This is a genomic window from Ruegeria sp. I3 (assembly GCF_056532525.1).
Genome location: NZ_JBQFNI010000011.1, coordinates 1 through 55689, shown reverse-complemented (window position 1 = coordinate 55689; position 55689 = coordinate 1). Strand labels below are relative to the sequence as shown.

Annotated in this window: 49 protein-coding genes, 1 other RNA gene and 1 riboswitch; of the genes, 13 read left to right on the top strand and 37 right to left on the bottom strand. The window is 57.5% G+C overall.

Translation table 11 applies throughout. The features are described from left to right. The 4 genes from ACR0L9_RS19465 to rpsL form a co-directional block, all read right to left on the bottom strand. Nucleotides 1–91: GTP-binding protein (locus tag ACR0L9_RS19465; protein ID WP_036223564.1), on the bottom strand; the 91-nt coding region annotated here is incomplete at its 3' end. Nucleotides 92–151: 60 nt separating this feature from the next. Further along, nucleotides 152–2269: an elongation factor G gene (fusA, locus tag ACR0L9_RS19460; protein ID WP_170328783.1), complete on the bottom strand. Its 2118-nt coding sequence runs from the start codon at nt 2267–2269 to the stop codon at nt 152–154. Nucleotides 2270–2287: 18 nt separating this feature from the next. Next, nucleotides 2288–2758, bottom strand: coding sequence for a 30S ribosomal protein S7 (gene rpsG / locus ACR0L9_RS19455; RefSeq protein WP_010441203.1), 471 nt, complete (start codon nt 2756–2758; stop codon nt 2288–2290). A 15-nt stretch (nt 2759–2773) separates the two neighbouring features. Beyond that, on the bottom strand, nt 2774–3145 hold the full coding sequence (gene rpsL, locus ACR0L9_RS19450; protein ID WP_005621086.1) for a 30S ribosomal protein S12: 372 nt from the start codon (nt 3143–3145) through the stop codon (nt 2774–2776). A gap of 398 nt (nt 3146–3543) precedes the next feature. Between rpsL and ACR0L9_RS19445 the strand changes: the two genes are divergently transcribed. Continuing rightward, a complete protein-coding gene (locus tag ACR0L9_RS19445; RefSeq protein ID WP_480896459.1) occupies nt 3544–4359 on the top strand; it encodes a glycosyltransferase in 816 nt (271 codons plus the stop codon). Here the strand turns inward: ACR0L9_RS19445 and ACR0L9_RS19440 are convergent. The 10 genes from ACR0L9_RS19440 to rplK form a co-directional block, all read right to left on the bottom strand. Then, complete coding sequence (locus ACR0L9_RS19440; protein WP_170398562.1) at nt 4344–5213, bottom strand: DMT family transporter; 870 nt, start codon at nt 5211–5213, stop codon at nt 4344–4346. The two genes, ACR0L9_RS19445 and ACR0L9_RS19440, sit on opposite strands and share 16 nt — an antisense overlap. Before the next feature lie 129 nt (nt 5214–5342). Beyond that, nucleotides 5343–6416, bottom strand: a complete 1074-nt coding sequence (locus tag ACR0L9_RS19435; RefSeq protein ID WP_170596851.1) for a pyridoxal-phosphate dependent enzyme — start codon at nt 6414–6416, stop codon at nt 5343–5345. A 141-nt stretch (nt 6417–6557) separates the two neighbouring features. Then, a complete protein-coding gene (gene rpoC, locus ACR0L9_RS19430; RefSeq protein WP_480563100.1) occupies nt 6558–10799 on the bottom strand; it encodes a DNA-directed RNA polymerase subunit beta' in 4242 nt (1413 codons plus the stop codon). A gap of 81 nt (nt 10800–10880) precedes the next feature. Beyond that, nucleotides 10881–15017, bottom strand: coding sequence for a DNA-directed RNA polymerase subunit beta (gene rpoB, locus ACR0L9_RS19425; RefSeq protein WP_170398571.1), 4137 nt, complete (start codon nt 15015–15017; stop codon nt 10881–10883). A gap of 250 nt (nt 15018–15267) precedes the next feature. Further along, complete coding sequence (gene rplL / locus ACR0L9_RS19420; RefSeq protein ID WP_010441182.1) at nt 15268–15642, bottom strand: 50S ribosomal protein L7/L12; 375 nt, start codon at nt 15640–15642, stop codon at nt 15268–15270. 80 nt (nt 15643–15722) lie between these two features. Further along, a complete protein-coding gene (gene rplJ, locus ACR0L9_RS19415; RefSeq protein WP_010441181.1) occupies nt 15723–16241 on the bottom strand; it encodes a 50S ribosomal protein L10 in 519 nt (172 codons plus the stop codon). Nucleotides 16242–16756: 515 nt separating this feature from the next. Beyond that, on the bottom strand, nt 16757–17677 hold the full coding sequence (locus ACR0L9_RS19410) for a hypothetical protein (protein ID WP_480896458.1): 921 nt from the start codon (nt 17675–17677) through the stop codon (nt 16757–16759). Further along, the gene (locus ACR0L9_RS19405; RefSeq protein ID WP_480567828.1) at nt 17674–18342 is read right to left on the bottom strand and encodes a class I SAM-dependent methyltransferase; all 669 of its coding nucleotides are present in this window, start codon (nt 18340–18342) and stop codon (nt 17674–17676) included. Before ACR0L9_RS19405 ends, ACR0L9_RS19410 begins: the two co-directional genes overlap by 4 nt. Before the next feature lie 304 nt (nt 18343–18646). Continuing rightward, entirely contained in the window at nt 18647–19345 is a 699-nt protein-coding gene (gene rplA / locus ACR0L9_RS19400) for a 50S ribosomal protein L1 (RefSeq protein WP_480896457.1), read from the bottom strand. A 1-nt stretch (nt 19346) separates the two neighbouring features. Then, nucleotides 19347–19796 carry a 50S ribosomal protein L11 gene (rplK, locus tag ACR0L9_RS19395; RefSeq protein ID WP_010440985.1) on the bottom strand — a complete coding sequence of 150 codons (450 nt, stop codon included), beginning with the start codon at nt 19794–19796 and terminating at the stop codon, nt 19347–19349. A gap of 381 nt (nt 19797–20177) precedes the next feature. On the opposite strand from rplK, the gene ACR0L9_RS19390 reads away from it, so the two are divergent. Together ACR0L9_RS19390 and ACR0L9_RS19385 are read left to right on the top strand one after the other, a co-directional pair. After that, nucleotides 20178–21419 carry a peptidoglycan-binding domain-containing protein gene (locus tag ACR0L9_RS19390; protein WP_480896456.1) on the top strand — a complete coding sequence of 414 codons (1242 nt, stop codon included), beginning with the start codon at nt 20178–20180 and terminating at the stop codon, nt 21417–21419. A gap of 95 nt (nt 21420–21514) precedes the next feature. Then, on the top strand, nt 21515–22702 hold the full coding sequence (locus ACR0L9_RS19385; protein WP_480896455.1) for an adenylate/guanylate cyclase domain-containing protein: 1188 nt from the start codon (nt 21515–21517) through the stop codon (nt 22700–22702). A 47-nt stretch (nt 22703–22749) separates the two neighbouring features. On the opposite strand, the gene nusG is transcribed toward ACR0L9_RS19385, so the two are convergent. The 7 genes from nusG to ACR0L9_RS19350 form a co-directional block, all read right to left on the bottom strand. Next, a complete protein-coding gene (nusG, locus tag ACR0L9_RS19380; protein WP_152459924.1) occupies nt 22750–23283 on the bottom strand; it encodes a transcription termination/antitermination protein NusG in 534 nt (177 codons plus the stop codon). 192 nt (nt 23284–23475) lie between these two features. Beyond that, nucleotides 23476–23673, bottom strand: a complete 198-nt coding sequence (gene secE, locus ACR0L9_RS19375) for a preprotein translocase subunit SecE (RefSeq protein WP_170398600.1) — start codon at nt 23671–23673, stop codon at nt 23476–23478. Nucleotides 23674–23753: 80 nt separating this feature from the next. Then, nucleotides 23754–23912, bottom strand: coding sequence for a cbb3-type cytochrome oxidase assembly protein CcoS (gene ccoS, locus ACR0L9_RS19370; protein WP_074737762.1), 159 nt, complete (start codon nt 23910–23912; stop codon nt 23754–23756). A 5-nt stretch (nt 23913–23917) separates the two neighbouring features. Then, nucleotides 23918–26095 (bottom strand): heavy metal translocating P-type ATPase, encoded by a 2178-nt coding sequence (locus ACR0L9_RS19365; protein WP_480896454.1) that lies wholly within the window; start codon nt 26093–26095, stop codon nt 23918–23920. A gap of 2 nt (nt 26096–26097) precedes the next feature. Continuing rightward, complete coding sequence (locus tag ACR0L9_RS19360; RefSeq protein ID WP_170398607.1) at nt 26098–26556, bottom strand: FixH family protein; 459 nt, start codon at nt 26554–26556, stop codon at nt 26098–26100. Between the two features lie 2 nt (nt 26557–26558). After that, nucleotides 26559–27986 (bottom strand): cytochrome c oxidase accessory protein CcoG, encoded by a 1428-nt coding sequence (gene ccoG / locus ACR0L9_RS19355; RefSeq protein ID WP_170398610.1) that lies wholly within the window; start codon nt 27984–27986, stop codon nt 26559–26561. A 111-nt stretch (nt 27987–28097) separates the two neighbouring features. Further along, nucleotides 28098–28976 carry a LysR family transcriptional regulator gene (locus tag ACR0L9_RS19350; protein WP_170406517.1) on the bottom strand — a complete coding sequence of 293 codons (879 nt, stop codon included), beginning with the start codon at nt 28974–28976 and terminating at the stop codon, nt 28098–28100. Nucleotides 28977–29077: 101 nt separating this feature from the next. Between ACR0L9_RS19350 and ACR0L9_RS19345 the strand changes: the two genes are divergently transcribed. Beyond that, a complete protein-coding gene (locus tag ACR0L9_RS19345) occupies nt 29078–29236 on the top strand; it encodes a hypothetical protein (RefSeq protein WP_480896453.1) in 159 nt (52 codons plus the stop codon). A gap of 151 nt (nt 29237–29387) precedes the next feature. Here ACR0L9_RS19345 and ccoP read toward each other — a convergent pair whose 3' ends face one another. The 4 genes from ccoP to ccoN are packed head-to-tail and all read right to left on the bottom strand — an operon-like array spanning nt 29388 to nt 32822. Then, nucleotides 29388–30251, bottom strand: coding sequence for a cytochrome-c oxidase, cbb3-type subunit III (gene ccoP, locus ACR0L9_RS19340; protein WP_170398621.1), 864 nt, complete (start codon nt 30249–30251; stop codon nt 29388–29390). Then, a complete protein-coding gene (locus tag ACR0L9_RS19335; protein ID WP_170398624.1) occupies nt 30248–30460 on the bottom strand; it encodes a cbb3-type cytochrome c oxidase subunit 3 in 213 nt (70 codons plus the stop codon). The genes ccoP and ACR0L9_RS19335 overlap by 4 nt, the downstream gene beginning before the upstream one ends. An 11-nt stretch (nt 30461–30471) precedes the next feature. Continuing rightward, on the bottom strand, nt 30472–31200 hold the full coding sequence (ccoO, locus tag ACR0L9_RS19330; protein ID WP_170398627.1) for a cytochrome-c oxidase, cbb3-type subunit II: 729 nt from the start codon (nt 31198–31200) through the stop codon (nt 30472–30474). A gap of 14 nt (nt 31201–31214) precedes the next feature. Next, nucleotides 31215–32822, bottom strand: coding sequence for a cytochrome-c oxidase, cbb3-type subunit I (gene ccoN / locus ACR0L9_RS19325; RefSeq protein ID WP_170398630.1), 1608 nt, complete (start codon nt 32820–32822; stop codon nt 31215–31217). 192 nt (nt 32823–33014) lie between these two features. Between ccoN and ACR0L9_RS19320 the strand changes: the two genes are divergently transcribed. Continuing rightward, nucleotides 33015–33854: a universal stress protein gene (locus tag ACR0L9_RS19320; protein WP_170398633.1), complete on the top strand. Its 840-nt coding sequence runs from the start codon at nt 33015–33017 to the stop codon at nt 33852–33854. Between the two features lie 42 nt (nt 33855–33896). On the opposite strand, the gene ACR0L9_RS19315 is transcribed toward ACR0L9_RS19320, so the two are convergent. Both ACR0L9_RS19315 and fnrL read right to left on the bottom strand, forming a co-directional pair. Then, nucleotides 33897–34151 carry a GlsB/YeaQ/YmgE family stress response membrane protein gene (locus ACR0L9_RS19315; RefSeq protein WP_170398637.1) on the bottom strand — a complete coding sequence of 85 codons (255 nt, stop codon included), beginning with the start codon at nt 34149–34151 and terminating at the stop codon, nt 33897–33899. 39 nt (nt 34152–34190) lie between these two features. After that, complete coding sequence (gene fnrL / locus ACR0L9_RS19310; protein ID WP_170406526.1) at nt 34191–34934, bottom strand: transcriptional regulator FnrL; 744 nt, start codon at nt 34932–34934, stop codon at nt 34191–34193. 61 nt (nt 34935–34995) lie between these two features. Here fnrL and hemN point away from each other — a divergent pair, with 61 nt between their 5' ends. Beyond that, nucleotides 34996–36351, top strand: coding sequence for an oxygen-independent coproporphyrinogen III oxidase (gene hemN, locus ACR0L9_RS19305; RefSeq protein ID WP_480896451.1), 1356 nt, complete (start codon nt 34996–34998; stop codon nt 36349–36351). Between the two features lie 213 nt (nt 36352–36564). Next, the gene (locus ACR0L9_RS19300) at nt 36565–38490 is read left to right on the top strand and encodes an elongation factor G (protein WP_480734951.1); all 1926 of its coding nucleotides are present in this window, start codon (nt 36565–36567) and stop codon (nt 38488–38490) included. Between the two features lie 22 nt (nt 38491–38512). Here ACR0L9_RS19300 and ACR0L9_RS19295 read toward each other — a convergent pair whose 3' ends face one another. From ACR0L9_RS19295 to ACR0L9_RS19275, 5 genes are all read right to left on the bottom strand, one after another. Next, nucleotides 38513–40090 carry an ABC transporter ATP-binding protein gene (locus ACR0L9_RS19295; RefSeq protein ID WP_170663193.1) on the bottom strand — a complete coding sequence of 526 codons (1578 nt, stop codon included), beginning with the start codon at nt 40088–40090 and terminating at the stop codon, nt 38513–38515. Continuing rightward, complete coding sequence (locus tag ACR0L9_RS19290) at nt 40087–41193, bottom strand: ABC transporter permease (RefSeq protein WP_170398652.1); 1107 nt, start codon at nt 41191–41193, stop codon at nt 40087–40089. Before ACR0L9_RS19290 ends, ACR0L9_RS19295 begins: the two co-directional genes overlap by 4 nt. Then, nucleotides 41194–42288, bottom strand: coding sequence for a microcin C ABC transporter permease YejB (locus ACR0L9_RS19285; RefSeq protein ID WP_170398655.1), 1095 nt, complete (start codon nt 42286–42288; stop codon nt 41194–41196). A gap of 1 nt (nt 42289) precedes the next feature. Beyond that, nucleotides 42290–44200 (bottom strand): extracellular solute-binding protein, encoded by a 1911-nt coding sequence (locus ACR0L9_RS19280; protein WP_170625814.1) that lies wholly within the window; start codon nt 44198–44200, stop codon nt 42290–42292. A gap of 174 nt (nt 44201–44374) precedes the next feature. Then, the gene (locus ACR0L9_RS19275) at nt 44375–44884 is read right to left on the bottom strand and encodes a c-type cytochrome (protein WP_170398660.1); all 510 of its coding nucleotides are present in this window, start codon (nt 44882–44884) and stop codon (nt 44375–44377) included. A 121-nt stretch (nt 44885–45005) separates the two neighbouring features. On the opposite strand from ACR0L9_RS19275, the gene ACR0L9_RS19270 reads away from it, so the two are divergent. Next, nucleotides 45006–45839 (top strand): prephenate dehydratase, encoded by an 834-nt coding sequence (locus tag ACR0L9_RS19270; RefSeq protein WP_170398663.1) that lies wholly within the window; start codon nt 45006–45008, stop codon nt 45837–45839. A gap of 116 nt (nt 45840–45955) precedes the next feature. Here the strand turns inward: ACR0L9_RS19270 and ACR0L9_RS19265 are convergent, their stop codons facing one another. The 3 genes from ACR0L9_RS19265 to nudC are packed head-to-tail and all read right to left on the bottom strand — an operon-like array spanning nt 45956 to nt 47958. After that, nucleotides 45956–46453, bottom strand: a complete 498-nt coding sequence (locus tag ACR0L9_RS19265; RefSeq protein WP_480896450.1) for an N-acetyltransferase family protein — start codon at nt 46451–46453, stop codon at nt 45956–45958. A 14-nt stretch (nt 46454–46467) separates the two neighbouring features. Continuing rightward, nucleotides 46468–46935: an SRPBCC family protein gene (locus ACR0L9_RS19260; protein WP_170508814.1), complete on the bottom strand. Its 468-nt coding sequence runs from the start codon at nt 46933–46935 to the stop codon at nt 46468–46470. 39 nt (nt 46936–46974) lie between these two features. Beyond that, nucleotides 46975–47958 carry an NAD(+) diphosphatase gene (gene nudC / locus ACR0L9_RS19255; protein ID WP_480585741.1) on the bottom strand — a complete coding sequence of 328 codons (984 nt, stop codon included), beginning with the start codon at nt 47956–47958 and terminating at the stop codon, nt 46975–46977. Between the two features lie 196 nt (nt 47959–48154). Between nudC and ACR0L9_RS19250 the strand changes: the two genes are divergently transcribed. The 3 genes from ACR0L9_RS19250 to rsgA all read left to right on the top strand — a co-directional run bounded on the left by ACR0L9_RS19250 (nt 48155) and on the right by rsgA (nt 51342). Further along, entirely contained in the window at nt 48155–50017 is a 1863-nt protein-coding gene (locus ACR0L9_RS19250) for a bifunctional 2',3'-cyclic-nucleotide 2'-phosphodiesterase/3'-nucleotidase (RefSeq protein WP_480896449.1), read from the top strand. 38 nt (nt 50018–50055) lie between these two features. Beyond that, nucleotides 50056–50154: signal recognition particle sRNA small type (gene ffs / locus ACR0L9_RS19245), an RNA gene on the top strand. 159 nt (nt 50155–50313) lie between these two features. Beyond that, the gene (rsgA, locus tag ACR0L9_RS19240) at nt 50314–51342 is read left to right on the top strand and encodes a ribosome small subunit-dependent GTPase A (protein WP_170818443.1); all 1029 of its coding nucleotides are present in this window, start codon (nt 50314–50316) and stop codon (nt 51340–51342) included. 36 nt (nt 51343–51378) lie between these two features. On the opposite strand, the gene ACR0L9_RS19235 is transcribed toward rsgA, so the two are convergent. After that, nucleotides 51379–52236, bottom strand: coding sequence for an alpha/beta hydrolase family protein (locus tag ACR0L9_RS19235; protein WP_480896448.1), 858 nt, complete (start codon nt 52234–52236; stop codon nt 51379–51381). A gap of 121 nt (nt 52237–52357) precedes the next feature. Then, a riboswitch (cobalamin riboswitch) is annotated at nt 52358–52578 on the top strand. A gap of 91 nt (nt 52579–52669) precedes the next feature. Between ACR0L9_RS19235 and ACR0L9_RS19230 the strand changes: the two genes are divergently transcribed. Continuing rightward, a complete protein-coding gene (locus ACR0L9_RS19230; protein WP_480567844.1) occupies nt 52670–53077 on the top strand; it encodes a hypothetical protein in 408 nt (135 codons plus the stop codon). 4 nt (nt 53078–53081) lie between these two features. Here the strand turns inward: ACR0L9_RS19230 and ACR0L9_RS19225 are convergent, their stop codons facing one another. Beyond that, nucleotides 53082–53582, bottom strand: coding sequence for a phosphatase domain-containing protein (locus ACR0L9_RS19225; RefSeq protein WP_170398687.1), 501 nt, complete (start codon nt 53580–53582; stop codon nt 53082–53084). Between the two features lie 172 nt (nt 53583–53754). Between ACR0L9_RS19225 and ACR0L9_RS19220 the strand changes: the two genes are divergently transcribed. Beyond that, nucleotides 53755–55515: a DNA polymerase III subunit gamma/tau gene (locus ACR0L9_RS19220; RefSeq protein WP_480896447.1), complete on the top strand. Its 1761-nt coding sequence runs from the start codon at nt 53755–53757 to the stop codon at nt 55513–55515. Nucleotides 55516–55689: the final 174 nt, after the last annotated feature.

Genomic DNA, 55689 nt, shown 5'->3' with positions numbered 1-55689 from the left:
CTGCGGTCAGCGTGGTCTTGCCGTGGTCAACGTGGCCAATCGTGCCGATGTTGACGTGCGGCTTATTACGCTCAAACTTTTCCTTTGCCATGATGGCCTCCTTTTTCGGTAATGAAGGGAGCCCCTGGCCGGAGCTCCCTCAAATCTTCGCTTATGCGTATTTCGCCTGAATCTCGTCCGAGATGTTCTGCGGAACCGGATCGTAGTGGTCGAACTGCATGGTGAACTGGGCACGGCCCGACGACATCGAACGCAGAGTGTTGATGTAGCCGAACATGTTGGCCAGCGGAACGAACGCATCGATCGCGATTGCGTTGCCGCGCGGTTCCTGACCAGAGACCTGGCCACGACGCGAGGTCAGGTCGCCGATGATACCGCCGGTGTATTCTTCCGGGGTGATCACTTCGACCTTCATGATCGGTTCCAGCAGCTTCGCGCCAGCTTTGCGCATGCCTTCACGCATACACATCCGCGATGCGATTTCGAACGCCAGAACGCTCGAGTCAACGTCGTGGAACTTACCGTCCAGCAGGGCAACCTTGAAGTCGATCACGGGGAAGCCAGCCAGCGGGCCGCTATCCATGACCGAGTTGATGCCTTTTTCAACACCCGGGATGTATTCCTTCGGAACGGCACCACCAACGATGCGGCTTTCGAACGAGTAACCTTCGCCTGCTTCGGTCGGCTGGATCTCCAGCTTGACTTCCGCGAACTGACCCGAACCACCCGACTGTTTCTTGTGGGTGTAGGTGTGCTCGACCGGCATCGAGATGGTTTCGCGATAGGCCACCTGAGGTGCACCGATGTTCGCTTCAACCTTGAACTCGCGCTTTAGACGGTCAACCAGGATGTCCAGGTGAAGTTCGCCCATGCCCTTCATGATGGTCTGACCCGACTCCAGGTCGGTTTCCACGCGGAAGGACGGGTCTTCGGCGGCCAGACGGGCCAGACCCTGGGACATCTTCTCTTGGTCGCCCTTGGTTTTGGGCTCGACCGCGATTTCGATCACCGGGTCGGGGAAGGTCATGGTTTCCAGAACCACCGGATCCTTCGCGTCACACAGAGTGTCGCCGGTGGTGGTGTCTTTCAGACCCGCCAGCGCGATGATGTCGCCTGCAAACGCTTCTTCGATCTCTTCCCGGTTGTTCGAGTGCATCATCATCATACGACCGATGCGCTCTTTCTTACCTTTGGTCGAGTTCAGGATAGAGTCACCCTTGTTCATGGTGCCCGAGTAGATCCGGGTGAAGGTCAGCGAGCCAACGAAGGGGTCGTTCATGATTTTGAACGCCAGACCCGAGAAGGCCATGTCGTCGTCTGCACGACGGGCGATGTCACGAACTTCTTCCTCGTCGCCGGGTTTGAAGCCCATGTAATCAACAACGTCCAGCGGGCTGGGCAGATAGTCGATCACAGCGTTGAGGAGCGGCTGAACGCCTTTGTTCTTGAACGCCGAACCACCCAGAACCGGAACGAACGCGATTTCCAGAGTACCTTTGCGCAGCAGGGCGCGCAGGGTCGGAACGTCGGGCTCATTGCCTTCCAGGTATTCCATCATCGCGTCGTCGTCCATTTCGACGGCCGCTTCGATCATCTTGCCGCGCCATTCGTCAGCCATGTCTTTCAGGCTGTCGCGGATAGGAGCTTTGATCCAGCTTGCGCCCAGATCTTCGCCCTGCCACAGCCACTCTTCCATGGTGACCAGGTCGATCAGGCCTTCCAGCTCGGACTCGGCACCGATCGGAATACCAACCGGAACAGCGCGTGCGCCGGTACGGTCTTCGATCATGTTGACGCAGTTGAAGAAGTCTGCGCCGATCTTGTCCATCTTGTTGACGAAAACCATACGCGGAACCTTGTAGCGGTCAGCCTGACGCCACACGGTTTCGGTCTGGGGCTCAACACCGGCGTTTGCGTCCAGAACGCAGACGGCACCGTCGAGAACCGCCAGCGAACGCTCAACTTCGATGGTGAAGTCAACGTGGCCGGGGGTGTCGATGATGTTCAGGCGGTGCTTAGGAGTTTCTGCGGTCTGACCGTCCTCGGTGCGTTCCCAGAAAGTGGTGGTCGCAGCCGAAGTGATGGTGATGCCGCGTTCCTGCTCCTGCTCCATCCAGTCCATGGTGGCTGCACCATCGTGCACCTCACCGATGTTGTGGGATTTACCAGTGTAATACAGGATACGCTCCGAGCAGGTGGTCTTACCTGCGTCGATGTGCGCCATGATACCGAAGTTACGGTACAGTTCGAGCGGATATTCGCGTGCCATTGGTCTAAGCCTCTCGGATTACCAACGATAATGGCTGAAGGCTTTGTTCGCCTCGGCCATCTTGTGGGTGTCTTCGCGTTTCTTGACGGCAGTACCGCGGGACTGAACGGCGTCCAGCAGCTCGCCTGCAAGGCGCTCTTCCATGGTGTTTTCGTTGCGGCCGCGCGCAGCAGTGATCAGCCAGCGGATGGCCAGTGCTTCGCGGCGCTCAGGGCGCACTTCGACCGGAACCTGATAGGTTGCACCACCAACCCGGCGCGAGCGAACCTCGACCGACGGTTTGATGTTGTCGAGCGCTTCGTGGAACACTTCGACAGGAGCGCGCTTTACCTTGTTCTCAACGCGGTCAAACGCGTTGTAAACGATGCGCTCTGCGACCGACTTCTTGCCGTCGATCATCAGGTTGTTCATGAATTTGGTCAGTACCTTGTCGCCAAATTTGGCGTCAGGCAGTACTTCGCGTTTTTCGGCGGCGTGACGACGTGACATATCAGCCTCTCCTTCTTACTTGGGACGCTTCGCGCCGTATTTCGAACGACGTTGCTTACGATCTTTGACGCCCTGAGTATCCAGAACACCGCGCAGGATGTGGTAACGCACACCGGGAAGGTCTTTTACACGGCCGCCACGGATCAGAACAACCGAGTGTTCCTGCAGGTTGTGGCTTTCACCCGGGATGTACGAGATGACCTCGAACCCGTTGGTCAAGCGCACTTTGGCAACCTTACGCATAGCCGAGTTCGGCTTCTTCGGTGTGGTGGTGTACACGCGGGTGCAGACGCCGCGTTTCTGCGGGCACTGCTCCAGGTGCATGGACTTCGAGCGTTTTACTTTGGGCTGCCGCGGTTTGCGGATCAGCTGTTGAATAGTTGGCATTCCGGTTTCTTCCCCGTTTTGCAACACACATGACATGCACGCGCGTTGCGTGCGGTTAAATTCGCTGCACTCATGCGTCCACAAGCGCAAAACCCGCGAGCGTTCCCATTCCGAGGTGAACGTCGCGGTTTGTTATCAGAGGGCGCGAACGATAAAAGTGTTCGGGCCTTGACCAGTTCATTACTGAAATCGGTTATGGGGCGGCCCCCGGTACCGAGATGTCGCGCGTATTAAGGGGAGTCGGCCCGAGTGTCAACAGCCCAGCGGGAAAGGCGTGTTGTACATAAGAGCTCCGGCCGTCTATCAGGAACTAATGGAGATTCCCACTGCGCCGACGCATTGCAGCACTCCGGCACCGGATGCATAGTGAGCATGCCCTGCAAACCATTGGATGCCCCATGCAAGTCTTTGGCCTGTGCCGATTTTCATTCCCTGCTCTGGGCGATTTCCAGATCGAACATGACACGGTCGCAGATCGGCGCGCCCATCTCTACAACCCTGCTCGTCTGGAAGAGCGGTTCCGCTTGTTCGAATCTGTGACGTTGCCCAGCTTTCGCACGCAGACAGATGGGGACTATCAGCTTCTGGTCGTTGTTGGGGACTGTCTGCCGCGAAAGGCGCTCGACCGGCTTAAGGACCTCACCGCTGACATCAAGCAGGTACGAATTGTCCAAAGACCCGTCGAACCAAGCCATAAACACCGGCAGGTCATGAAACGAATCCTTCAGGAAGCGCGTTCAAACCCGGACCGGCCCTGTCTTCAATTTCGCCATGATGACGACGACAGCATTTCGATTGATTTCATCGAAAGACTGCGCGAGTCCGCCGATGATGTTGCCGGGCTGATTGGAAAAAATCAGGCCATAGGCCTCGATTTCAACAACGGATACCAGGCCAGCTTTGGGCCGAATGGGGTTCGGGCGGCACAAGTCTACAAATCTCTGCTTGGGGTGGGCTTGGGCATGCATATCGCGGGCGGGTGCGACCACACGATCATAAGTTTTACCCACAACCGGATCGGGCGTTTCATGCCAGTGGTCAGTTATCCTGATCGCCCGATGTGGATCAGGACATTGAACAACTCCAACGACTCGCCGCGCGCTGAAAAGCAGAAGGCGCAGCTTGCGCCGATCACGCCCGAAATCGAGACCGATTTTGCCACGCGTTTCGCGCTAAACCCCGGTTTCGTACGTTTGCCTCACTTCTCCGCCTGACGCGACCGTTCGCGAAACAGAGTGAACATCCCTGCCCCAACTACCAATGCACCACCCAGCATTGTGATCGCGTCCGGCCAGTCACCAAACACAGCCCACCCCAGTCCCAGTGCCCAAAGCAGGCTGGAATAGCGAAATGGCGCAACAAAACCGACCTCGCCCACGCGCATCACCATGACACTGAACAGATAGCCTATCAGAACAAAGACCGCAGCGCTGGCGATCATCGCTCCAGATGCGGTCGAGACCGGCACCCATCCTTCAAACGTGGAGACGATGATCGCTGCCAATGTGATAGTGAGGGATGTCGCCAGTGTTACCACCATAGAAGGTACTTCAGCTGACATTCGGCGGGTGATCAAATCGCGAACTGTAACGGAAGCAACCGCAATCAATGCGTAAATCGCATAGATGCTGAATCCTTCAGGACCGGGCCGAACGATCAACAACATACCGACGAACCCAAGCGCAATTGCAGCAATACGTCTCCATCCAATTACTTCACCGAAGAATAAGGCAGCACCCAAAGTCACGGTCAGCGGCAACGCCTGTAGAACTGCCGTAACGTTGGCAAGCGGCATGTGCATCAGAGCCGTTAAAAAGAAGATGGTCGCCGCCAACTCTGCCAGGCAACGTAATGCGATAAGCCATTTGTCATGGAGGGGAAAATTCAGGTGAAGCGCCCCAAGATAACGGGCCATTATCAACACAAGAACTGTCGCCAAAACTCCGCGCATGGTCACAAGTTGGAACAGAGGCAGATCTTGCCCCACCACTTTCACCAACGCATCATTGACGGTAAAGGCCGCCATGCTGCCCATCATCAGCAGCGCGCCTTTAACGTTAGGACTCATTTAATCAACACCCGGTCTTCAATATATCGCCGTACTCACTGTTCAATCGATCACGAAGTCAATATGCGCCGGACAATCCTGCAGTAATAGTTCCGACGAGCTACACAAACTGTCGACTTTTCAGTCGTTTCAATCTGTCATCTGGGCGGAAGGCGTAGATTTCGAGATCTCGATCTCATCATCCGTCATCTCCTCTTCTACGCCATCAAACAATGGGGTCGAAAGGTAACGCTCGCCCGTATCTGGCAACATTACCAACATGACGGAACCTTCCGGCGCAGTCTCGGCCAGTTTCATCGCGACCGCAAAGGTCGAGCCACCAGAAATACCGGTAAAAATCCCCTCTTCCGCGGCCAAACGGCGCGACCATGCAATACCGTCGCTACCGGGAACGGGAATCAACTCATCATAGTACGAGTTATCAATGGCCTCCTGCAGAACCCACGGAATGAAATCAGGCGTCCAACCCTGTATCGGATGCGGTTCGAAGTTCGGGTGGCTCTCGGTCGGCTGGTGTATTTCATTGCGCGTGTTCACATATCCTGACGACACAATGGCTGCGTTGGCAGGCTCTGTCAGGATGATCTTGGTCTCAGGGCGCGCTTTTCTAAGAGCCCGGGCCACGCCCGAGACGGTCCCGCCAGTGCCATAGCCCGTAACCCAATAGTCGAGATTCTGCCCATCAAAGTCACCCAAGATTTCCTGCGCGGTGGTATTTTCGTGTATATCGGCGTTGGCTGCGGTTTCAAACTGGCTGGCCAGGAACCAACCGTTCTGCTCGGCCAGTTCCTTAGCTTTTGTATACATGCCGAACCCCTTTTGCGCGCGCGGTGTCAGGACAACTTTTGCCCCCAAAAACCGCATCAGCTTGCGTCGTTCGACCGAGAAGCTGTCGGCCATAGTCACAACCAAGGGATAGCCTTTGGCCGCGCAGACCATCGCCAGCCCGATACCGGTATTCCCCGAGGTCGCCTCAACTACTGTCTGACCGGGTTTTAAGCTACCGTCGCGTTCTGCCGCTTCGATGATGTTGAGGGCAAGGCGATCTTTGACAGAACTGGCCGGGTTAAACGCTTCGAATTTTACGTAAACCGTCACGTTTGAGGGCGCGATCCTGTTTATTCGTATGCTTGGCGTGTCTCCGACGGTGTCCAAAATACTGTCATACAGGCGCTTTCGCCCATGCGTTTGACGAGTTGTCATTGCGGCCCCCTCCTTTGTTGACGAAAGCATGCCACAAACCGGGTCACATTAGTAACTATCTTTGTGAGAGTTCGCCTCGGAGCGCTCACAACAAGAAAGGCCCCGCGAGATCGCGGGGCCTTTCTTAGTTATTGAGGGTGCCTATTCGCGGCTTTCCGGTGTTTCCACCAGAACGTCCAGCTCATCACCGACCATGTCGTCGTCGAAGGTCGGAGCGGCCAGAGCAGCGGCCGCTTCGGCCTCTTCCCGGCGGGCTTCGATAACCACGTTGTCACGCGATTGCGCGATGTGGCGGACGGCCTGAGTGGCCCCACCGGTACCGGCAGGGATCAGGCGACCAACGATGACGTTCTCTTTCAGGCCAACCAGCTTGTCTTTCTTGCCCTGAACCGAGGCTTCGGTCAGCACGCGGGTGGTTTCCTGGAAGGACGCTGCCGAGATGAAGGAACGCGTCTGCAGCGAAGCTTTGGTGATCCCCAGAAGGATCGGCTCACCCTGAGCCGGACGACCGCCACGCGAGATAGTCTTCTCGTTGGCTGCGTCGAACTCTTGCTTGTCGACATGTTCGCCTTTCAGCAGGGTGGTGTCACCTGAATCCAGGATCTCCCACTTCTGCAGCATCTGGCGCACGATGACCTCGATGTGCTTGTCGTTGATCTTAACGCCCTGCAAGCGGTAGACGTCCTGCACCTCGTCGATCATGTAATCCGCCAACGCTTCGACACCCATGATCGACAGGATGTCATGCGGAGCCGGGTTACCGTCCATCAGGTATTCACCCTTCTGGATGAAGTCCCCTTCGGCGACCGGGATGTGCTTGCCCTTGGGTACCATGTATTCGATGGTCTCCATGGACTCGTCAGCCGGTTCGATGCTGATGCGGCGCTTGTTCTTGTAGTCGCGGCCAAAGCGCACGTAACCATCGGCTTCTGCGATGATCGCGTGATCTTTCGGACGACGGGCTTCGAACAGTTCGGCCACACGTGGCAGACCACCGGTGATGTCCTTGGTCTTGGCGCCTTCACGCGGGATACGCGCGACAACGTCACCGGCTTCGATTTGCTGGCCATCTTCGACCGACAGGATCGCATCCACCGACATCGGATAGTGAACCGGGTTGCCCGCGTCATTGCGGACCGGCTCGCCATCTTCACCAACCAGAATGATCTCGGGCTTGAGGTCGCTGCCTTTGGGGGCCGCGCGCCAGTCGATCACGATCTTCTGGGTCATGCCGGTTGCATCGTCGGTCTCATCCCGGACCGCAAGGCCCGAAACAAGGTCGACATATTTCGCGGTACCGGCTTTCTCGGCGATGATCGGCAGGGTGTAGGGATCCCATTCGAACAGCTTGTCGCCACGAGCAACCTTGGTGCCGTCCTTGACGAACAGCTTGGAGCCATAGCCCAGCTTGTGGCTGGCACGCTCTTCGCCGTGTTCGTCGCTGATCACCAGCTTCATGTTCCGGCCCATAACGAGGCTTTCGCCTGCGGCATTGACCAGAATCTGCGGGTTCTCGAAGGAAACGACGCCTTCCTGGCTGGCTTCCTGGAACGACTGCTGACCACCTTGCGCAACACCACCGATGTGGAAAGTACGCATCGTCAGCTGCGTACCGGGTTCACCAATGGACTGCGCGGCGATGATGCCGACAGCCTCACCTGTGTTCACCATCGTGCCGCGTGCAAGGTCACGACCGTAGCAGGTGGCGCAGACGCCTTCCTCGGACTCACAGGTCAGAGGCGAGCGGATGCGCATCGACGCAACACCAGCTTCGTCAACGGTGTCCGCCATGCGTTCGTCGATCAACTGACCAGCGGCCACGATCACCTCATCCGTGCCCGGACGCAGAACATCGTCAGCCGCCACACGACCCAGCACACGTTCGGCCAGCGAGGCAACAACCTCACCGTCATTCACGGCGGCTTCGGCTGTGATCGCACGCTCAGTACCACAGTCGATCTCGCGAACGATGCAGTCCTGTGCGACGTCCACCAGACGACGGGTCAGGTAACCCGAGTTCGCCGTCTTCAGAGCGGTATCCGACAGACCCTTACGGGCACCGTGGGTCGAGTTGAAGTACTCGAGAACGGTCAGACCTTCTTTAAAGTTCGAGATAATCGGCGTCTCGATGATGTCACCGTTCGGCTTGGCCATCAGGCCACGCATACCGCCCAGCTGTTTCATCTGAGTGACCGAGCCACGCGCACCGGAGTGGGCCATCATGTAGACCGAGTTCGGCTCTTGATCTGACCCGTCTTCGGCCTTGGCAACGTCCGAGATGGTGCTCATCATCGCTTCGGTGACGCGGTCGTTACACTTCGACCAGGCATCAACAACTTTGTTGTACTTTTCGCCCTGAGTGATCAGGCCGTCCATGTACTGCTGTTCAAAGTCCTTCACCTGACCGCGGGTGTCATCAACGATGCCCCACTTGTCATCCGGGATGACCATGTCGTCCTTACCGAACGAGATGCCCGCCTTGAACGCTTCTTTGAAGCCCATCGACATGATCTGGTCACAGAAGATAACCGACTCTTTCTGACCGCAGTAACGGTAGACGGTGTCGATCACCTGCTGCACTTCTTTCTTCCGCAGCAGGCGGTTGACCAGCTCGAACGGGGCTTTGTTGTTCATCGGCAGCAATGCACCCAGACGCAGACGGCCCGGAGTGGTTTCATAGCGCTTCTGAACTTCGTTGCCTTCGTCGTCGATCTGCGTGATCCGCGCGGTGATTTTCGAGTGCAGATGCACCTCACCGGCGTCCAGCGCGTGCTGAACTTCTTCGATCGAACCGAAGACCTTGCCTTCGCCCGGCATGCCTTCGCGTTCGAGGGTCACATAGTACAGACCCAAGATCATATCCTGCGACGGAACGATGATCGGCGCGCCGTTTGCCGGCGAAAGAACGTTGTTCGTCGACATCATCAGAACACGGGCTTCCAGCTGGGCCTCAAGGCTCAGCGGAACGTGAACGGCCATCTGGTCACCGTCGAAGTCGGCGTTAAAGGCCGAACAGACCAGCGGGTGCAGCTGGATGGCTTTACCTTCGATCAGAACCGGCTCGAACGCCTGAATGCCAAGACGGTGCAGCGTCGGCGCACGGTTCAGCATGACAGGATGTTCGCGGATCACCTCGTCGAGGATATCCCACACTTCGGGACGTTCTTTCTCGACCAGTTTCTTCGCTTGCTTAACAGTCGAAGACAGACCCTTGGCTTCAAGGCGCGAGTATATGAACGGCTTGAACAGCTCCAACGCCATCTTCTTGGGCAGACCACACTGGTGCAGTTTGAGTTCCGGACCGGTCACGATGACCGAACGGCCCGAGAAGTCGACGCGCTTACCAAGAAGGTTCTGACGGAAGCGGCCCTGCTTGCCTTTCAGCATGTCCGACAGCGATTTCAGCGGACGCTTGTTGGCGCCGGTGATCACGCGGCCACGACGGCCGTTGTCGAACAGAGCGTCCACGGATTCCTGCAGCATCCGCTTTTCGTTGCGGACGATGATGTCAGGCGCGCGCAGCTCGATCAGACGCTTCAGACGGTTGTTCCGGTTGATGACGCGGCGATACAGATCGTTCAGATCCGAGGTCGCGAACCGGCCACCATCCAGCGGAACCAGCGGACGCAGTTCCGGCGGAATGACCGGGATCACGGTCATGACCATCCACTCGGGGCGGTTGCCCGACTCGAGGAAGGATTCAACAACCTTCAGACGCTTGATGATCTTTTTGGGCTTCAACTCGCCGGTTGCTTCGGCCAGATCAGCGCGCAGCTGCTCGGCTTCGGCTTCCAGATCGATCTGGGCCAGCATCTCACGGATGGCTTCAGCGCCGATATTGGCGGTGAACGCGTCCATGCCATAGGCATCCTGCGCGTCCATGTACTCTTCTTCGGTCAGCATCTGGCCATAGGTCAGGTCGGTCAGACCGGGCTCGATGACGACGTAGTTTTCAAAGTACAGAACGCGTTCCAGATCACGCAGCGTCATGTCCAGCATCAGACCGATGCGGGACGGCAGCGACTTCAGGAACCAGATGTGTGCGACGGGCGCGGCCAGTTCGATATGGCCCATACGCTCACGGCGGACTTTCTGCAGGGTGACTTCCACACCGCATTTCTCGCAGACAACGCCGCGATATTTCATCCGCTTATATTTACCGCATAGACATTCGTAATCTTTGATCGGGCCAAAGATACGCGCGCAGAACAGACCGTCACGCTCAGGCTTGAACGTCCGGTAGTTGATGGTTTCGGGTTTCTTGATCTCGCCATAGGACCAAGACAGAATCCGCTCAGGGCTCGCCAGCGAGACCTTGATCTCGTCGAAAACCTTCGGGGGCGTCAGCGGGTTAAACGGGTTGTTGGTGATTTCCTGGTTCATTTGTTACCTCAAATCTTGCGGAAGGGGGGAGAGGTGAGCGGAAACTTAAAAAGTTTCCGCCCAAGAATTTTTTCAAAATTCTTATTCCTCAACCTCCGCATCCAGGAGTTCCATATTCAGGCCGAGGCCACGGACTTCTTTAACCAGAACGTTGAACGATTCCGGTACGCCCGCTTCAAAGTTATCCTCGCCCTTGACGATCGACTCATAGACCTTGGTCCGGCCGGCGACGTCATCCGATTTAACGGTGAGCATCTCCTGCAGGGTGTAGGCGGCGCCGTAAGCTTCCAGAGCCCAGACCTCCATCTCACCAAAGCGCTGACCACCAAACTGCGCCTTACCACCCAGCGGCTGCTGGGTAACCAGGCTGTACGGCCCGGTCGAACGCGCGTGGATCTTGTCGTCCACCAGGTGGTGCAATTTCAGCAGGTACTTGATGCCCACGGTGACCGGGCGCGCGAATTGCTCACCGGTGCGACCGTCGAACAGAACCGACTGACCGCTTTCCGAGAAGCCCGCACGCACCAGCGCGTCGTTGACGTCTGCTTCTTTGGCACCGTCGAAGACCGGAGTAGCGATCGGAACACCACGGGTCACGTTGCCCGCAGCCTCGATCAGGCCATCCTCGTCCAGACCGGTGATGCCTTCTTCGTAGACATCCTCGCCATAGGCCAGCTTCATCGCTTCGCGCACCGGGGTCAGATCGCCGGAACGGCGGTACTCACCCAGAGCCTCATCGATGTTCAGACCCAGACCGCGTGCGGCCCAACCCATGTGGGTTTCAAGGATCTGACCGACGTTCATACGCGAAGGCACACCCAGCGGGTTCAGACAGAAGTCAACCGGAGTACCATCGGCCAGGAACGGCATGTCTTCCATCGGAACAACCTTGGAGATAACACCTTTGTTCCCGTGACGACCGGCCATCTTGTCGCCCGGCTGCAGCTTACGCTTCACGGCGATGAAGACTTTGACCATCTTCATCACACCCGGCGGCAGGTCGTCGCCACGACGGACTTTCTCGACCTTGTCCTCGAAACGGGCGTCCAGAGCACGCTTTTGCACTTCGTATTGCTCGTTCAGAGCTTCAACGATCTGTGCATCCTGCTCGCCTTCCAGCGCCAACTGCCACCACTGACCGCGGGTCAGGGTTTCCAGCAGATCCTCGGTGATCACCGACCCTGCCTTGACGCCTTTCGGGCCTTTGACAGCGGTTTTACCCAGGATCAGGCCTTGCAGACGCGCATAGATGTTGCGGTCAAGGATCGCCAGCTCGTCGTCCCGGTCACGGGCCAGACGTTCGACTTCCTCACGCTCGATCTGCAGCGCACGCTCGTCTTTCTCGACGCCGTGACGGTTGAAGACGCGGACCTCAACAACCGTACCGTAATCGCCCGGCTTCACGCGCAGCGAGGTGTCGCGCACGTCAGATGCTTTCTCACCAAAGATGGCGCGCAGCAGCTTTTCTTCCGGGGTCATCGGGCTTTCGCCCTTCGGAGTGATCTTGCCGACCAGAATATCGCCCGGCTCAACATCCGCACCGATGTAAACGATGCCTGCCTCGTCGAGGTTGCGCAGCGCTTCTTCACCGACGTTCGGAATGTCGCGGGTGATCTCTTCCGGGCCCAGCTTGGTGTCACGGGCGGCGACTTCGAACTCCTCGATATGGACCGAGGTGAAGACGTCGTCACGCGCGATACGTTCCGAGATCAGGATCGAGTCTTCGTAGTTGTAACCGTTCCACGGCATGAACGCGACGACCACGTTCTTACCAAGCGCCAGTTCACCCATATCGGTCGACGGACCGTCGGCAATAACTTCGCCCTTCTGGACGGTGTCACCCACCTTGATCAGCGGACGCTGGTTGATGCAGGTGTTCTGGTTCGACCGCTGGAATTTGCGCAGTCGATAGATGTCAACGCCAGCGTCGCCCAGTTCCAAATCCTCGGTGGCGCGAATAACGATACGCTGGGCATCGACCTGGTCGATGATACCGGCGCGTTTCGCCTGAATCGCAGCGCCTGAGTCGATCGCGACCTTTTCCTCGATCCCGGTACCGACCAGCGGCGCTTCGGCGCGCAGCAGTGGAACCGCCTGACGTTGCATGTTCGAGCCCATCAGAGCGCGGTTGGCGTCGTCATTCTCAAGGAATGGGATCAGCGATGCAGCAACCGAGACCAGCTGTTTCGGCGACACGTCGATCAGGTCCACATTCTCGCGCGGGGCGAGGGTGTAGTCACCGGCCTGACGGGTCGAAACCAGATCGTTGATGAACTTGCCATCGGCATCCAGCGTCGCGTTCGCCTGCGCCACGGTGTGACGCATTTCTTCGGTCGCGGACATGTAGTGAACCTCATCGGTCACCTCGGCGTCTTTGACGACGCGGTAGGGTGTTTCGATGAAGCCATACTTGTTCACGCGGGCAAAGGTGGCCAGCGAGTTGATCAGACCGATGTTCGGACCTTCTGGCGTTTCAATCGGGCACATCCGGCCATAGTGGGTCGGGTGTACGTCGCGCACCTCAAAGCCCGCACGCTCACGCGTCAGACCACCCGGGCCAAGCGCCGAGAGACGGCGTTTGTGGGTGACTTCGGACAGCGGGTTGGTCTGGTCCATGAACTGCGACAGCTGCGACGAGCCGAAGAATTCACGAACAGCAGCCGCAGCCGGTTTCGCGTTGATCAAGTCCTGCGGCATGACGGTGTCGATTTCAACCGACGACATACGCTCTTTGATCGCGCGCTCCATGCGCAGCAGACCGACGCGGTACTGGTTTTCCATCAGTTCACCGACCGAACGCACACGACGGTTGCCGAGGTGGTCAATATCGTCCACGTCGCCTTTGCCATCACGCAGCTCAACCAGCGCCTTGATGCAGGCCACGATGTCTTCGCGACGCAGGGTGCGCAGGGTGTCCGGCGCGTCCAGAGCCAGACGCATGTTCATCTTCACGCGGCCAACGGCGGACAGGTCATAGCGCTCGCTGTCGAAGAACAGGGTGTCGAACAGAGCCGACGCAGCCTCGACGGTGGGAGGCTCGCCCGGACGCATGACGCGGTAGATGTCCATCAGCGCGCTTTCACGGTTCAGGTTCTTATCCTGAGCCATGGTGTTGCGCATGTAGGGGCCAACGTTGACGTTGTCGATGTCCAGAACCGGGATGTCGGTGATGCCCGCATCCATCAGGTCCTTGACGGTGCCGCCGATCAGGTCGCCGTCTTTGTCATACTCCAGGGTCAGCTCATCACCGGCTTCGACATAGATCGCGCCGTTTTCTTCGTTGATGATGTCCTTGGCGACATACTTGCCGACGATGTTGTCGAAGGGCACCAGCAGGTCGGTAACAGCACCTTCGTCGATCAGCTTCTTGACCGCGCGCGGGGTGACTTTCTTGCCCGCTTCGGCAATCACTTCGCCCGATTTCGCGTCGATCAGATCATATGTCGGACGGGTGCCGCGCACACGCTCGGGGAAGAAGGGCGTAACCCAGCCTTTCTTCTTGTCCAGCTTGTAGGACACGGTGTTGTAATACGCGTCCATGATCGCTTCCTGATCCAGACCCAGCGCATAAAGCAGGGTTGTCACAGGCAGTTTGCGACGACGGTCGATACGGGCGAACACGATGTCCTTGGCGTCGAACTCAAAGTCCAGCCAGCTGCCGCGATACGGGATGATGCGGCAGGCAAACAGCAGCTTGCCCGAGGAATGGGTCTTGCCCTTGTCGTGATCAAAGAACACACCGGGTGAGCGGTGCATCTGGCTGACGATCACGCGCTCGGTGCCGTTCACGATGAACGTGCCGTTCGGTGTCATCAGGGGCATGTCGCCCATGAACACGTCCTGTTCTTTGATGTCCTTGACCGATTTGGCGCCGGTGTCCTCATCGACATCAAACACGATCAGGCGCAGTGTGACCTTCAGCGGCGCGCTGTAGGTCATGTCGCGCTGCATGCACTCTTCGACGTCGTATTTGGGTTTTTCCAGATCGTATTTCACGAACTCCAGAACGGAGGTTTCGTTGAAATCCTTGATCGGGAAAACCGACTGGAACACACCTTTGATGCCTTCGCCGTCTGTGGGCTGTTCTGCATCGCCGGAGCGCAGGAAAAGATCATAAGAAGATTTCTGCACCTCAATGAGGTTCGGCATCTCCAGCACTTCGCGGATTTTGCCGTAATATTTACGAAGACGTTTCTGGCCAAGGAACGTTTGAGCCATGTCAGATGTCACCTTTCGATGTTCTCAGCGGGCAAAGACACCGTCGGGCCCCGGCATCTTGCACAATCGAGACGACACGTCCGGATCAATTCGTGACCACCGTCCCGAAGGTGGCCTCCCGATCCGAAAACCGTGTCTTAGAAAACGCCCCAGACAATGAGGCCCTTTCTAAGACAGGTTCGGCTGGACCCGGATTTCTCCGGACCCAGCCAAATTTTGCGGCGCATCAGCGATGCACCTGTCGGTTGGCTTAGGCCAGCTCGACTTCGGCGCCAGCTGCTTCCAGCTTGCCTTTGACTTCCTCGGCTTCGTCTTTCGACACGCCTTCTTTGATCTTGCCGCCAGCTTCGACCAGCTCTTTGGCTTCTTTCAGGCCCAGACCGGTGATGCCGCGAACTTCTTTGATCACGTTGATTTTCGAAGCGCCGGCGTTCTTCAGAACGACGTCGAATTCGGTTTTTTCTTCCTCAGCTGCGCCACCGGCGTCGCCACCAGCTGCAACCATTACGGCGCCGCCAGCTGCGGGCTCGATGCCGTATTCGTCTTTGAGGATGGTTTTCAGTTCTTGTGCTTCCAGCAGGGTCAGACCCACGATGCTTTCTGCGAGTGCTTTCAGATCAGCCATTGTATTAGCTCTTTCCGTTTTACAGTGTGTGTTCCAACGTCAGGGTGGTTCCCCTACGCAGATCATTCAGTGCCAACCGCTTACGCAGCTTCCGCCTTCTCTTCGATGGTGGAAAGGATGCTTGCGATGTTGCTTGCAGGTGCGCCAATCGCGCCGGCGATGTTCGAAGCAGGTGCGCCAATGCAGCCAACGATCGAAGCAATAAGCTCTTCACGAGACGGCATTTTCGAAACTGTTTCGACGCCTTTGCGGTCCAGAGCGTTCTCGCCCATTGCACCGCCGAGGATCTCAAAATTCTTGTTATCCTTGGCGAAGTCCTCGGCCACCTTGGCAGCTGCCACGGGGTCCTCGGAATAGGTCAGAACGGTCATCCCTGTCAGCAGGTCGGCCATGCTTTCACACGGCTTACCCTCAAGGGCGATTTTGGCGAGCCTGTTCTTGGCAACACGCACGGCACCACCCGCGTCACGAGCACGTGCGCGAAGGTCCTGCATCTCGGCAACTGTCAGACCGGCGTAGTGCGAAACCACTACGACGCCAGAGCTTTCGAAGATTTGGCCGAGTTCCTCGACCACTTTCTCTTTCTGGGCTCTATCCACAGTTCTCTCCAAGTTAGGGGCGATATCTCACCCCGGCTCATATTTGCCGCAGCTTTCGCTCCGGCGTTCAGGTCCGTTGTTACGGGATGGGCCAAAATGCGCCCGAGGATCGTGACCCTCAGAATTCTTTGGTCTTACCCGTCTCAGGCAGGGAATTAAGGGGCCAGATGGACCCACCCACCGTCTTGGACGAAACAAAATAAAGCGCACGACGAATCGCACGCTTTATTCCGTGGCTCTAATTAGGACAGATGGGCCGGGTTTCCAAGGGGTAAATTTAGGTGACTCGCGTCTTCTGCGCAGAGGAAGCCACATAGCTGGAAATGTTCTGAGACCTCTTGGTTATTGGGAAACAAGCCGACATTAAGGCTTGCAGAATTCGCTGCGCCCAAACCATAGCCTCACCCCTGCCGCGACAAAGCGCATATCCCTACATTGATCTGGTCAGGCATACCCCTGACTTACCCCCTTGGCACAAATGTGATTGCAACTTGAGGGCCTATGGCGCGGCGCTTTCAACCGATACTAAAGTCGCGCTGACACAAAGGTGCAAACTTACGGCGCGCCCGTCGCCAATGGAAATGAAAAAGCGGGTCCGGTATCCGCCAATTGTTACCGTAACTTTGGGCCAGCAATGCAGGCGCGTCCTGTGGCAGCATTATTTCACCACCGTTAAACGATTTGAGTGGGAAAATCGTGCTTTCCGGCAGATCATCAAGTGAGTACGGATACACGCTAAAGCGCCCGTTTTCCGTCCATGCCGGAAACAGATCGATATCAATACCCAAGTTATTTTTGACTTTGAAGATAGGTATGCTGTTTTTCAGCGAATTGTCATCCAAGCAATCGCTGTCCAGCAACTTTCGCTGATAATCAGCCCATTTTTCTGCGACGCCTTCAAGCGTGGACTCACCCAAATACACCGCAAAATCGACATCGTCATCGTGACCGATCAATCCACCCTCGCGAACATGACCCAACAATGCGCCAGCGTACAGCATGATCGGCTTTCCTAAACGGATTACGGGTTCAAGCTCGGCGTCAAGTTTTGAAAAGATATCATCGCCAGTCTTTTCCCCGAATGTTCTGTTATAGCCATGCGGTGTAATGAAATCGGGGTATAGCGTCTGCTTCACGCGCTCAAAGAACGAGGCAAAGCGCGCTTCCTTACCCTGATCCGCATATCGAGTTTCCATATGCTTCAGCCTACCGTGCGTCCGGGCAGGCTTTGTTCTCCCATGGCAGCAAAGAAGGATGAAAATCTCTTCCCAATCATCAAGGAGTGCCTGGTTTTCCAAGCGCTTTATTGGTTCCTTTAGCGAATTAACGGCCAGGCGCGTTTTACGAGGCCGTGGTAGTGCAGTTTGGGCCGCAGCATGCTTGAAAACATGCTCACGAAGTAAGGCAAGCTCCTTGATTACTTCTGCTTCAGTCATGGTGTTTTTTCATAGATCGCGCGGGCGACGATCGCATCTTCTGTTTTATATTTTGCGAAGCCTCCGCCTTCTACACCATAGCATTTTCGGAATTCGGAGGCTTCCATTTTGGCATCCAGATCCGTCGCACTTACGTAACGCCGGAAATGCGGCGCCGCTATTTTCGTTGTGGCGCGGTCCGCCAACGTTCGATATTCGAACGCCACGACATCGCCAGGCCTGCACCCGCTCCGCAGCGCACGGATCAGAGCATCCTCTTCATCATCTGTGATCGCATGCAAAAAGAACCGAGCGTAAACGCAAACGGTTTCAGATCGTCGCTCGGACAACACCCGTTCAACCAATCCATCTTTGAGATTGGTCCGAACAAATTCAAGATCGTCTCCGCCCTGCTTTTGTGCATGCTTTTGCGCTGACGCAATCGCTGCCTCAGACGCATCCATCCCGGTCACTTTGAACCCGTGTCGCGAAAAGAAAAAACTGTCACGGGCATTCCCACACCCTACGTCAATGACATGTGACTGCCGATCAATCTCATTTCCCACAAACGCTGCGAATTGCGACGGCAAGGTAAGCTCCCATGACCCCGCCGATTTCGCATAAAATTGGTCCCAAAAGGCGCGTCGATCTTCTGGAAGTGATTTCTGACGAATATTTTGGTTCATTGATGGGTATTCTCTAACAGCTACTACACGACAATGGGGGAACTGTGTCAGACCGCAACCCCCAGTTCAATCGCTTCTTTAGCCACTGCTGCTGAGGCATTGAATCTATGTTTGTGCGTGCCGCTGCTTTTTAGTCAGCATAGCTATAACCGGGTTCGAAATTGGCAACACTTCAGGATTTCATTTGTGGTGCAAGCAACCACGCTATCACAAAACTACAGCCCGTTTCTCATATGGCACGCGACAAAAATCCCGGGCAGCTCTCACTACCCGGGATCAAGTTCTCACAGCTTGACGCTAAGGCTTATTCGCCCGCAGCAGCCGCCACGTCCAGAGTCACACCCGGGCCCATGGTCGAGCTCAGCGCGATTTTCTTCATATAGGTGCCTTTGGCGCCCGACGGCTTGGCCTTGGCCACAGCCGAGATGAAGGCGCGGACGTTTTCAACCAGCTTGGCTTCGTCGAACGACGCTTTGCCAACACCGGCGTGCACAACGCCGCCTTTTTCCGCCTTGAACTGAACTTCACCGCCCTTGGCTGCTTCCACGGCGGCTTTCACGTCCATGGTCACGGTGCCAACTTTGGGGTTCGGCATCAGGTTGCGAGGGCCCAGAACTTTACCCAGACGACCGACGATCGGCATCATGTCCGGGGTTGCAATGCAGCGATCGAATTCGATGGTGCCGCCCTGAATGGTTTCCATCAGATCTTCCGCGCCAACGATATCTGCGCCCGCTTCTTTCGCTTCGTCTGCCTTGGGGCCACGAGCAAATACAGCAACGCGCATCGCTTTGCCGGTACCGTTCGGCAGGCCAACAACGCCGCGAACCATCTGGTCCGCGTGACGGGTGTCAACGCCGAGGTTCAGAGCGATCTCGATGGTCTCGTCGAAATTTGAGGTTGCGTTGCCTTTGACCAGGGAAACAGCTTCTTCGACCGACAGGTTTTCCTTGCCAGCGACAGCTTCGCGCGCAGCGCGGGTACGTTTACCGAGTTTTGCCATCTTACTTCACCTCGATGCCCATTGAGCGGGCCGAGCCCAGGATGATCTGCATTGCGCCTTCGACGTCGTTGGCGTTCAGATCTTTCATTTTGGCTTCGGCGATTTCACGAACCTGCTTCGAGGTTACGGTTGCCACGGTCTCACGACCTGGGTTTTCCGCACCACGAGGGCGGTTACGCTTGCCGACCGGCTTCAGACCAGCCGCTTTTTTCAGGTAGTAAGACGCGGGCGGCGTCTTGATGTCCATGGTGAAGGACTTGTCCTGATAGTAGGTGATCACGGTCGGGCACGGAGCGCCGGGCTCCATGTCTGCGGTCTTGGCGTTGAACGCCTTGCAGAATTCCATGATGTTGATGCCGCGCTGACCCAGCGCCGGACCAACTGGCGGCGACGGGTTCGCCTGACCTGCAGGAACCTGCAGCTTCATTGTACCAGCAAGCTTCTTGGCCATTTGGTTTTCCTTTCAACTTAGGTGAAACGCGTTTCACCCAGACTATGTTGCGTGGTCCGATCCGGGATCGCGATCCCAGCAACCTCCCACGAGAGAATCTCGCCCGAAGACGATAGGGGCGGCACTTACAGCGGAACGGCGGGGTTGGCAAGTGGCCTGCCCTGCTCTCACACATCGAATCAAGCCCCCAAGTGGGTCTTATACGCTCACGGCGTACAGATCGTTACTAACAAGGTGCGACTGACAACTCTTAAGAAATTAATATCAATGCAGAATCTGCGCGGTGGTTGCGGGATGGTCGGGTTTCCGCCACCCCCCTCACCTCAATACTCGCAGCTGTGCTATACTCGACGAAATTAGTATTTTTGGTGGAGGTTAATTATGATCATTCGTTTATTAATAACAGTTGGCATCGCGCTGTCATTTGCGGCGTCTTCTCCTCAGACCGCGCGGGCCGATGCTGGCGAGATACTGGGCGGTGCTGTGGTTGGTGGCGTCATCGGCTACGCTATCGGCCGGGATCAGCAGAGAAAACAGCAAGCCCGGACGAGGTCAACAACAACACGCACCTATCGCCCCGGAATTCCGTCGACCACACAAGGGGCGCAAACCCAGACCGCGCTCAACTATTTCGGCTACAATGCGGGTCGCGTTGATGGTCAAGTCGGTCGTGGCACACGGTCTGCGATCGAACGCTATCAGGTCTCGATGGGCTACCCCGTGAATGGCTATGACTTCCAGCCCTATCAGCGCGACTTCCTGATGCAGGCCTATTACTGGGCGACAAGCGGCGGTCAGACGACAACTCAACTCGCAGGCCAACCGCTTTTGATGGAATACCGCCGGCAGATACAAACCGGCTCTGCCCTGGCTGCCGCCCCTCAGGCACCAGCACAAGCCCCAGCAACCACGATTCCGGTTGTGGTTCCTCAAGCTCAGGAACCAGAGCTCGAGGCCAATACAACTGAAACCGCCTCTGCCAGCCTGCCAAGCCTGTTTTCCGGCGGGACCGGCGGCCCATCGCTGGCCAATCGGTGTAGCGGGGTGATGCTGCAGACCTCGACAAACGGGGGCTACACGACGCTGTCAAATATGACGGATGCCGATTTTGCCCTCAGCGAACAGTTCTGCCTTGCTCGCAGCTATGCAATGGCGCGTGGCGAAGATCTGATGGCGGATATCCAGGGGCTGACGCCGGATCAGGTGAGCGCACAATGCGACTCGTACGGCGAAATGTTGGCACCGCAAGTTGATGCGCTTTCGATCAGCTCGAAGGCAGAAGCTGAAACCCAGGTACGCAAGCTTGCGCTGGACTCGGGCCTCAGCCCCGCTGATCTTGCAGCGACAAGCAAGGTCTGCCTGTCGATGGGCTACCGTCAGGACAACATGGACACGGCAGTCGGTTCTGCATTGATGCTAGTCGCGATGGGTGAGCCTGCCTATGGAGAGTTGATCGGCCACCATCTGCGCGAAGGCTTCGGTGTGCAACAGCGTCGCGATCTTGCTATGCAGTGGTATGATGCCAGCCTTTCGGCACTGGATGCCGGTTCGCAAGCCGTCTTCCTGCCGTCCCAGACCGACCGCCCGCAACTGTTGCGTGCGGCTATGGTTCAAGCGCAGTAAGTCGCGCACTCAGTCGTTTCAGCCACTGCGAGGCTGATACAAATAACGCCGCGGTGTCAGTTTGCATCGCGGCGTTCTATATTGAGGGTGCCATTATGCCGACCCCACCGGAACCGATCTCAAAACATGACAAGATCGACGCTTTGATCGAGTGGATGGTTGACGGTGCCCGCCCAGCTGGAAATGCGGTCGATATCATCGAAGGTATCTGCACCCGTCTGCTGGATGCCGGTGTCGCCATCGACCGGTTCGGTTTGTTCATCTGGACGCTGCATCCCAATCTGATGGGTCGACGTTTCCTGTGGAAAGCGGGCGCTGGAGTCGACCGGGTCGACGCGCCGTCTCAATTGTTCACCGAGGCGATCTACACCGATAACCCCTTGCCGCATGTGATCGAGCGTCAGCAATCCATCCGCCGCCACCTGGAAGACCCCAACTGCCCCGAGGATTACATCATTGTCGGCGAATTGCGCGAGCAGGGCTTCACCGATTACCTGGCGCAACCGCTGATCTATCTCAACGGCGATACCCATGTCTGCACCTGGTCAAGTGCCACGCCCGGTGGGTTTTCAGAGAGTGATCTGGCGATCCTGAACCGGGTTCGCGGTCCGCTCGCCCGCCTGACCGAGACCTATATGTTACGGCTCGACGCGACCTACCTGCTGTCGACCTATGTCGGCCGCAACAGTGGTGCACACATTCTGGACGGTAAAGTACATCGCGGTGATGGCAGCAAAATTGAGGCCGTTATCCTGTTTGCGGATCTCAAGGGATTTACCCGCCTTTCGAATTCGGTTTCCGGCGATACGCTGGTCCGGCTGCTGAATGACACGTTTGATTGCCTTGTCCCGTCGGTCATGGACCACGGCGGAGAGCTTCTGAAGTTCATGGGCGACGGCTTTTTTGCCATCTTCCCAACCAGCACGGATCTTCCGCCAAAGGTGCAGATTCAGGCCGCCATCGCAGCGGTGCGCGAGGGTGTGGCGTCGCTGGCCGAGGCCGATTTCCAGCATAAGCTTGGCGTGCGCACTGCAATTCATCACGGTCGTTTCCATTATGGCAATGTAGGTGGCGGGGACCGGCTGGATTTCACGGCCATCGGTCCCGACGTCAATTTGGCGGCAAGACTTGTAGCGGCGGCCACAGACTTGGATTGCGACCATGTCCTTTCAGATACAGCCGCAGCATTTCTCCCGACACTCTGCGAACCGGTCGGAACTGTATCACTTAAAGGTTTTGGTGAGGATCAAACTGTCTGGCAGATGAGCACGCCCCAAATGTAAAAAGGGTGCCCATAAGGCACCCCAAACGATGGTACGATGGAAACCAATCAGCTCTGCTTGGTGACCTGCGTAAAGTCCAGCTCGACCGGTGTTTCGCGGCCAAAGATCGAAACCGAAACTTTCAGTTTCTGGTTCTCGTCGTCCACACCTTCGACCATGCCGTCGAAATCCTCGAACGGGCCGTCGTTGACCTTGACCTTCTCGCCGACCTCGAAGCTGATCATCAGCTTGGGCGCTTCTTCACCTTCCTGAACGCGGTTGAGGATCTGGTTCACCTCGGCGTCGCGCATCGGCATCGGGCGGCCCTGAGGGCCCAGGAAGCCGGTAACGCGATTGATCGAGTTGATCAGGTGATAGCCCTGATCCGACATTTCCATGTGTACCAGCACGTAACCCGGCATAAAGCGGCGTTCGGTGGTGACCTTCTTGCCCCGGCGCACTTCGATCACCTCTTCGGTGGGCACCAGAACCTCGTCGATATCGTCTTCAAGGCCCTGCTCAGCCACCGACGTGCGGATCTGCTCTGCGATCTTCTTTTCGAAATTCGAAAGAACGCTGACCGAATACCACCGTTTCGCCATGAACCTGTCGTCCTTGTTTGCCTTTGGGCTGCGACGCATCGCGCCCTTCGTTGAAATCCTATTGCGTCACCCGGAATAAAAAGCGGCGCGCAGCCCGATTCGCCGCACGCCCATTCCGAATAGTCATGTCACCTACTCTGACATCGCAAGCTGTGCAAGGGGGCAGTCGCGTTTCAGCTTGCCCAAACCGGCTTAGCTAAACGCGCCGAGTACCAGTTGCAGACCGCCGCGAATGCCCAGATCAACCAGCGCAAAGAACACAGCCGTCAGCGCAGCCATGATGAACACCATGACCGTGGTCAACAGCACCTCACGACGGGTCGGCCAGACGACCTTTGCGACTTCGGCGCGGACCTGCTGAATGAACTGGATCGGGTTTAAGGTTGCCATGAGGCTACAATCTCTCTTCTAGCGGATGGGCCGGACATAGCCGGGCATTGCGGCAATTTCAAGGGCTGTTGACGCCTCTGTCAGGGCTTGGGCTTGTCATCCCATTCGTCGCTGAGGATACGGCGCGCATCGCCTTCCGGATCCTCATACTGGTTCGAGCGGACCGTGTAGATAAACGCAACCAAACCAACCCCGCCCAAAAGCAGGGAAATCGGGATCAGATAGGCAAGCACTTCCATCAGAGTTACCTCAGCCGCAAAGCGTTCAGCGAAACAGTAATCGACGAGGTCGACATCGCCAATGCCGCAATAAGGGGTGTCGCCAACCCGGCAACGGCCAGCGGGACCGCGATGATGTTATAGACAGTGGCGATCCGGAAATTCTCGCGAATCCGACGCGTCGCCCTGACGGCTGTATCGCAAGCCTCAGCGATCGGGGACAGATCATTGCCCAGTAGCACGATATCCGACGCCACCCGCGCAGCATCCAAGGCGCTGGCCGGAGAAATCGAGACATGCGCCGCCGCCAATGCCGCCGTATCGTTCAGCCCATCGCCGACCATCAGAACGTGCCGACCCTGATCGCTTAGTTCCTGCACTTTGGCAGCTTTGTCTTGAGGCAAGGCCTGGGCGATCCAGTTCTCAATGCCAAGCTTGCCCGCCAAGGCCTGAACCGCGCCTTCCGTATCGCCGGAAATCAGGATGACGTCTTTGCCTGCCGCACGGAAAGCCGCGACCGCCTCGGCAGCGCCTGCGCGCAGACTGTCGGTAAAAGTAAAGCGCGATGGCGTCCGCGATCCGATTGCGAGCCAGGCTGCGGTCTGCTCACCATCTTCGCCGCCGACCCAGGCCGCTCGACCCAGCCGGACCTGCTGATCACGGTAAACGCCCTCAGTGCCATATCCCGGCACCTCAACAACATCGTGCAACTTGGCAGGCTTGATCCCGGCCTCACGCGCAGCCTTTGCAAGGGCAAGAGACAAGGGGTGCGAAGACGCTTCGGCCAATGCCAGAGCCACTTGCAAATCGGTACGCGAATGATCACCAAGGTTGGTCAACTCAGGCGCACCGGATGTGAGGGTTCCGGTCTTGTCGAACACCACCGTATCCACTTCGGCCAACCGTTCTAACGCGGTCGCGTGTTTGATCAGCATGCCACTGCGGAACAATCGGCCTGATGCTGCAGTGGTTACCGCCGGCACTGCCAAGCCCAGCGCGCAGGGACATGTGATGATCAAAACCGCCGCAGCGATATTCAGCGCCGTCCGGATATCGCCCGAATAAATATACCATCCTAAGAAGCTGAGCGCGGAGAGTATATGCACCCCCGGCGCATAAAGCTTAGCCGCCTTGTCTGCCAGCGAGGTATACCGTGATCGGCCCGATTCAGCGATGGCTACCAGATCCGCCATACGGTGCAGCGAGGTATCTTCCCCGACTGCCGTCGCACGGATTGTCAGGGGACCGGTCAGGTTAACCTCACCTGCACTGACGTTCAGCCCGGCCTCGGCAAAGACCGGGAGGGTTTCCCCGGTCAGCAGCGACCGGTCCAACTCGGACTGGCCCGAGATGATTTCGCCATCCACTGGCATACGCCCTCCGGGGCGAACCAGAATCAGATCACCCACGTTAAGGCTCGCCACCGCCACTTCCGCTTCGGTCCCATCCACTAGCCGGATGGCGCGCGGGACCTCCAGCGCGGTTAGTTCTTCTGCAGCCGAACGTGCCGCGGCACGGGTGCGATAGTCCAAATACCTGCCCGCTAGCAGGAAGAACGTCAGGGTCAAAGCCGCGTCGAAATAAGCATGTTCACCGCTGAGTGCAGTTTCCCAAAGCGACGTGACCAGAGCCAGCAGGATCGCCAGAACAATCGGCACATCCATATTCAACCGGCGCACGCGCAGCGCGCTCCAGGCGTTGGAAAAGAAAGGCTGGGCCGAGAACGCAATTGCAGGCAGCGCAATCGCTGCCGATATCCAGTGGAACATGTCGCGCGTCGCATCGGTGGCGCCGGACCAGACCGACACCGATAACAGCATCACGTTCATCGAAGCAAAACCCGCCACTGCCAGCCGCATCAGCAGATCGCGCCCGGCCTTATCGGTTTGCGTAGCCGAAAGCGCACCCGGATCCAGTTCGTGGGCTTCAAAGCCAGCGCGCTCCAGCACCGGGATCAGATCGGCGGCGCGCGTATCCGGTGCCGCCTTGATCATCGCGCGTTTCAGCGTGAGATTGACCCGCGCGTCTTCAACGCCGGGATGGGCATTCAACTCACGCTCGACCGTAGAGATGCAGGCCGAGCAGTGGATGCCCGGCAGCGACAGCGCGATCTGCACATCCTCTGGGATTGGCCGCGCCGCTTCTGCCGGGGCTGCGATGCAGCCAGGACAGGCTGCCCGAGATGGGGTGGCTTGCGCAACCATCTCTAACCTTTCACATACAGGGGCACACGTTGCGCGAACTCGGCACCATCTTTTGCTTTGGCCACAAGGCGAATGTTCCAGTTCCCTTTGCCCAGGGCAGCCGGAGCGGCATAGGCGATGCCATCAAAAGTAAAGTCCGGCGAGAAGTCTTCCTTCACATGGGTGGCGCGCCCCACCACGGCCTGCAGATCTGCCACTTCAACAGGGGAACCGGTCTGATCGGTTATGTATAGCACCAGCAGCCCTCCGGTCAGCTCGGCCTTGATGTTCCAACCCAGGGCCTGCTGTTCCTTCAAACGTTCATTGAACTCCTGGCTGGCTACATAGGAGTTCTTCACCTCAAGCCCCGGAAAGGTCTTGATTGCACTATAAGCCAAGACGAGGTTCACCGTGATGATCACGCCAAAGGCCGCGACAAATACCGCCAATGCGTGTTTGCCTGTGAATTGACGTTCTGCCATTCTCAGCTTCCTCGTCCGTTGAAACTGGTATCCTTGTAGGCCCGCTCACCACTTTCCAGATCTTCGACCCAGATGCGAACCGATGTGCTGTCAGCCGCTGCAGGGGCAGTACCCTGCGGAGCGGTGATATAGACGCGGGTCAATTGTGCCGTATCTGCAGTGACATTAACAGTCTCGCCTTCAACACCTTCGATTTCAATCTGCAGCGAAGGATCGCCAGCAATCGTCAGTTTGAATGGCCGATCCTCGCCATGTTTGTTGCGCAGGCGTACATCATAGGTGTTACGGATCGTGCCATCTGAGAGGGTAACGAAAGTCGGGTTCCGCACCGGCGCAACCGTCAAATCGATATCCGAACGAATGAACAGCGCAAAGAGCAATGCAAATCCGACCAGTGACCATAGCGCCGTGTACAGGATCGTGCGCGGACGCAGGATGTGTTTCCAAACGTTTTTGGGTGGCTGACCTTCGCGTTCGCGGGCCTCATCACTCAGCGCCATGTAATCGATCAGACCACGGGGCTTGCCTATCTTGGCCATCATGTCATCGCAGGCGTCGATGCAAAGTGCACAGGTAATGCATTCCAGTTGCTGACCGTCCCGGATGTCGATCCCTACCGGGCAGACATTGACGCAAGCCATACAATCGATGCAATCGCCCAGCTCGCTGTCAGCCGTACGTTTGCCTTTGCCGCGTGGTTCACCCCGCCATTCGCGATATCCGACGACCAGGGTATCCTCGTCCATCATCGCGGCCTGTATGCGCGGCCATGGGCAGGCATAGATGCAGATTTGTTCGCGTGCAAAGCCACCGAAGAAAAACGTGGTGCCGGTCAGAATCAGCATCGTCGTATAGGCCACTGGATGCGCGTTTCCGGTGACCAGATCACGCGCCAGAGTTGGTGCATCCGCAAAATAGAAAACCCAGGCGCCACCGGTCGCGAGCCCGATGAAGAACCAAGCGACCCACTTGGTCAGGCGCAGCCGCGCCTTGCGGAAATCCAGCTTTTTCTGCCTGTGCAGACGCAGGCGCGCATTACGGTCGCCCTCGATCCAGCGCTCGACAAGGATATACAGGTCCGTCCAAACCGTCTGCGGGCAGGCATATCCGCACCAGACCCGCCCAAGCGCCGAGGTGAACAGGAACAGACCCAATCCTGCCATGATCAGCAGCCCAGCGACAAAATAGAACTCGTGCGGCCAAATCTCGATCCAGAAGAAATAGAAGCGGCGGTTCGCCAGATCCAGAAGAACGGCCTGATCCGGAAGGCTTGGACCGCGATCCCACCTGATCCAAGGCGTCACATAGTAAATGCCCAGCGTCACCGCCATGATGATCCATTTCAGATTGCGAAACGGGCCGGACACACGTCTCGGGAAAATCGGCTCTCTGGCGGCGTAGAGACTGGGGGTGGGATTGGAATCGCTCACAGGCTGGCTCCGCAACTGGCTATTCTGAGTGTGTGTTCTTCCAGATCACGAGGCAAGGGACTTTGACATGGGTCAAAACGCGCATCGTGCAGACACCTTTAGACGCGTGAATTACTGCTGGCTTCGCGCTTCGCGCCTCAGCCAGTTGATGAAGATTTTCACGGATCGCCTAAGAGCTTGTTTTTGCGTAACTATATGATACCCGCGCGTATCCGGCTCGGCGAACAGTTCGACGATGCGGCCCGCTTTGATGTCCGCTTCGACGAATTGTCGCACAGTGACGGTGACCCCTTGTCCAGACCGCAAACCATCCAGCAGCAGGTTACCGGGAAGCTGCGTACGCCCCGCGCCGCGTTCGGGTCCGACACCTCTCTCAGTCAGCCATTTTGTCCCCTCAGTCGTGCCAATTTCTTCAAGCCACGGCAACTGCGCAAGTTCTGCCGGGGACCAATCGGTCTTGTTACCCAATAGTGTGGGTGAGGCGACGATGACCATCGGCGTCTGCAACAACATCTCACACTCCACCCCCGGCCAACCGCCGGCGCCATAACGGATCGCTACATCCACGCCACCCGGTTGCAGCTCGACCACCTCAAAGGTTGGATCTAGGATCAGGTTTACGTCGGGATGCGTCGCGCGGAAACTCGGCAGTCGCGGCATCAGCCAAGATGCAGCGAAGGAAGACGTCAGCGACACATGAACCGGGCGGTCCTGAGCCGAGCGAGCCAGATCACCCACAGCAGCCTCGATCGCACCAAATCCAAGCTGCAGGGCACGGGCCAGATGCTCACCTTCCGCGGTAAGTGTCAGCGCTTTGCCCGTTCGGTCCAGCAGAGCCGCGCCCAGATGTTTCTCGAGCGCGCGAAGCTGCTGGCTGATTGCAGCGTGGCTAACATTGAGCGCAGCACCGGCCTCGACAACACTTCGCTTCTCAGCGAAGGCTGCAAAGGCCCTGAGAGAGGCCAACGGCGGCAGTGATAGCCAGTCCATATGTAAACCCTACTTACACATTGAAATGGTAATTGAGTCGCATTCGGCGTGCGAAAGGTCAATCTTAAAGCTCAGAAACAACTCTGCACAGGAGGGAAACCATGCTGACCGTATTCGCCAGATCTTTTTTGAACGCGACACGCATCTATACGCCTCACATCTACGATGCGCCAAAGCCGGGCCGTCGCAAGCGGCGCTGGCTGCCCGAACATCATTGGTGGAGAGAAAACCCGCGCGATGTAAATCTGAACGATCTTTGATACTGGTTTGAATGCCGTATCTGGACCGGCAGAGATTGCAGCCCTATTGTTTGAAAATCGGCACCGGCTGTTCTGGAAACGCGCGAACAGATGGAACAGCCGGTGCCTAGACCTTCGGGCGGGAGACCGCCCGGAGGTGTTCTTTTATGTCTTACTGACCACCACCCAACTGATGAACATACGCCGTCACGGCGCGGATTTGCGCGTCGGTCAGGCGATTTTCCCATGGGGGCATCACGCCAAAGCGGCTGTAGGTGACCGTCTCGGTCAGGGCCTCTTGGCTGCCGCCGTAAAGCCAGATCGCATCGGTCAGATTCGGCGCGCCCTGGGAAACGTCGCCTTTGCCGTCATCACCGTGGCAAGCCGCGCAGTTGTCTTCGAACACAACCTTGCCTGCCTGCGCCGCCGCGTCATCGGTCTGGGCGTTAGTCAGGGACATGACGTATTGAACCACTTGAGTGATCTCATCCTTTTCGAGGATCTCACCAAAGGCCGGCATCTCGGAATAGCGCGCGTCGTCGCTTTCCTCGTTCCGGATGCCATAGGCGATGGTGTACTCGATATCCTCAAGCGAGCCGCCCCACAGCCAGGCATCATCCAGCAGGTTCGGGAAACCCGGCGCACCCTGCGCGCCCGATCCGTGGCACTGCGCACACCAGGTTCGGAACACAGCGCCACCAGAGTTAACTGCGTATTGTTGCAGCTCCGCGTCGGCCGAGATTTCTTCCAGCGGTGTTTCCACCAACTTGGCATTCCACGGCGCATTCGCTTCTTCGAACGCGACCATTTCCTGCTGCACCAGCTCGCGCGAAGACCAACCCAGCACACCGGCGGTTGCCGATTGAACCAAGGGCCATGCGGGGTACATGATCGTGTAGATCACGCCCCAAATTATGGTCGCGTAAAAGGTCCAAAGCCACCAGCGTGGCATCGGATTATCGAATTCCTCGATTCCGTCCCAGCTGTGACCCGTGGTGTTAGGATCGCCCGGCTGTTTTTCAGGTGTCTTACTCATTGCCGTGCCTCCTTGGATGTGGCGGGTTTGTCGTCGCCCCGACGGGGCGCTGGGGCATCAGCGTGCCGGAACGGGATGTTGGCGGTGTCCTTGTATTCCTTGCTGGCACCAGGGCGGAAAACCCAGATGATGATGCCAATAAAAAACGAGAACAGGAGCAGCAACATCCAGCTATCCGCGAACTGCCTTAGAATTGTGTATAGTTCCATCACACCCTCCTTTAACGGCTTGCGTCCGGGGTGAAGGTCGAGAAATCGACCAGCGTGCCCAGCATCTGGAGGTAAGCAACCAACGCATCCATTTCAGTCAGCTCGGGCTGACCGTCAAAGTTACGCACATTGACCTTGTCGCCATAGCGTTCCAACAATCCATCATAATCGCTGTCCGGATCGGCCTGCGCCCGAAAATCGGCCTGCGCCTGTTCAAGCATCTCGTCGGTATACGGGGTGCCGACCACGGCATTTGCCGCCATGATGTCACCGATATACTTGCCGTCTAGCTTACGATCCTCAAGGAAGCCGTATTTCGGCATCACCGATTCCGGCACCACCGATTGTGGATCGCGCAGGTGGTCCACCTGCCATTGATCCGAATACCGGCCACCGACGCGGGCAATATCCGGCCCGGTGCGTTTGGATCCCCATTGGAACGGATGATCATACATGGATTCAGCCGCCAGCGAGTAGTGGCCATAGCGTTCAACCTCATCACGCATCGGGCGGATCATCTGGCTGTGGCAAACATAGCAGCCTTCGCGCAGATAAACCTCACGCCCCGCCAGTTCGAGAGGGGTGTAAGGGCGCATGCCCTCCACCTTCTCGATGGTGTTCTCAAGATAGAACAGGGGCGCGATCTGTACGATGCCACCGATAGTTACGACCAGAAAGCTGAAGATCAGCAGGAGGGTCGCGTTGGTCTCGAGGATCTTGTGTTTGTCGAGAATTGCCATTGCTCCGGCCCTCCTTATTCAGCCGGGACCGCGACGGTCAGGCTGGCCTCTTTGGCCGGCGCTTTCCGTACAGTCATCCACAGGTTGTAGCACATGATCAGCGAGCCAGCGACGAACATCACGCCACCCAGCGCACGCACCACATACATCGGGAACTTCGCGGCAACGGTGTCAGCGAACGAATTCACCAAGAAGCCATTGGCGTCCACTTCACGCCACATCAGGCCTTCCATGATACCGGTGACCCACATCGACGCCGCGTAGAGAACGATGCCAATGGTGGCTAGCCAGAAGTGCCAGCTGACCAGCTGCAGCGAGTAAAGACGCTCACGCTTCCACAGAACAGGGACTAGGAAGTAAAGAGCACCAAAGGTGATCATTCCATTCCAGCCCAGCGCGCCCGAATGTACGTGACCGATAGTCCAGTCGGTATAGTGGCTGAGGCTGTTCACAGCGCGGATCGACATCATCGGACCCTCGAACGTGGACATGCCGTAAAAGCCGACCGAAATCACCATCATCCGGATCACTGGGTCAGTGCGTAGTTTGTCCCATGCACCCGACAGGGTCATCAGACCGTTTATCATACCACCCCACGAAGGCATCCATAGGATCACCGAGAATACCATGCCAAGGGTCGAGGCCCAATCAGGCAACGCGGTATAGTGCAAGTGGTGCGGGCCGGCCCAGATATACAGGAAGATCAGCGCCCAGAAGTGGATGATCGACAGCTTGTAGCTGAATACTGGACGCTCAGCCTGTTTCGGGATGAAGTAGTACATCATACCCAGGAAACCGGCAGTCAGGAAGAAGCCCACGGCGTTGTGGCCATACCACCACTGGATCATGGCATCCTGAACACCAGACCAGACGATGACCGATTTCGATCCCCAGATGCTGACCGGGATGGTCATGTTGTTGACCAGGTGCAGCATGGCGACAGTCACGATAAAGGCCAGATAGAACCAGTTTGCCACGTAGATGTGCGGCTCTTTCCGCTTGATGATCGTGCCCAGATAAACAGCCAGGTAGGCAACCCAGACAACGGTCAGCCACAGGTCAACGTACCATTCAGGTTCGGCATATTCTTTCGACTGCGTTCCACCAAGTATATAACCGGTTGCCGCAAGCACGATGAACAGCTGATAGCCCCAGAACACGAACCATGCCAGGTTTCCACCCCAAAGTCGCGCAGCGCTGGTACGCTGTACGACATAGAACGAAGTTGCGATCAACGCGTTACCGCCAAAGGCAAAGATAACCGCCGATGTATGCAAAGGCCGCAGACGCCCGAAATTAAGATAGCCTTGCGCCCATTCGAAGTTTAGCGCCGGAAAAGCTAGCTGGAACGCAATAAAAGTCCCCGCCAGGAACCCGACTACCCCCCAGAATGCGGTTGCGATCACGCCGTAGCGGATCACATCATCCATATACTCACCAGAGCGGTCGACGAGGATATCTGGCTCTTCCGTGTTTCTAAGCGTCCAGATGAACAGACCGCCGGCGATCAACATCACCAGAATTGCGTGCACCTGATACGCCAAATCCCGTGCGTAGTTAGAGCCGATGGCTGCGAACAGCACCACCAGCCCAAGCACGATCAGCTTGATGTAATTTGACATATTGCGTCCCTTTGCCATGCCTCGCGCGATTCTTCGTGTCACGCGAAACCTTTTTGACTGCATGCTGTAATGCAGCGAGGTCGCCTTTGACGCTTTGATCTGCATCAAGACAAGCCCCTGTTTTCTGTGAGAGGTACTTTGCAGAAACAGACACGCGCTGGCAACGGACAGCGCCGGAAACATGAGGTCGACATGGCATTTAAATCTCTTCTTACGGTCATGACGGAAACCAAGCTTTCTCAGAACGCACTGGCACAAATGGTGGCATTGGCAGAAGGGCAGGACGCCCATGTCGAAGCGTTGTGTCTTGGCGTCGATCGCAGTCAGACCGGTTATTATTATGCCGGTGCAAACGCTTTGATCCTGCAGGAGACCCTGAGCCGCGCCAATGCCGAGGCGGACGAGATACTCGCCTACGCTCAGGATTATCTGGGTAAGTCGGGCGTGCGCTGGTCCGCTGAAAACGGGGTAGCTCAGATCGCTGATCTCGGGCGACATGTCGCACGCCGCGCACGCTTTTCGGATCTCGTGGTATTGCCCCGACCTTATGGAAAAGACCGCGACGCAGAAGCGGAACCCATCGTCGAGGCCGCCATGTTCGAAGGCCATTCGCCGGTGCTATTGGTGCCCGATGATAACAAACCGATTTCGGCCCCTAAAACCGTCATGGTGGGCTGGAACGAAAGCGTCGAAGCGATGCGCGCCATCCGTCGCGCGTTGCCATTCTTGAAGCAGGCCGAACTCACACGGATTGTTGTGATTGATCCACCGCGTCATGGGCCGGATCGATCGGACCCGGGCGGTCTGCTATCTCAGATGCTGGCGCGACATGGGGTGAAGTGCGAAATCGACGTGCTCAGCAAGACCATGACGCGCGTCTCGGACATCCTCAATCGCCACGCTGCCGATACCGAGGCCGATATGATCGTTATGGGGGCCTATGGCCATTCGCGCTTTCGCGAGGCCATTTTGGGCGGTGCGACCCGCAATATGCTGGAGCAATCAGAAATCCCCGTGTTTCTGGCTCACTGACGACGCCAACAAACGCAAAAGCCGCCCGTCTCTGGTGCGGCTTTATGTCTTGCGGATCAGGCCGATCAGGAACAGCAGGATCACCGCGCCGATAGTGGCAAAGAAGATCGAAGAGATGAGCCCTCCGCCAACCGCAAAGCCCAGGGCGGGAAAGATCGTACCCGCCAGAAACGCACCGACAATCCCGACTATAATATTCCCGATCAGGCCGAACCCACGCCCTTCCATGATTTTCCCCGACAGCCAGCCAGCTATCGCGCCGATGAACAGCATGGCGAGTAAACCGCTAAATTCCATAAGGGACTCCCAATTGTTCGAGGGCGGCGGGCTGAGACATCAGACCAGAAATCCGCCATCGGTATCGTCGCCCGCCTCTTCCATTAGGCGCCCCATATCGGGGATTGTTACATGGCGTTTACCTTCCAGAGTAATGACCTGATCTTTCTTCAAGGCGGAAATCTGCCGGCTGACAGTTTCCAGGGTCAGCCCAAGATAGTCGGCCATCGCCTCGCGCGTCAGTGGCAGGTCAAAGACAATCGGGGCTACCATTCCGGCTTGATGAATCGATGCGTCCCGGCGCGCGATGATCGAAAGCAGGCTGGCAATCTTTTCTCGCGCGGTCTTGCGTCCAAGCACCAGCATCCATTCACGGGCCGCATCCAGTTCGTCCAACGTCATTTCCAGCAGGCGCTGCGAGATGTGCGGCGTTGTGATCATCATGTCTTCGAACGGCTTTTTGCGGAAACAACACATCATCAGATCGGTGGTCGCCACCACGTCGTATGGCGCGTTGTCTCGTCCAGGGCGACCCACGAAATCGCTGGGCAGCAGCAGGCCGACCATTTGCCTGCGCCCATCCTCCATCGTCTGTGTCAAAGACGCGATTCCCGACACGACCGAGCCGACAAAATTCATCGGATCGCCGGACCAGATGATCGTCTGCCCCGCCTCAAAGCTGCGGTAGTACTTGATGTTCTCAAGCTCTTCCAGCTCGTCCTTTTCGCAATGCGCGCACACCGCACGATGCCGGATCGGGCATTCTGCGCAATTGGTGTGGTCGAATTGGGCCTTGAGTGTCATTCGCGCTTCCATTTGATTTCGGTCAAAGTACCCTGGGCCCTCCAGCTATAGTCATATCTTTATGACACTGAAACCTCAACTGGCACGGCTTGGACTTTTTGACGCGAAAGTACCGCGTTACACAAGCTATCCCACCGCACCCCACTTCAGCAATGACGTCGGGGCTGATCTGTTTAGCGACTGGATTTCCGGGATTGCTCCGGGCAGTTCAATCTCGCTTTACATCCACGTACCCTTCTGCCGTCGGCTGTGCTGGTTTTGCGCCTGCCGGACACAAGGCACCCAGACTGATAACCCGGTCATTGCCTATGTCGACGTGCTAAAGGCCGAGCTGGATTTGCTGGCGGCACGCCTGCCAGAGGGTGTTAAATTGTCGCGGCTGCACTGGGGCGGCGGCACGCCGACGCTGTTGAATGCAGACCTGATGCGGGATCTGGCCGCGCGAATCCTTGAGATTGTACCTTTAGGCCCAGAAGCCGAGTTTTCCGTCGAGATCGATCCGAATGAGATCGACGAAGCCCGGCTGGATGCACTGGCCGAAGCCGGGATGAACCGCGCATCGATCGGCGTTCAGGATTTTGACGACGAAATCCAGAAAACCATCGGTCGCATTCAAAGCTATGACACCACCCGCGAAGCTGCCGAGATGATCCGAGCGCGTGGTATATCCAGCCTGAATGCGGACATCCTTTATGGCCTGCCCCACCAGACCAAGGCGCGCATGACCGAAAGTGTACAAAAGCTGTTGTCGCTGAACCCTGACCGGGTCGCACTCTATGGCTACGCGCATGTGCCGTGGATGGCCAAGCGCCAGCAGTTGATTCCATCAGATGCCCTGCCCACACCGGAACAGCGACTGGAACTTTTTGAAACCGCCCGGCGACTGTTCCTATGGGACAATTATGCCGAGATCGGGATCGACCACTTTGCAACGCAGGACGATGGACTGACCCACGCGTTGCGCGCGGGTCGCCTGAAACGAAATTTCCAGGGCTATACAGACGATCAAGCTCCTATTCTGATTGGCTTGGGTGCCAGCTCGATCTCACGCTTCCCGCAAGGATATGCGCAGAACGCACCGGCAACCTCGGCTCATACGAAGGCCATACGCGAAGGGCGGTTCTCGACGTCGCGCGGGCATTTGTTCAAAGGTCAGGATGTTCTACGGTCGCGTCTGATCGAAGCATTGATGTGCGATTTCCAAATCAACTCGGCCGAGATTCTGCGCGATTATGACATTTCAACTGCGGAACTGCAGCAAATGTACGCAACAGCAAACGCGGCCTTCGACGGGTTGCTACGCGTGGATGAAAACGGATTGTTCATACCGCCCGAAGCACGTGCGCTGACCCGCATGATCGCGCGCAGCTTTGACGCGTATGACCTGAGTAAGGCTGGGCATAGTTCCGCGATCTGAACACTCTTCGGCAGGTCGTTTTTTGCGACCTTCCCTTACAAACCGGCACGGGGGCTTGACGCATGCCTTCGGTTTTCTCCACACTCAAGGGGTGGAGAGACCCACCTCTTCACAGCCTGAGGCAGGCAAACGCAGACAGTTCTTGCCGACGCGCATGCGTTCGACAGCCCTTTTCGTGCAGCCATACTGCAACCTGAAAGAGGGACAGCACTCATGCGCGTTTTCACCGTCCTCGGCCCCAGCCAATCGGGCAAATCCACCTTGGTCGAAGCGATCAGCCGCCTCGACGGGCGGCCCACCACATTCGATGTTGCCGGAACCGTGCATCTGCACGGTTTTTCTTATTTAAACGAACCGTGGTGCGCGGTGGACGTAGACGGAGGCGGCGATGCGCTGGCCTATGTCGGCCCGGCCATGGCGATCTCGGACGCAGCAGTTGTGGTTGTCCCACCTGACCCCGATGCCGCCGTTCTGTGTGCCCCGTATCTAAGGTTGGTCGAAGAGGCCGGCATTCCCTGTTTTTTATTCATCAACCGCATGGACAGCCCCAACGGTCGCATCCGCGACATCGTTGCTGCACTGCAGACCTATTGCACCCACCACATCGCTCTGCGGCAGGTGCCGATCCGGGACGGAGACACCATTATCGGCGCAGTCGATCTGATCTCAGAGCGCGCCTGGAAGTATCAGGAGGGGCAGCCCTCGGCCCTGATCGAGCTACCGCAATCAGCGGAAGACCGCGAACAGGAAGCACGCACCGAGTTGTTGGAGACCCTATCGGATTTCGATGACAATCTGCTGGAGCAACTGATTGAGGACAAACAGCCCCCAAGCGACGAGGTCTACGAGCTGGCCGCACAGGTCTTGCAGAACCATCAGCTTATCCCGGCCTGCCTAGGTGCCGCGAGCCATGGCAACGGTCTGACCCGTTTGATGAAAGCACTGCGCCATGAAGCGCCGGAATTCAACATTGCAGCTGACCGGGATGAGGCCGAAGAAAACGCCCGCGCCATTGCTGGCTTTGCGGATGTGAAGAAGCATATCGGCAAGATCACCGTATTGCGCGGTCTGGGCGACGGCGTGAAAGCTCATGAACCCCTTGGTGGCGAAACTGTTGGAAATCTGACAACCTTGGACGCCAAGACCCAGATCAGCGCGCTTGAAGCCGGACATATTGGCCTTGCTGTCAAATCCGACCACCTTAATCCTGGCTTCATCTATGACAGCGCGGCGGCAACGCCGTTGCCGGAATGGGCCTCATCCCATCCTGCCGCGCATCGTCAGGTCGTATCGCCTGCGCATGAGCGAGACGACGTGCGCCTGTCGAATGCGTTGACCCGGCTGGTTGAGATCGACCCCGGCCTGCATCTGGAGCAAGACGAGTTGAGCGGTCATTCCATTCTGGGCTCACAAGGTCCGCAGCATATGCGGCGCGTGACCGCCAAACTCGCCGAGGATTTTGGCATCGAGATCGAGGCCGAGGCCGCCGGAACCGCCTATCGCGAAACCATTCGCACAAAGGTCGATCATCGCCATCGCCACCGCAAGCAATCCGGCGGTGCGGGGCAGTTTGCCGATGTGGTCATATCCATCGCTCCGCTGCCGCGCGGCTCGGGGTTCCAGTTCGAGGAAGTGGTGAAAGGTGGGGCCGTACCCCGGAATTACATTCCTTCGGTTGAACACGGGGCCAAAGACGCATTGATCGAAGGGCCTGAAGGCTTCCCAGTTGTGGACGTCAAGGTGACACTCAGCGACGGCAAACACCATAACGTGGACAGTTCCGATTATGCTTTCCGCACTGCTGGCAAGAATGCCGTGCGCGAAGCGCTACCCGAGGCGAAACCCGTCGTCCTGCAACCTATCCTGAACGCCGAAATCCATCTGCCCTCAACCTTCGTCGGCGATCTTGTCCCGACGATCAGCTCGCTGCAGGGGCAGGTTCTTGGGTTTGAAGGCAACCCCAACGCCTCAGGCTGGGAAATATTCAATGCGACACTCCCCGCCGTGGCCGAGGATGAACTGCACCGCACACTTGCCAGTGCTACCCGCGGGACCGGTTGGGTCAAACTACAATTCGATCACTATGAAGAGCTACGCGGCCCCGTTCCCGCGTCAGCCAAAAACAAGGAAATAGCCTGACATCAAAGGCGCGGGCTGCGTATCAGCCCGCTGCCGCGATCAGTTCGCGCGTGTAATCGGTCTGGGCGTGTTCGAACAAATCTTCGGCAGCGCCCATCTCGACGACATCGCCGTTTCGCATGACGATCACGTTGTGGGACATCGCGCGCACGACCTTCAGATCGTGACTGATGAACAGATAGGCCAGCCCGTATTTCCTTTGCAGCTCACGCAGCAGGTCAACGATCTGCACCTGCACGGTCATGTCCAGCGCACTTGTAGGCTCGTCCAGAACCAGCAGCTTGGGCCGCAACACCATGGCGCGGGCGATGGCGATCCGCTGGCGTTGCCCGCCGGAAAACTCATGCGGATAGCGGTCCATCGCAGAGGGGTCCAATCCGACCTCGTTCATCACTTCGGCCACCAGATCGCGCGGGGCGCGATGAGGATCGACCTTATGGATGGCCAGCCCCTCGGCGATGATCTGCATGCAGGTCATCCGCGGGCTGAGGCTGCCGAACGGATCCTGAAATACGATCTGCATGTCCTTGCGCAACCGCCGCAACTCGCGCGTTGACCAGCGGCGCACATTCTGGTCGCGGAAAGTGATCCCGCCCTCGGACGCGATCAGACGCATGATCGCCAGCGCCAGCGTCGTCTTGCCCGAGCCGCTCTCCCCCACGATCCCAAGCGTTTCCCCGGCACGGACGCTGAGGGTCGCGTCGTTGACGGCCTTCACATAGCCTACGGTCCGTTTCAGGAAACCGCGCTGGATCGGGAACCAGACTTTCAGGTGATCGGTGCGGGCTACCTCTTCGGCATCCGGGGCCACCGGGTCGGGGTGCCCGGACGGCTCGGCCTCCAGAAGCTTGCGAGTATAGGGGTGTTGCGGGTTGTCGAAAATCTCCGTTGTCACTCCGGCTTCGACAATTTCACCGTCCTTCATCACGCAAACCCGGTCGGCGATGCGGCGGACGATGCCAAGGTCATGGGTGATGAACAACATCCCCATGTTCTCGGACTTTTGCAGTTCGGCCAGCAACTCCAGAATCTGCGCCTGGATGGTGACGTCCAGCGCCGTTGTCGGCTCATCCGCGATTAAAATGTCCGGCTTGTTCGCCAACGCCATCGCGATCATCACGCGTTGACGCTGCCCGCCGGACAACTGGTGCGGATAGCTGTCCAGCCGCTCCTCGGGGTCTCGGATGCCGACCTTGGTCAGCAGTTCTACAATCCGTTCCCGCGCCTCATCGCCGGTAACGCCCTGATGCAGAGCCAGCGATTCCGCCATCTGTTTCTGGATCGTGTGCAATGGATTGAGCGAGGTCATCGGCTCCTGAAAGATGAAACTAATGTCGTTGCCGCGCACGTCCATCAACCTGTCTTCGGACGCGCCAATCATCTCTTGACCGCCATAGGTGACTGAGCCTTCGACAATTGCGCTATCACCCAGCAGCGACACAGTGCTCAACGCCGTCACGGATTTGCCCGAGCCGGATTCGCCCACCAAAGCCACCGTTTCACCCCGGTCGACGGTAAAGGACACGCCTTTGACTGCCGCACTCACCTGCCCGTCCTGCCGGAACGAGACCTTGAGGTTGTTCACATCCAAAAGGCTCATGAGAAGGTCTTTCTGGGATCAAACGCATCGCGGACGCCTTCAAAAATGAAGACCAACAGCGACAGCATGATGGCAAAGGTGAAGAAGGCAGTGAAGGCCAGCCACGGTGCCTGAAGGTTCTGTTTCGCCTGCAAAGTCAACTCTCCAAGCGACGGGGCTGAAGACGGCAAACCGAAGCCAAGGAAGTCCAGCGAAGCCAGCCCACCGATGGTTCCAGTCACGATGAACGGCATGAAGGTCAGCGTGGCGACCATCGCATTAGGCAGCATGTGGCGAAACATGATCGTCATGTTACCCACGCCCAGCGCCCGCGCGGCACGGACATACTCCAAATTTCGTGCCCGCAGGAATTCAGCGCGCACGACGCCCACCAGTCCGGTCCAACTGAACAGGATCATCAGAATCACCAAGAGCCAGAAACTTCGCCCAAGAATCGCGAACATGATGATAATGACATAAAGCGAGGGTGTCGCCGACCAGATCTCGATAATACGTTGGAAGATCAGATCCAGCCAACCGCCAAAGAACCCCTGAATGGCCCCAGCAAAAATGCCGATCAAACTGGCCACACCGGTGACGAGTAAAGTGAACAGGATCGACAGGCGGAAGCCATAGATGACACGAGCTAACACATCTCGCTTGGTGTCGTCAGTGCCGAGCAGATTCTGACCATTGGGCGGCAGCGGTGCAGCGCCCGGGCGGTCCACGCTGGTGTTGAAGGAATACGGGATTGGAGGCCAGATGGCCCAGCCTCGCTCAAACCCATCCGCTTCGAACGTGCCCGCCTTGATTTCGTCGATAATACCTTCGGGGTCGTCGAAGCACTGATCCAATCCGCCGCTATCGATCAGGCACATGACCTCGGGGTCGCGATAGATCGCCTCGGTCTGGAAATCACCGCCGAACTCAGTCTCGGCGTAAAAGTTGAAGACAGGCGTGTAGATTTCACCCCGGTACTTTACCAGGATCGGTTTGTCGTTGGCGATGAACTCGGCAAACAGCGATAGGCCGAACAACACCGAGAAGATGATCAGCGACCAGAACGCCCTGCCATTGCGCCGGAAGTTGCGCCAACGGCGCTGATTGAGAGGGGAGAGTGCCATTTACCCCTCCCGCTTTTCGAAATCGATACGCGGGTCAACGAGCACATACATCAGATCGCTGATAATGCCGACGACCAGCCCCATCAGGCCAAATATGAAAAGCGTACCAAAAATCACCGGATAGTCGCGCGCCACTGCCGCCTCAAAGCCCAGACGCCCAAGACCATCGAGCGAGAAAATGGTTTCGATGATGATCGATCCACCGAAGAACACACCAATGAATACAGCAGGGAAACCTGCAATCACGATCAGCATCGCGTTGCGGAAGACATGACCATACAGCACCTTGCTTTCACTCAAACCCTTGGCGCGAGCGGTCATCACGTACTGCTTCTTGATCTCATCCAGAAACGAGTTCTTGGTCAGCAGCGTCAGCGTTGCAAAGGCCGAGATGGTCAGCGCGATTATCGGCAAAGCGATGTGCCAGAAATAGTCAGTAATCTTCCCAAACAGGCTGAGGCTGTCCCAGTTGTCCGAGGTCAAACCCCGTAGCGGGAAAATCTGCCAGTAAGAGCCACCGGCGAACAACACCAGCAGCAGAATGGCAAACAGGAAACCGGGGATCGCATAGGCCACGATGATCGCACCGCTGGTCCAAGTATCAAAGCTCGACCCGTCCTTGATCGCCTTGCGGATACCTAGCGGGATCGAGACCAGATAGGCGATCAGCGTCGACCACAGACCCAGCGAAATAGACACCGGCATCTTTTCCAGCACCAGATCAATCACACTGATCGAGCGGAAATAGCTCTCGCCAAAATCCAGCGTCAGGTAGTTGCCCATCATGCCTAGAAAGCGTTCCAGTGGCGGTTTGTCGAAGCCAAACTCTTTTTCCAGTTCAGCGATGAATTCGGGCGGAAGGCCACGCGCACCGACGTATTTGTCATCAAAGGCACCACCTGCGGGCTCGGCCCCGGCTCCGGCATCGCCACCACCAGCGAACCCAGCAAAGACGTCGCCCTGCCCTTCGATCTGCGCGATGATCTGTTCAATGGGACCACCGGGCACGAACTGCACCAGCGTGAAGTTGACGATCATGATGCCCAGAAGGGTCGGAATGACCAGCAACAGGCGTCTTAGGATATAGGCGCCCATGTTATCGCAGCGCGCCTTTGGCTTTCAGGTCAGCCTCTTTCTCGGGGTTGATCCACCACAGATCGAGATACCCAAGCGAGAATGGAGGCAGGTTTTCAGGGTATTCGTACATGTCGTAATAAGCCGTCCAGTAATCCGCCACATACCCATCGGGAATGACGAAGAACTCATAACGCAAGACACGATCCAACGCCATCAGCGCAGCATCCTGTTCCGCCTGATTTGTCGTGTCGAATGACGCTTCGATCACAGCGTCAACAAGTGGGCTGGCAAGACCGGCAGGGTTGAACAAGCTAAACGCGGCTTCTTCCGATCCGTACATCTGACTGAGACCCCCGCCGGTCGACAGGAACGAGCCGTAGCGGTTCGAATATACCATATCATAATCACGCTCACGCCGCCGCAGGGTGAATTGAGAAGGATCTACCTTCTCGGCCGAAGCATCCACACCGATCGACTGCAGGTTCTGCACATAGGTCTCGATCATGGTGGCGGTCGAGGTTGGAATGCTCGACGCATACGGAATATTGACCTTCAGCGTCTGCCCATCGGCATTGCGGCGCAGATTGCCGTCGCCGACGGGCCAACCAGCCTCGTCCAGCAGTTTCGAGGCTTGCCGCAAATTGCGACGGTCGTTCAACCGAGCTGGATTGGATTCGTGGACGACAAGCGCAGGCTCGCTGAACACCTCGGCCGGAACCACGTCACCCAGCGTTTCCAGAAACGCCAGTTCGGCACCCTCCGGCACGCCTGTCGCTTCAAGATGTGTCCCCTGCACAAATGAACTGCGCGGTGCGTTCAGACCGAACATCAGCGATTCATTTGCCCATTCGAAATTGAACGCCAGCGCCAGCGCTTTACGCACATTCTTGTCGGCAAATTGAGGCTTGCCCAGATTGAAAACGAAACCCGACGGCGTCGGTGGGCTACCATCCACGATCTCGTCCTGCACGACAAACCCTTCGCTGAGTTTCGGGAAATCGTAACTAGAGGCCCAGAGCTTGGGGTCACTTTCGATACGCATCGTGTATTCGCCCGCCTTGAACCCTTCGAAGGCTGCGGTTTGATCCGCGAAATACTCGATCCGGATAGTGTCGTAATTGTTGCGGCCTATGTTGATCGGCAGATCCTTGCCCCAATAATCGTCGCGACGCTTGTAGACGATACGACGGTTGATGTCATAGCTGTCCAGTTTGTAAGGACCTGAACCAACGGCGACCTCCAGCCGCGGTTCGTCAAGACGACGGCTTTCATCAGCCTCGAACCAGGCTTTTGAAAATACCGGGGTCGACCCGACGGTTTCGATCAACCCGCGCCGAGTGACATCCGGACTAAAAGTAAATTTTACAGTGTGGTCGTCCAGAGCTTCAGCCCCTGTAACCATGCGCCCGACGGCTTGCGCATAAGACGGCAAACCCTGCTCAATGAACAAACGATGACTATAGACGACGTCTTCGGCAGTCACCGGGGTGCCATCCCAGAACATAGCTTCGGGGCGCAGATTGAAGATCACATAATTGCGCCCTTCGTCATATTCCATACTTTCCGCAATAACCCCATAATACTGCCCGACACTGTCCGCGGTACTTTCGATCAGCGGGTCATATTGAAGCGTGGTCAAAGCGCCTGCCCGCCCCTTGCGCGAATAAGGGTTCAGGGAATCAAACGTACCTGAGCCCGATAAAGACAGCTCTCCGCCCTTTGGTGCGTCTGGGTTGACGTAGTTCAAGTACGGATAGTCGGCCGGATAATCCAGATTTCCGAAATAGGAATACCCGTGGCTGCGCGTGACGCCCTCTTCATTGGCACGGGCAGGATCGCTGCTGCCCAGAACCAGTGTCGCCGAAATCCCCAAAGCCGCAGCCCAAGCGTGAATTCCGGTAAAGCGCATCTGGGGCAGAAGGGGTTTCATCAGGCTCGTCCTCTGAATTTCTGTCATCTTCATTGTCGTGCCCGCCAGCTAAAGGTCCAGCACTATCAGTTGCAAGTTTAGAATGCGTGAACGCTTTGTGAAGTTCTTCTCAGACAAAAAACAAAACCGCTGCGCAAGGCAGCGGCTTTAAATCCTGCAAATCTGATCAACAGATCAGTTGCCGATGGTCTGCAGATACGCAATCAGATCGGCGCGTTCTTGTGGTTTTTTCAGGCCAGCAAAGCTCATCGAAGTGCCCGAGATATAGGCGCTTGGGCGTTCCAGGAACGCGTCCAGGGCTTCGGGTGTCCAGTTGCCACCATGCGCCTGCATCGAGGCCGAATAACCGGTAAAGCCTTTAGCTGAGGCAACCGGGCGATCTACGACACCGTAAAGGTAAGGACCTGTACCATTGGCGCCGTCTTCCAGTTTGTGGCAAGCGGTGCACTTGCGGAATACGCGCGCGCCTTTTTCCGGATCGGCTGCAGCCAACATATCTTCAAAGACTACTTCTTCGCCGTCCGCGCTTTCGCCCGAGCTTTCGGTTTCGATAATGTAAGCAGCTTCGGCAAGATGGCTGTCAGAGCTATAGAGGACATCCGCCCCCCATTTTGCCAGAAGCAACACCAGGAAGGTGCCAAACAAGCCGGCTGCGGCTTTGGTAACTGTCATCGTGTCGAACATTTTGATCGCGTGTCCATTTCAGCTGTCTGCGGGGTGTCTAAGGCTTCCCCTGAGAAGACGCAAGGTATAGACACCGCGACTAAACGCCCAATTCAAGAACTTGTTGCACGGAAACGACCAAATGACCAATCGCATAGCATTTCAGGGAGAACCCGGCGCATACAGTCACGAAGCCTGCCGGAACGCGCGACCGGATATGGACGCCCTGCCCTGCCGCACTTTCGAAGATGTGATCGAATCAGTGCGCTCAGGTGAGGCTGATCTGGCCATGCTACCGGTGGAAAATACCACCTATGGTCGTGTGGCCGATATTCACCGCCTGCTTCCGCATAGCGGGCTGCACATCATCGACGAAGCATTTGTGCGCGTGCACATCAACCTGTTGGGCGTACCGGGCGCGACTCTGGAGGATATCACTGAGGCGCATTCCCACCTCGTCTTGCTACCACAATGCGCAGGTTTCCTGAAGCAGCACGGAATTCGTGGCAGGGTCAGCCCGGATAATGCTCGTGCCGCACGCGAGGTCGCCGAGATCGGCGACAAACACTCCGCAGCGTTAGCCAGTGAGCTGGCAGGTGAGATTTACGGCCTCAACGTTTTGGCCCGTCACATTGAGGATCAGGGCGACAACACGACCCGTTTTCTGGTGATGTCTCGTGAGGCCGACGAATCGCGCCGTGGTGATCACGGCATGATCACAAGTTTTGTCTTTCAGGTGCGTAACATCCCGGCGGCGCTGTACAAAGCGATGGGCGGATTTGCCACCAACGGAATCAACATGACTAAGCTGGAAAGCTATATGGTCGACGGGTCCTTCACCGCGACCCAGTTCTATGCCGATATCGTGGGTCATCCAGGCGATCGAAATGTGCAACTGGCGATGGATGAGCTTGAGCATTTTACCACCAACGTAGAAGTCCTCGGCGTTTATCCGGCGGCGCAACCTCGTGGATAGTGCAGGTAATTGGCTCGCCCCTTCAAAGGAACGGCCTGGATAGGCGGGGCAGCTACGCTTGCACCTTAGAACAGTAATTAGAGTCCTTCGGTGCGACATCATGAAAGTGCGGCGGACTACGGGTTGGTCACTCCGGTCCCCATGCGAAAGACCTTGCATATCGCGCCATCCATCTGCCGGTACTCTCTGAATCCCATCGCCTCATAATAGCCAAGGCCGTCGAAATTATTGGCCCCGATCGTAGCATCGATAGCGGGCAATCCCTGCTGCCGAGCGGCTTGAAGAGAACGTTTGAACAACGCCCGACCGATACCACATCGCGCAGCGGACGGTTTGATATGCGTCCCAATGATGCCCCACCCGACCGCAACGCCATACGGGTTGTTTCGGGTGGCAAGCTTCAACGACTGGAAACCCAGTATCTGTCCGTCCGGCGCAACGGCAAGGCTACACTGAATCCGCTCAGGGTCGCAGATGTAATGCGTCAGTGCAAAGGCGCTGTCGGCGGGCTTGGTCCGCTTTCCGGCCGCTACAAGCGCTGTTAGCACACCGGACAAGCCATCCGCATCGGCTTCGACAGCGTCGCGTATGATCGGTCTCGTTAAAGTGTTCATCCACTTCTCGGTAGTCAGACACCATGGAGGTGTCGTTCCTCCATATCGCGCGCGAATTCGCTGAGACGGGTCTGGAACTGCCGCCTGAATCGGGATTGCCCTAACTTCAGGGATTGAAGCAATAGGCGGGCGGGCAGCGTTTTCGCACCCAGCGATGTTTCAACGCGCAGCCGTGTCCGACGTTGGGAAAGCGCCAAAAGCTCGATCACCGTGTCGCCGTTCATTCCCTTGCTGCTGGATTGGAACCGCATCAAGGACGGGCGGTCGCATTCAGTCATCTCGATAATGATATGACGTGGCTTGCCACGTATCTTGAATTCGGTCTCCCAGGTTATTCCGGCCTGCGGCACAACCGACCCCGTGACCCGACGCACATCGACCCCGCGCCGCAAGGCTTTGCGTTCGAAGCGTTCAAAATCCGAGACCATGGTGAAGACCGTCTCGATTGGGACATCGATATCTTCCTGCGCTGAAAACTGCATGTTTGCTTTTCTCTGCCCTAGATTGGGTTCAGTTTCTCGTCAGTCCAACGTGTCTGCAAGCCAGTGTTGCAACAAAAAGTGCGCAATCGCACCTTTTCTGGCAGGCAACAGCTTAGGGTGATCCCCAGCGAAGGCCTGCATCATCTCTGTCCGGGTGACCCAGATCGCATCCTCGATCTCGACCGGATCGATCTGGATATCGCGCGATAACGCCTCGCCTGCGCATCCAAACATCAGGGATGCGGGAAAGGGCCAGGGTTGGCTTGCGAGATAGCTCACCGCACCCACGGGCACGCCCGCCTCTTCCATCACTTCGCGCCGCACAGCGGCTTCCAGCGTTTCACCGGGCTCAACAAAACCAGCCAAAAGCGAATACATGCCTTCAGGCCAGCCCGGAGAGCGCCCCATCAGCACCGAATTGCCATGGGTAATCAACATGATGACCACAGGATCGGTGCGCGGGAAATGCTGGCCGCCGCAGGCCGGGCAACTGCGCTGCCATCCACCCTGAGACATCTCGCTGCGGGCACCACATCGGGCACAGAATTGATGCGTTTCGTGCCAGCCGATCACCGCCTTGGCGGTTGCCGCAATCTCTGCGTCTCGTGGGTTGAGGCGTGTCATGATGCGGCGCAGCTCGGCAAAGACACACCCCTCGGGCAGATCGGGGTGCTGCTGTTCGCTGCGGTCGACAAAATCTCCGACACCGGATAAATCCAGCCCTTCAGCCGCCCAGCCCGAGATGTCCATGGCAAAAAGCGGCGATCCATCCTCGGATTTTCCAAGGAAAATCGGTTGCTCGATCACACCGCCCGGGCCCTGTTCGAGAATCTTGTGCGTCATCGGAAGCCGGACGAGCCGGTCCAGTGCCTCACCCTCAACCAACATTTTGCCGCGCCACAGCAACACACATGTTGCCAAAGGGTCACGATAAACCTGTGCCAGTTTGTCCGCGTCGCCGCGCAGCAAACCCGCCCGATCCAGTGCCGAGCCGCCAAATGTCACCTGTTCTGCGCGTTTCATGCCTGCCGTTCCTGACTGCCGCGCAAAGGGCTGCCACGTCTTACCTGATCGTGCAACGGGTATCGACCAAACATTTTTCGACCCTGCCGCGGAATGACCGCAGCATCGCCCCGGAAATTGCATTAAATCGACCTCATGGTGGAAACGTTGGCACACTGACAGCTAGAAGTTGAAGATATTGAAATCAAAGCATTTAATGCGACGACGAAGAGATGCGGGTGATAGCGCACGGATTCGAATCCTTGCAACATCCGATCTACACATGCACCTGACGTCATATGATTACTATTCGGATCGCCCCGAACCTGCGATTGGTTTGACCCGTACCGCCAGCCTGATTCACGAGGCGCGCAGACAGGCTGAACGCGACGACGCCCTTGTGCTGTTGTTTGACAATGGTGATAGCCTGCAGGGAACGCCATTTGGCAACTGGGCAGCTGAACACGTGCCAGACGCCCATCCCCTGCCACGCGCGTTCAACACGTTGAACTATGACGCGATCGGATTGGGTAATCACGATTTCGGATTTGGGCTGGAACTCGTCAATCGCATCGCTCGCCAAACCGCCTGCCCAATGATTTGCAGCAATATGCAAACCACTCAGACCGAACAAGGTTGGGATGTACACACGATTCTGCATCGGGTTGTCAGACTAAATGGACAGGACACCGCAATCCGCATCGGGGTTCTTTCTGTTTTGCCCTCTCAAACCGCACAGTGGGAAGCACATCTGCTAACGGACCGGGTCGTGGTAACAGACATTCTGGCCGCTGCGCGGCGCGCTGCTGAAGATCTCAGCGTGCAAGGTTGCGACCTGATTGTCGCCCTTGCGCATACCGGACTGGGATCGGCAATGGCCGAGCCGGATATGGAAAACGCGATCATCCCGCTGGCCGAGATGCCGCTGATTGATGCCGTCGTCGCAGGCCACACCCATCTGACACTGCCCGGAAAGGCGCATGATGGTTATCCATTCGTCGACAGTACGCGGGGGCTTGTCCATGGAACGCCGGTTGTCATGCAGGGTTGGGCCGGGTCTCATCTTGGGATCATTGATCTGACACTGCAAAAAGATACCACCGGCGATTGGCGCATTACAGGCAGCCATGTCGAAGCACGGGCAATCGCTCAATCGGGTACAGAAATACCCGAATGCCAAAGGATCACAGAGCTGTTTGCGATCGGCCACGCTGCGACGCGCAAAAGGGTGACCAGGCCAGTGGGCACAATCCCACACACGCTGCACAGCTACTTCTCATATTGCGTACCGGATCGCGGCCTGGCCTTGGTTGCGGCGGCTCAGGCCGCTGCCCTACGCCCGCACTTGGTCGATACCGACTGGGCAGATTTGCCGATCATATCGTCAGCCGCCCCGGCAAAGTTCGGCGGGCGCGCAGGAAGCAAGTACTACACTGATATCCCCTCAGGCGAGATTTCAGTTCGACATATCGCCGATCTCAGTGTCTTTCCTAATGAATTGCGCGCGGTGCTGGCCTCAGGTTCTCAGATTCGGGACTGGCTTGAGATGTCAGCCGGGCTGTTCCATCAACTTGGCTCAGACGCCCCGATCGATCTTGCCGATCCTCAGCGCACGGGCTTCAACTTCGATGTCCTGCATGGCGTCACCTACCAGATCGATCTTTCGCAACCGGCGCGGTTCGATACGCTCGGTCGAGTGATTGATCCGGCATTTTCCCGCATTCGCAACCTGGAATTCGATGGGCGGCAGATTGCGCCTGACCAGAGTTTCCTTGTCGCCACCAATAACTACCGGGCCAATGGCGGTGGTCATTTTCCAATTGCGCGACAAGCCCGTACGATTGACCTGCCTCAGATCAGCATACAGGATATTCTATGCAAATACGTCGCGGGCACATTGCCCGCCGACCCACTCGCGCATGCACCACGCCCCTTTTCTTTTGTACCAAACCAAAGGCAGGGCGCGATCCTGACAACGGGGCCGCGCGCGCTACACCATGTTGCAGAGCTTGCTGAGTATCATCCACGCATTCTGCCCAACGATGCGGATGGTTTCATGCGTATTCATCTGGCCTTCTGACGGGTTGCCATTTTCAGGGGATGCACCTATATCGGCTTTGAGAGGTTGGCGCGGGCGAGCGCCTCGCCAACCTGGTCAGGTCCGGAAGGAAGCAGCCACAACGAGCCCCGCTTGGGTCGATGTCCAACCTCTCACTTAGAACCTATCAGCCGCAGGAGGGCGTTTATGATTGTAGCAAAAACCCTTCGGGCAGACCGGTTCTGATCCTTTCCGATCAACTGATTGCCTGAACACGTCGCCGGCGGATGCGCGATTGCCATTCGACGGGATTGCTGTTTCTGATCACAGGCAGACCAATGTTACTTTCCTTATCGGACCTCGGATGGTCCTCTCATTTCGCGGCTCAGCATACGGCTGATCCGTCACTTCTTCCGTATCGCATCTCGGCCGTACACCGGGATCGACTGATCGGGCTGAGCCCTGAAGGTGAATCGCCTTTGTTATCTCCGGATCAATCAACCGGTGCATATGCCGTCGGAGATTGGGTTCTGGTGGATGAAAACAAACGAATACGCCGTATGCTAGACCGGCGAAGCCTGCTTCAACGCCGAGCGGCAGGTACCGGAGCTGCAGCGCAGTTGATCGCTGCAAATGTAGACGTGCTATTCATCGTCAGTTCCTGCAACGCCGATTTTAATCTGCCACGATTGGAGCGGTATCTTGCGCTGGCGCATCAGGCAGGCTGCTATCCGGTGGTCGTTCTGACCAAATCGGACATGTGCGATAATCCGAGCCTTTATGTAGATCAAGCCCAATCGCTCGCCCCGTTTCTGACGGTACTTGCGGTCAACGCGCTGGATCACGGCGATCTCGAACAAGTTCTGTCGTGGTGTCCGAAAGGACAAACCAGCACCTTGCTTGGATCATCCGGCGTTGGGAAAACGACGCTCGCCAACGGGATGACGGGGCAGGATCAGGCCACCGCAGGTATTCGCGAAGACGATGCGCGCGGCAGGCACACAACAACGGCACGCGCCTTGCATCGCATGCGCAATGGCGGCTGGCTGATCGATACGCCCGGCATGCGCGCGTTACGTCTGCTAGATGCACAAGAGGGGTTGGATGAGGTGTTCTCGGACATCTCAGACCTCAGCCTGAATTGCCGCTTCTCGGATTGTCAGCACGAGACCGAGCCCGGATGTGCGGTGCAGGCGGCAATCGACGCTGGTACGCTTGATCCCGCGCGGCTGGACCGCTGGCGCAAGCTGCGGCGTGAAGACCAACACAATTCCGCTTCGGTGGCGCAGGCCCGCGCCCGCGACAAGGCGTTCGGCAAGATGGTGCGCAGCGTGATGCACGAGAAAAAATCCCGTAAAGGGCTATAACGAAGCTGGGCAACGGCCTACCGGTGCCCAGCGCTATCAGGCGATCAGCCTAGGCCAGACTGCCGCATTCCGTCTTGCGAATGCACCGATATGGCCGATCTTGGATACTCCGAATTCGCTTGGTGCAAGCAGATGGCGCCCGGCTTTGGGTCCATAGAGATCGGCAAGACGCCAGACAGCATCCGGCGGCACCATTTCATCATCTGCGAAGGTAAACAGATCGACACGTTTGCCCAAGTCTTCCCAGCGGGCGGCGGGCAGTGTCGTGTCGATCTCTGGCACATAGCTTTTGGGGGCGGTGCACCATTTGCGCCATTGCCAATAGACTTGGGCAGGCAGGTCCGATCCAAACCCGACCAACCGTCCGGGCAGGTAGCCAAGCGCCTTGACCACCAGCGGCGCGTGACCAAACCAGAACAACGCCGCCAAAGCGCGATAAGGCCAAGGGTGATCCGCCAGCGTTACCAGACCCGAACAGACACAGATCATCCTGTCAATCTGATCGATATCGGGTTGGATCGGGCCAAACATTCCGCCCAAGGAATGACCGATGCTCCATAGCTTGGCCTGCGGAAACCGTCGGCGCATCTCGGCCCGGGCGGATGGAATGTCGATCAACGCCCAATCGGCCATGGTGACATTTGACCGCTTTTGCGAACCCACCAAAGAGTGACCAAAATCCCGGTAATCGTAAGTCAGGCAGGCCATGCCCTGTTCTTCGGCGAGCCATCGGGCGAAGTACTGATAGTAATCCCTCGGCACCCCAGTCGCACCGTTTATGACGACCACCTTTTCGGGGTCGGCAACCGGACGGTAAAGCCGCGCCGACAACATTGCCGGGCCGGACGGGATTTGAAAATCCTCGGTCACAACCGCCTGCTGCGTGTCCAACATGGTGCCCTCCAATACCGACTGAACTGATCAGTTCACCCGAAGCGCCTCAAGTCAAGGTTGACGTGACTGGACCATACGTCACTTGCCTGACGCAATCTTCTTGACTCGGGCACGGCGCAGCCGCTAGCCATGTCGCGATGGTTCTCGCGCCCAATCGGGCCGGGATGAAAAGGGAACACGGTGCGGTTCTGCCCGGATAAATCCGGAAAGAACCTAGTCCGAGACTGCCCCCGCAACTGTAAGCGGAGAGCAATGCCGAGATACCACTGGCCTCGAAGGCTGGGAAGGTCGGCAAAGCGATGACCCGCAAGTCAGGAGACCTGCCATCGGATGTAGAACCGAAACTCGGGCGGGGTGTCCGGGACGGGTTTGATCGTGCTCCGCACGGACCAACCTGTACCACGCCCTCGCCCTGCGCGCGGAGGGCGCATTGATGATCTGGAAGACTAAAACGCACGAATTCGCGGCGACCGTGTGCCAACGTACTGGGGCAACCTGCCCCGCACTGGCGCAAATGGCGCGGGCTCTGACGCAGGCCATGTCCGCCACAAAACCGGTCACGAAATCTGAGTTTGAGATTGAAGGCACCATAGATCTGTCGCACTGCCCGGAAGGATGCACCGCCCGCTTTCGCGCCCAATGCGACCAGATACGTGTATTCTGCGGAACCGATCCTGAAATCGATACCGGCCGGCTGGATGACTACGCAGACATGATGTTCGGAACCGAGTACCGCAGCCTACCCGCAGACCTGCTAAGGAATCCTCCTTGCGCCATGCTTGAGGCTTCGCTTCTGGTGCAGCACAACGGTGGCGAAATCTCGCCACATGTTGGTGTCTAAGCCGTCAAACGGCTTGAACACGGGCCGGTTCAACGGCCCAAAGCATCTGGGCATTTGTCTCGACTGCGCAAGGACGCACCGTACGCAATCGCTTCAATGCCGCCTCAGGCCGTTCACCGCATTCAACCATCAGACGCAGAACCACCATCCCGGATCGGCCACAGCCACCACGGCAATGCACTAGCACACGGCCACCACCTGACAACGCCTGACGTGCGGTCGCGCCAACGCGGGGCCAGCGGTCCAAAATCTCTTTGGGTGGCGTGCCAAAATCTTCGATCGGCAAATGCACCCATCTGCTGGCACGCCCCTGAATATCAGCGCCAAAATTCCGCGCACCATCCTGAATCATCTCGACCTCAGTCGTCATCGAGATCACAAGTCCCGGCTTCCAGTCTGCTATAAGATCGAGGTCTTCGGTATAAGTGCCTCCGCGCCCGGGCATCGATGACAAGGCCAAGGTGCCTCCGCCAACCTGCAACGCATAAACCACCAGTTGCGACATAATCTCCCCCCAAACAAACTTCACCCAACAACATACTGGTCCAGTAAATAGAATAGAGTGGATTTTAGCCGCATACCCACGCATTCCAAAATGAAAATCGTCCCGGCCGGCTGTGGACGCGGGCGGCGGGGGCCTCTACGCTGCGGCGTAACGCGAATCCGACAGAGCAGACATGACCGAGACGCCCAGCCCCGCCTACCAGGTTCTTGCCCGCAAATACCGCCCCGAAACCTTTGCCGATCTAGTCGGTCAGGACGCCATGGTGCGCACTCTGAAAAACGCCTTCGAGGCGGACCGGATCGCGCAGGCCTTCATCATGACCGGCATCCGCGGTACCGGCAAGACGACGACCGCTCGGATCATAGCCAAGGGTATGAACTGCATCGGTCCCGATGGCAGCGGCGGCCCTACCACCGAACCCTGCGGTCAATGTGAACACTGCGTAGCCATCATGGAGGGCCGCCATGTCGATGTGATGGAGATGGACGCCGCCAGCCGCACCGGTGTCAATGACATCCGCGAGATCATCGACAGCGTCCGCTATCGCGCTGCGTCCGCGCGCTACAAGATCTATATCATCGACGAGGTTCACATGCTGTCGACCAGCGCTTTCAACGCGCTGCTCAAGACGCTGGAAGAACCCCCCGAACACGTGAAGTTCATCTTTGCCACCACCGAGATTCGCAAGGTCCCGGTGACCGTCTTGTCCCGTTGCCAGCGCTTTGATCTGCGCCGGATCGAGCCGGAGGATATGATCGGACTGCTTCGCAAAATTGCAGGTGCCGAAGGGGCACAGATTGCCGAGGATGCGTTATCGTTGATCACCCGGGCCGCCGAAGGATCAGCGCGCGATGCGACCTCACTGCTGGATCAGGCGATCTCGCACGGGGCCGGTGAAACCAGCGCGGATCAGGTGCGCGCGATGCTGGGGCTGGCCGATCGGGGCCGGGTGCTGGATCTGATGGATATGATCCTGCGCGGCGATGCTGCAGGCGCGTTGACCGAGCTGAGCGGGCAATATGCCGAAGGGGCTGATCCACTCGCCGTCTTACGCGATCTGGCTGAAATCACGCATTGGGTTTCGGTGGTCAAGATCACCCCGGATGCCGCCGAAGATCCCACCGTTTCCCCCGACGAACGCGCCCGAGGTCAACAAATGGCCGAGGCTCTGCCCATGCGAGTCCTTACACGCATGTGGCAAATGCTGCTGAAAGCGCTTGAGGAAGTTTCCGCCGCACCCAACGCAATGATGGCTGCGGAAATGGCCGTGATCCGCCTGACCCATGTGGCCGACTTGCCTAGCCCGGAGGAGCTGATCAAGCGTCTGCAAGATACGCCTCCGCCGCCCAATGGTGGCCCCGGCAAGGGAATCGGTGCGCCTGGACATGCTCTTTCCGCGCCACAGGCTGTGGCCCGACCGGCCTATGCCGCATCGGGAATCGGCGGCAACGCAGGCGGGCCAACAGCCGCGCTGGCCCAAGATGTGCAGGCAGCGCTGGCACGCTATCCAACATTTGAACATGTGGTTGAACTGATCCGAGCCAACCGGGACGTGAAGTTGTTGGTCGAGGTCGAAAACGGCGTGCGTCTGGTATCCTACCAACCGGGCAGGATCGAGTTCGCCCCAACCGACAACGCCCCGACCGACCTGTCACAACGATTGGGCGCGTCGCTGCAGCGTTGGACAGGCAACCGGTGGGCCGTTTCTATTGTCGCTGAGGGCAACGCACCGACGATTGCCGAGGTACGGGACGCTGCAGACTTGGCACTGAAGGCCGAGGCTGAACAGCATCCTCTGGTGCAAGCAGTGCTGACTCATTTCCCGAAAGCGCGGATCAAGAGCATCGAAACCGCAGAACAACGCGCCGCTCAGGTCGAAACCGAAGCCCTGCCCGAGGTTGAAGACGAATGGGACCCGTTCGAAGAAGACTGACCAACTAGCACACGGGCACCTTGTCCAAATGCTCCCGCACCCGCCACGGGCCATCGGCTGACGCCGATACCCCTGAGCGGCTTTGGGACCGGCAGCGCGCCTTGCCCGCTGCCGCGCCCAACGGGAGGGAAGGTCTTGCCAAAGGCCTTGACGACGGGCCGGGGTATCCTGACC

Bases quoted from the DNA above. Each gene is read 5' to 3' on its own strand.
- ACR0L9_RS19440 (WP_170398562.1), bottom strand. From the start codon at position 5,213: ATGAGTCCTAACGTTAAAGGCGCGCTGCTGATGATGGGCAGCATGGCG.
- rpsL (WP_005621086.1), bottom strand. From the start codon at position 3,145: ATGCCAACTATTCAACAGCTGATCCGCAAACCGCGGCAGCCCAAAGTA.
- ACR0L9_RS19385 (WP_480896455.1), top strand. From the start codon at position 21,515: ATGCCGACCCCACCGGAACCGATCTCAAAACATGACAAGATCGACGCT.
- ACR0L9_RS19290 (WP_170398652.1), bottom strand. From the start codon at position 41,193: ATGGCACTCTCCCCTCTCAATCAGCGCCGTTGGCGCAACTTCCGGCGC.
- fnrL (WP_170406526.1), bottom strand. From the start codon at position 34,934: ATGACACTCAAGGCCCAATTCGACCACACCAATTGCGCAGAATGCCCG.
- ACR0L9_RS19265 (WP_480896450.1), bottom strand. From the start codon at position 46,453: ATGAACACTTTAACGAGACCGATCATACGCGACGCTGTCGAAGCCGAT.
- ccoN (WP_170398630.1), bottom strand. From the start codon at position 32,822: ATGTCAAATTACATCAAGCTGATCGTGCTTGGGCTGGTGGTGCTGTTC.
- ACR0L9_RS19295 (WP_170663193.1), bottom strand. From the start codon at position 40,090: ATGAGCCTTTTGGATGTGAACAACCTCAAGGTCTCGTTCCGGCAGGAC.
- nusG (WP_152459924.1), bottom strand. From the start codon at position 23,283: ATGGCGAAACGGTGGTATTCGGTCAGCGTTCTTTCGAATTTCGAAAAG.
- ACR0L9_RS19270 (WP_170398663.1), top strand. From the start codon at position 45,006: ATGACCAATCGCATAGCATTTCAGGGAGAACCCGGCGCATACAGTCAC.
- secE (WP_170398600.1), bottom strand. From the start codon at position 23,673: ATGGCAACCTTAAACCCGATCCAGTTCATTCAGCAGGTCCGCGCCGAA.
- ACR0L9_RS19350 (WP_170406517.1), bottom strand. From the start codon at position 28,976: ATGGACTGGCTATCACTGCCGCCGTTGGCCTCTCTCAGGGCCTTTGCA.
- ACR0L9_RS19220 (WP_480896447.1), top strand. From the start codon at position 53,755: ATGACCGAGACGCCCAGCCCCGCCTACCAGGTTCTTGCCCGCAAATAC.
- ACR0L9_RS19285 (WP_170398655.1), bottom strand. From the start codon at position 42,288: ATGGGCGCCTATATCCTAAGACGCCTGTTGCTGGTCATTCCGACCCTT.
- ACR0L9_RS19390 (WP_480896456.1), top strand. From the start codon at position 20,178: ATGATCATTCGTTTATTAATAACAGTTGGCATCGCGCTGTCATTTGCG.
- rplA (WP_480896457.1), bottom strand. From the start codon at position 19,345: ATGGCAAAACTCGGTAAACGTACCCGCGCTGCGCGCGAAGCTGTCGCT.
- ACR0L9_RS19260 (WP_170508814.1), bottom strand. From the start codon at position 46,935: ATGCAGTTTTCAGCGCAGGAAGATATCGATGTCCCAATCGAGACGGTC.
- ACR0L9_RS19405 (WP_480567828.1), bottom strand. From the start codon at position 18,342: ATGAACCAAAATATTCGTCAGAAATCACTTCCAGAAGATCGACGCGCC.
- ACR0L9_RS19435 (WP_170596851.1), bottom strand. From the start codon at position 6,416: ATGACAACTCGTCAAACGCATGGGCGAAAGCGCCTGTATGACAGTATT.
- ACR0L9_RS19235 (WP_480896448.1), bottom strand. From the start codon at position 52,236: ATGTTGGACACGCAGCAGGCGGTTGTGACCGAGGATTTTCAAATCCCG.
- ACR0L9_RS19230 (WP_480567844.1), top strand. From the start codon at position 52,670: ATGATCTGGAAGACTAAAACGCACGAATTCGCGGCGACCGTGTGCCAA.
- ACR0L9_RS19225 (WP_170398687.1), bottom strand. From the start codon at position 53,582: ATGTCGCAACTGGTGGTTTATGCGTTGCAGGTTGGCGGAGGCACCTTG.
- ACR0L9_RS19300 (WP_480734951.1), top strand. From the start codon at position 36,565: ATGCGCGTTTTCACCGTCCTCGGCCCCAGCCAATCGGGCAAATCCACC.
- ACR0L9_RS19280 (WP_170625814.1), bottom strand. From the start codon at position 44,200: ATGAAACCCCTTCTGCCCCAGATGCGCTTTACCGGAATTCACGCTTGG.
- nudC (WP_480585741.1), bottom strand. From the start codon at position 47,958: ATGAAACGCGCAGAACAGGTGACATTTGGCGGCTCGGCACTGGATCGG.
- ACR0L9_RS19365 (WP_480896454.1), bottom strand. From the start codon at position 26,095: ATGGTTGCGCAAGCCACCCCATCTCGGGCAGCCTGTCCTGGCTGCATC.
- ccoP (WP_170398621.1), bottom strand. From the start codon at position 30,251: ATGAGTAAGACACCTGAAAAACAGCCGGGCGATCCTAACACCACGGGT.
- ccoS (WP_074737762.1), bottom strand. From the start codon at position 23,912: ATGGAAGTGCTTGCCTATCTGATCCCGATTTCCCTGCTTTTGGGCGGG.
- ACR0L9_RS19410 (WP_480896458.1), bottom strand. From the start codon at position 17,677: ATGACTGAAGCAGAAGTAATCAAGGAGCTTGCCTTACTTCGTGAGCAT.
- ccoO (WP_170398627.1), bottom strand. From the start codon at position 31,200: ATGGCAATTCTCGACAAACACAAGATCCTCGAGACCAACGCGACCCTC.
- ACR0L9_RS19335 (WP_170398624.1), bottom strand. From the start codon at position 30,460: ATGGAACTATACACAATTCTAAGGCAGTTCGCGGATAGCTGGATGTTG.
- rpoC (WP_480563100.1), bottom strand. From the start codon at position 10,799: ATGAACCAGGAAATCACCAACAACCCGTTTAACCCGCTGACGCCCCCG.
- ACR0L9_RS19445 (WP_480896459.1), top strand. From the start codon at position 3,544: ATGCAAGTCTTTGGCCTGTGCCGATTTTCATTCCCTGCTCTGGGCGAT.
- ACR0L9_RS19345 (WP_480896453.1), top strand. From the start codon at position 29,078: ATGCTGACCGTATTCGCCAGATCTTTTTTGAACGCGACACGCATCTAT.
- rplL (WP_010441182.1), bottom strand. From the start codon at position 15,642: ATGGCTGATCTGAAAGCACTCGCAGAAAGCATCGTGGGTCTGACCCTG.
- rsgA (WP_170818443.1), top strand. From the start codon at position 50,314: ATGTTACTTTCCTTATCGGACCTCGGATGGTCCTCTCATTTCGCGGCT.
- hemN (WP_480896451.1), top strand. From the start codon at position 34,996: ATGACACTGAAACCTCAACTGGCACGGCTTGGACTTTTTGACGCGAAA.
- ACR0L9_RS19315 (WP_170398637.1), bottom strand. From the start codon at position 34,151: ATGGAATTTAGCGGTTTACTCGCCATGCTGTTCATCGGCGCGATAGCT.
- ACR0L9_RS19320 (WP_170398633.1), top strand. From the start codon at position 33,015: ATGGCATTTAAATCTCTTCTTACGGTCATGACGGAAACCAAGCTTTCT.
- fusA (WP_170328783.1), bottom strand. From the start codon at position 2,269: ATGGCACGCGAATATCCGCTCGAACTGTACCGTAACTTCGGTATCATG.
- ACR0L9_RS19360 (WP_170398607.1), bottom strand. From the start codon at position 26,556: ATGGCAGAACGTCAATTCACAGGCAAACACGCATTGGCGGTATTTGTC.
- rpoB (WP_170398571.1), bottom strand. From the start codon at position 15,017: ATGGCTCAAACGTTCCTTGGCCAGAAACGTCTTCGTAAATATTACGGC.
- rplK (WP_010440985.1), bottom strand. From the start codon at position 19,796: ATGGCCAAGAAGCTTGCTGGTACAATGAAGCTGCAGGTTCCTGCAGGT.
- rpsG (WP_010441203.1), bottom strand. From the start codon at position 2,758: ATGTCACGTCGTCACGCCGCCGAAAAACGCGAAGTACTGCCTGACGCC.
- ACR0L9_RS19275 (WP_170398660.1), bottom strand. From the start codon at position 44,884: ATGTTCGACACGATGACAGTTACCAAAGCCGCAGCCGGCTTGTTTGGC.
- ACR0L9_RS19250 (WP_480896449.1), top strand. From the start codon at position 48,155: ATGCGACGACGAAGAGATGCGGGTGATAGCGCACGGATTCGAATCCTT.